The sequence below is a fragment of the Limnohabitans sp. Rim28 genome (assembly GCF_000293865.2).
GTDB lineage: Bacteria > Pseudomonadota > Gammaproteobacteria > Burkholderiales > Burkholderiaceae_C > Limnohabitans_A.
Window position 1 is genome coordinate 1 of sequence record NZ_ALKN02000008.1, and the last position, 56274, is coordinate 56274.

Annotated in this window: 54 protein-coding genes (1 of these 54 only partly in view); 30 read left to right on the forward strand and 24 right to left on the reverse strand. The window is 59.0% G+C overall.

Features of this window, described 5'->3' with window-relative positions:
- Positions 1-83: 83 nt before the first annotated feature.
- The 7 genes from B472_RS10175 to B472_RS10205 form a co-directional block, all read right to left on the reverse strand.
- Entirely contained in the window at positions 84-776 is a 693-nt protein-coding gene (locus tag B472_RS10175) for a hypothetical protein (RefSeq protein WP_019426277.1), read from the reverse strand.
- A 73-nt stretch (positions 777-849) separates the two neighbouring features.
- Positions 850-1773 (reverse strand): FAD:protein FMN transferase, encoded by a 924-nt coding sequence (locus tag B472_RS10180; RefSeq protein ID WP_019426278.1) that lies wholly within the window; start codon positions 1771-1773, stop codon positions 850-852.
- A complete protein-coding gene (locus B472_RS10185; RefSeq protein WP_019426279.1) occupies positions 1770-2900 on the reverse strand; it encodes a DUF3570 domain-containing protein in 1131 nt (376 codons plus the stop codon). The genes B472_RS10180 and B472_RS10185 overlap by 4 nt, the downstream gene beginning before the upstream one ends.
- Positions 2900-3100 carry a DUF4266 domain-containing protein gene (locus B472_RS10190; RefSeq protein ID WP_238147429.1) on the reverse strand — a complete coding sequence of 67 codons (201 nt, stop codon included), beginning with the start codon at positions 3098-3100 and terminating at the stop codon, positions 2900-2902. Before B472_RS10190 ends, B472_RS10185 begins: the two co-directional genes overlap by 1 nt.
- Positions 3101-3137: 37 nt before the next feature.
- Positions 3138-5219, reverse strand: coding sequence for a M10 family metallopeptidase (locus tag B472_RS10195; RefSeq protein ID WP_019426281.1), 2082 nt, complete (start codon positions 5217-5219; stop codon positions 3138-3140).
- 43 nt (positions 5220-5262) lie between these two features.
- Entirely contained in the window at positions 5263-6618 is a 1356-nt protein-coding gene (locus tag B472_RS10200; RefSeq protein WP_019426282.1) for a DUF1501 domain-containing protein, read from the reverse strand.
- Complete coding sequence (locus B472_RS10205; RefSeq protein ID WP_081504936.1) at positions 6615-8252, reverse strand: DUF1800 family protein; 1638 nt, start codon at positions 8250-8252, stop codon at positions 6615-6617. The genes B472_RS10200 and B472_RS10205 overlap by 4 nt, the downstream gene beginning before the upstream one ends.
- 126 nt (positions 8253-8378) lie before the next feature.
- On the opposite strand from B472_RS10205, the gene B472_RS10210 reads away from it, so the two are divergent.
- The gene (locus B472_RS10210; RefSeq protein ID WP_019426284.1) at positions 8379-8921 is read left to right on the forward strand and encodes a TlpA disulfide reductase family protein; all 543 of its coding nucleotides are present in this window, start codon (positions 8379-8381) and stop codon (positions 8919-8921) included.
- Between the two features lie 43 nt (positions 8922-8964).
- On the opposite strand, the gene B472_RS10215 is transcribed toward B472_RS10210, so the two are convergent.
- Positions 8965-9849, reverse strand: coding sequence for a hypothetical protein (locus B472_RS10215; RefSeq protein ID WP_019426285.1), 885 nt, complete (start codon positions 9847-9849; stop codon positions 8965-8967).
- Positions 9850-10112: 263 nt separating this feature from the next.
- On the opposite strand from B472_RS10215, the gene B472_RS10220 reads away from it, so the two are divergent.
- On the forward strand, positions 10113-10934 hold the full coding sequence (locus B472_RS10220; protein WP_019426286.1) for a peptidylprolyl isomerase: 822 nt from the start codon (positions 10113-10115) through the stop codon (positions 10932-10934).
- A 99-nt stretch (positions 10935-11033) separates the two neighbouring features.
- Positions 11034-11255 (forward strand): hypothetical protein, encoded by a 222-nt coding sequence (locus B472_RS10225; protein WP_019426287.1) that lies wholly within the window; start codon positions 11034-11036, stop codon positions 11253-11255.
- On the opposite strand, the gene B472_RS10230 is transcribed toward B472_RS10225, so the two are convergent.
- Positions 11252-11725, reverse strand: a complete 474-nt coding sequence (locus B472_RS10230; protein WP_019426288.1) for a hypothetical protein — start codon at positions 11723-11725, stop codon at positions 11252-11254. The genes B472_RS10225 and B472_RS10230 overlap by 4 nt on opposite strands.
- Positions 11726-11882: 157 nt before the next feature.
- Positions 11883-12089 carry a hypothetical protein gene (locus B472_RS10235; RefSeq protein ID WP_019426289.1) on the reverse strand — a complete coding sequence of 69 codons (207 nt, stop codon included), beginning with the start codon at positions 12087-12089 and terminating at the stop codon, positions 11883-11885.
- Between the two features lie 172 nt (positions 12090-12261).
- Between B472_RS10235 and B472_RS10240 the strand changes: the two genes are divergently transcribed.
- Genes B472_RS10240 through B472_RS10270 form a run of 7 tightly spaced genes read left to right on the forward strand, consistent with a single transcriptional unit; the run spans position 12262 to position 20842 of the window.
- On the forward strand, positions 12262-12651 hold the full coding sequence (locus tag B472_RS10240) for a hypothetical protein (RefSeq protein ID WP_019426290.1): 390 nt from the start codon (positions 12262-12264) through the stop codon (positions 12649-12651).
- A gap of 22 nt (positions 12652-12673) precedes the next feature.
- A complete protein-coding gene (locus tag B472_RS10245) occupies positions 12674-13948 on the forward strand; it encodes a PKD domain-containing protein (protein WP_157951973.1) in 1275 nt (424 codons plus the stop codon).
- Between the two features lie 43 nt (positions 13949-13991).
- The gene (locus B472_RS10250) at positions 13992-14624 is read left to right on the forward strand and encodes a hypothetical protein (RefSeq protein ID WP_019426292.1); all 633 of its coding nucleotides are present in this window, start codon (positions 13992-13994) and stop codon (positions 14622-14624) included.
- Entirely contained in the window at positions 14621-16333 is a 1713-nt protein-coding gene (locus B472_RS10255) for a type I secretion system permease/ATPase (protein WP_019426293.1), read from the forward strand. Before B472_RS10250 ends, B472_RS10255 begins: the two co-directional genes overlap by 4 nt.
- 8 nt (positions 16334-16341) lie before the next feature.
- Positions 16342-18084 carry a type I secretion system permease/ATPase gene (locus B472_RS10260; RefSeq protein ID WP_019426294.1) on the forward strand — a complete coding sequence of 581 codons (1743 nt, stop codon included), beginning with the start codon at positions 16342-16344 and terminating at the stop codon, positions 18082-18084.
- A gap of 44 nt (positions 18085-18128) precedes the next feature.
- Positions 18129-19505, forward strand: a complete 1377-nt coding sequence (locus B472_RS10265) for an HlyD family type I secretion periplasmic adaptor subunit (RefSeq protein WP_019426295.1) — start codon at positions 18129-18131, stop codon at positions 19503-19505.
- Entirely contained in the window at positions 19505-20842 is a 1338-nt protein-coding gene (locus B472_RS10270; protein ID WP_019426296.1) for a TolC family outer membrane protein, read from the forward strand. Before B472_RS10265 ends, B472_RS10270 begins: the two co-directional genes overlap by 1 nt.
- 4 nt (positions 20843-20846) lie before the next feature.
- Here B472_RS10270 and B472_RS10275 read toward each other — a convergent pair whose 3' ends face one another.
- The 4 genes from B472_RS10275 to zwf form a co-directional block, all read right to left on the reverse strand.
- The gene (locus B472_RS10275) at positions 20847-21653 is read right to left on the reverse strand and encodes an HAD-IIB family hydrolase (protein WP_019426297.1); all 807 of its coding nucleotides are present in this window, start codon (positions 21651-21653) and stop codon (positions 20847-20849) included.
- A 71-nt stretch (positions 21654-21724) separates the two neighbouring features.
- Positions 21725-23353, reverse strand: coding sequence for a peptide chain release factor 3 (locus tag B472_RS10280; protein ID WP_019426298.1), 1629 nt, complete (start codon positions 23351-23353; stop codon positions 21725-21727).
- Positions 23354-23481: 128 nt separating this feature from the next.
- The gene (locus tag B472_RS10285) at positions 23482-24327 is read right to left on the reverse strand and encodes a MurR/RpiR family transcriptional regulator (protein ID WP_019426299.1); all 846 of its coding nucleotides are present in this window, start codon (positions 24325-24327) and stop codon (positions 23482-23484) included.
- A 15-nt stretch (positions 24328-24342) separates the two neighbouring features.
- The gene (gene zwf / locus B472_RS10290; RefSeq protein WP_019426300.1) at positions 24343-25806 is read right to left on the reverse strand and encodes a glucose-6-phosphate dehydrogenase; all 1464 of its coding nucleotides are present in this window, start codon (positions 25804-25806) and stop codon (positions 24343-24345) included.
- Between the two features lie 82 nt (positions 25807-25888).
- On the opposite strand from zwf, the gene tal reads away from it, so the two are divergent.
- Genes tal through B472_RS10305 form a run of 3 tightly spaced genes read left to right on the forward strand, consistent with a single transcriptional unit; the run spans position 25889 to position 28775 of the window.
- Positions 25889-26836, forward strand: coding sequence for a transaldolase (tal, locus tag B472_RS10295; protein ID WP_026039422.1), 948 nt, complete (start codon positions 25889-25891; stop codon positions 26834-26836).
- 3 nt (positions 26837-26839) lie between these two features.
- Positions 26840-28375 (forward strand): glucose-6-phosphate isomerase, encoded by a 1536-nt coding sequence (pgi, locus tag B472_RS10300; RefSeq protein WP_019426302.1) that lies wholly within the window; start codon positions 26840-26842, stop codon positions 28373-28375.
- A 58-nt stretch (positions 28376-28433) separates the two neighbouring features.
- Positions 28434-28775 carry a DnaJ domain-containing protein gene (locus tag B472_RS10305; RefSeq protein ID WP_019426303.1) on the forward strand — a complete coding sequence of 114 codons (342 nt, stop codon included), beginning with the start codon at positions 28434-28436 and terminating at the stop codon, positions 28773-28775.
- A gap of 38 nt (positions 28776-28813) precedes the next feature.
- On the opposite strand, the gene B472_RS10310 is transcribed toward B472_RS10305, so the two are convergent.
- From B472_RS10310 to B472_RS10330, 5 genes are all read right to left on the reverse strand, one after another.
- Entirely contained in the window at positions 28814-29806 is a 993-nt protein-coding gene (locus B472_RS10310) for a cupredoxin family protein (RefSeq protein ID WP_050995431.1), read from the reverse strand.
- A 92-nt stretch (positions 29807-29898) separates the two neighbouring features.
- Positions 29899-30270: a hypothetical protein gene (locus tag B472_RS10315; RefSeq protein ID WP_133176084.1), complete on the reverse strand. Its 372-nt coding sequence runs from the start codon at positions 30268-30270 to the stop codon at positions 29899-29901.
- A 129-nt stretch (positions 30271-30399) separates the two neighbouring features.
- On the reverse strand, positions 30400-32052 hold the full coding sequence (gene groL / locus B472_RS10320) for a chaperonin GroEL (protein WP_019426306.1): 1653 nt from the start codon (positions 32050-32052) through the stop codon (positions 30400-30402).
- 25 nt (positions 32053-32077) lie between these two features.
- Positions 32078-32365, reverse strand: coding sequence for a co-chaperone GroES (gene groES, locus B472_RS10325; RefSeq protein WP_019426307.1), 288 nt, complete (start codon positions 32363-32365; stop codon positions 32078-32080).
- A 164-nt stretch (positions 32366-32529) separates the two neighbouring features.
- Positions 32530-33111, reverse strand: coding sequence for a helix-turn-helix domain-containing protein (locus B472_RS10330; RefSeq protein ID WP_133176085.1), 582 nt, complete (start codon positions 33109-33111; stop codon positions 32530-32532).
- Positions 33112-33291: 180 nt separating this feature from the next.
- Here B472_RS10330 and B472_RS10335 point away from each other — a divergent pair, with 180 nt between their 5' ends.
- Together B472_RS10335 and B472_RS10340 are read left to right on the forward strand one after the other, a co-directional pair.
- Positions 33292-34122, forward strand: coding sequence for a lysophospholipid acyltransferase family protein (locus tag B472_RS10335; RefSeq protein ID WP_026039423.1), 831 nt, complete (start codon positions 33292-33294; stop codon positions 34120-34122).
- Positions 34122-34982 carry a lipid A biosynthesis acyltransferase gene (locus B472_RS10340; RefSeq protein ID WP_238147430.1) on the forward strand — a complete coding sequence of 287 codons (861 nt, stop codon included), beginning with the start codon at positions 34122-34124 and terminating at the stop codon, positions 34980-34982. The genes B472_RS10335 and B472_RS10340 overlap by 1 nt, the downstream gene beginning before the upstream one ends.
- A 13-nt stretch (positions 34983-34995) precedes the next feature.
- Here B472_RS10340 and B472_RS10345 read toward each other — a convergent pair whose 3' ends face one another.
- Both B472_RS10345 and yihA read right to left on the reverse strand, forming a co-directional pair.
- Positions 34996-36003: an alpha/beta fold hydrolase gene (locus B472_RS10345; RefSeq protein ID WP_238147431.1), complete on the reverse strand. Its 1008-nt coding sequence runs from the start codon at positions 36001-36003 to the stop codon at positions 34996-34998.
- A 49-nt stretch (positions 36004-36052) separates the two neighbouring features.
- A complete protein-coding gene (gene yihA, locus B472_RS10350; RefSeq protein WP_026039425.1) occupies positions 36053-36832 on the reverse strand; it encodes a ribosome biogenesis GTP-binding protein YihA/YsxC in 780 nt (259 codons plus the stop codon).
- A gap of 87 nt (positions 36833-36919) precedes the next feature.
- On the opposite strand from yihA, the gene B472_RS10355 reads away from it, so the two are divergent.
- The 5 genes from B472_RS10355 (at position 36920) to B472_RS10375 (ending at position 42989) form a co-directional block, all read left to right on the forward strand.
- Positions 36920-37552 carry a cytochrome c gene (locus B472_RS10355; RefSeq protein ID WP_019426313.1) on the forward strand — a complete coding sequence of 211 codons (633 nt, stop codon included), beginning with the start codon at positions 36920-36922 and terminating at the stop codon, positions 37550-37552.
- Positions 37553-37749: 197 nt separating this feature from the next.
- Positions 37750-39876, forward strand: a complete 2127-nt coding sequence (locus B472_RS10360) for a cytochrome c biogenesis protein ResB (protein WP_019426314.1) — start codon at positions 37750-37752, stop codon at positions 39874-39876.
- Positions 39873-41183 (forward strand): c-type cytochrome biogenesis protein CcsB, encoded by a 1311-nt coding sequence (ccsB, locus tag B472_RS10365; RefSeq protein WP_019426315.1) that lies wholly within the window; start codon positions 39873-39875, stop codon positions 41181-41183. The genes B472_RS10360 and ccsB overlap by 4 nt, the downstream gene beginning before the upstream one ends.
- A 161-nt stretch (positions 41184-41344) precedes the next feature.
- Entirely contained in the window at positions 41345-42340 is a 996-nt protein-coding gene (gene msrP / locus B472_RS10370; protein WP_019426316.1) for a protein-methionine-sulfoxide reductase catalytic subunit MsrP, read from the forward strand.
- Positions 42341-42368: 28 nt separating this feature from the next.
- Positions 42369-42989, forward strand: coding sequence for a sulfite oxidase heme-binding subunit YedZ (locus tag B472_RS10375; protein ID WP_040505865.1), 621 nt, complete (start codon positions 42369-42371; stop codon positions 42987-42989).
- On the opposite strand, the gene lysA is transcribed toward B472_RS10375, so the two are convergent.
- Both lysA and B472_RS10385 read right to left on the reverse strand, forming a co-directional pair.
- The gene (gene lysA / locus B472_RS10380; RefSeq protein WP_019426318.1) at positions 42986-44284 is read right to left on the reverse strand and encodes a diaminopimelate decarboxylase; all 1299 of its coding nucleotides are present in this window, start codon (positions 44282-44284) and stop codon (positions 42986-42988) included. The genes B472_RS10375 and lysA overlap by 4 nt on opposite strands.
- Positions 44281-44574: a lipoprotein gene (locus tag B472_RS10385; protein WP_081504937.1), complete on the reverse strand. Its 294-nt coding sequence runs from the start codon at positions 44572-44574 to the stop codon at positions 44281-44283. The genes lysA and B472_RS10385 overlap by 4 nt, the downstream gene beginning before the upstream one ends.
- A gap of 12 nt (positions 44575-44586) precedes the next feature.
- On the opposite strand from B472_RS10385, the gene cyaY reads away from it, so the two are divergent.
- On the forward strand, positions 44587-44916 hold the full coding sequence (gene cyaY / locus B472_RS10390) for an iron donor protein CyaY (protein WP_019426319.1): 330 nt from the start codon (positions 44587-44589) through the stop codon (positions 44914-44916).
- Positions 44917-44939: 23 nt separating this feature from the next.
- Here cyaY and B472_RS10395 read toward each other — a convergent pair whose 3' ends face one another.
- A complete protein-coding gene (locus B472_RS10395) occupies positions 44940-47330 on the reverse strand; it encodes a penicillin-binding protein 1A (protein ID WP_019426320.1) in 2391 nt (796 codons plus the stop codon).
- Between the two features lie 186 nt (positions 47331-47516).
- Here B472_RS10395 and B472_RS10400 point away from each other — a divergent pair, with 186 nt between their 5' ends.
- The 9 genes from B472_RS10400 to B472_RS10440 form a co-directional block, all read left to right on the forward strand.
- Complete coding sequence (locus B472_RS10400) at positions 47517-48269, forward strand: hypothetical protein (protein WP_133176086.1); 753 nt, start codon at positions 47517-47519, stop codon at positions 48267-48269.
- Positions 48266-48943: a hypothetical protein gene (locus B472_RS10405; RefSeq protein ID WP_019426322.1), complete on the forward strand. Its 678-nt coding sequence runs from the start codon at positions 48266-48268 to the stop codon at positions 48941-48943. The genes B472_RS10400 and B472_RS10405 overlap by 4 nt, the downstream gene beginning before the upstream one ends.
- Positions 48940-49983: a hypothetical protein gene (locus B472_RS10410; RefSeq protein WP_019426323.1), complete on the forward strand. Its 1044-nt coding sequence runs from the start codon at positions 48940-48942 to the stop codon at positions 49981-49983. Before B472_RS10405 ends, B472_RS10410 begins: the two co-directional genes overlap by 4 nt.
- Positions 49980-51443, forward strand: coding sequence for a type IV pilus secretin PilQ (locus tag B472_RS10415; RefSeq protein WP_019426324.1), 1464 nt, complete (start codon positions 49980-49982; stop codon positions 51441-51443). Before B472_RS10410 ends, B472_RS10415 begins: the two co-directional genes overlap by 4 nt.
- 132 nt (positions 51444-51575) lie before the next feature.
- On the forward strand, positions 51576-52163 hold the full coding sequence (locus tag B472_RS10420; RefSeq protein ID WP_019426325.1) for a shikimate kinase: 588 nt from the start codon (positions 51576-51578) through the stop codon (positions 52161-52163).
- A gap of 37 nt (positions 52164-52200) precedes the next feature.
- Entirely contained in the window at positions 52201-53313 is a 1113-nt protein-coding gene (gene aroB, locus B472_RS10425; protein WP_019426326.1) for a 3-dehydroquinate synthase, read from the forward strand.
- Complete coding sequence (locus tag B472_RS10430; RefSeq protein WP_081504938.1) at positions 53313-54500, forward strand: deoxyguanosinetriphosphate triphosphohydrolase; 1188 nt, start codon at positions 53313-53315, stop codon at positions 54498-54500. The genes aroB and B472_RS10430 overlap by 1 nt, the downstream gene beginning before the upstream one ends.
- Entirely contained in the window at positions 54497-55759 is a 1263-nt protein-coding gene (locus B472_RS10435) for a CynX/NimT family MFS transporter (protein WP_019426328.1), read from the forward strand. The genes B472_RS10430 and B472_RS10435 overlap by 4 nt, the downstream gene beginning before the upstream one ends.
- Positions 55756-56274 carry the 5' portion of a DUF1415 domain-containing protein gene (locus B472_RS10440; protein ID WP_019426329.1) on the forward strand. Its footprint extends 36 nt past the window's final position, so only the first 519 of its 555 coding nucleotides appear in the window; the start codon lies at positions 55756-55758; the stop codon falls past the right edge of the window. The genes B472_RS10435 and B472_RS10440 overlap by 4 nt, the downstream gene beginning before the upstream one ends.

Below are 56274 nucleotides of genomic sequence, written 5' to 3' on the forward strand. Positions count from 1 at the left end.
CGCAACTGGGAGCACATCAAGGAGGTGTGGCTGAACCCGCCAAGGGAGCATGTGAGATCGCCAGAAAAAGTGGCGATAGCCGTTTAGAAAAGCGGACAACTTTGTTGACAAACACCGAGGTTGACGCTGACTTCGGCCGGGTCTATCCAGTATTCGCCACCGAAGCCCCAAGAGATCGAAAAGTCGATCACCCGAGTAGCGTCCAGGACCCATTTGTGTCCCGTGGTCATGGCGTCGATGGTGTTGTCGCCCGTAAGCCCATGGCTGCAGGGTGTGGGGTTGCCCACATTCAAGCTGGCCACCAGATTGGTGGACCGGCTGGCGGTGGTGTCTTTGTCCTCGTAGATGCTGAGGCTGTAGTACTTGAAAAAGTTGTCCTGGTCCCAGCTGGCATCGACGTAAAAGGTGCCGCTGTAAGGGGCGACCCAGTTGTAGATCACGTCTTGCTTGAAGCTGCCACCAGCTTCAGGCAGGAGGATGGGGGCGCCGTCATCGATTTCGCTGTTGGCCATGATGGTGTTGCCCTTGAGGTCGTAAATCCTCAGCAAGTAGGGATCGGCGTAGCTGGTCGAAAACAGGTCGTAGGTCGCGCCTTCGACGGCGGTGAATTTGTTTACCGAATGCAGCAATGCGAAGGAATTGAAGCCATAAACATCGGCCACTCGGTCCCAGCCTAGGCTGGGCACGCTGTGTGGTGTGAACGTCAGGCTTCGGGCCGTGGCCATCTGGCTGAAGGTCAAGTCGGGCAAATAGTCCAGCGTGGCGTAATGCATCATGTGAGTTAAATGGTATTATTTTTACTCTTATATAAATATATATTCACAACCATGCAATCCCTTGGCCACAGCATCAGGGGCTGGTTGCCATGGTTTGCATCCGCACCTCCCCGGAAGTGTCCATCCACAACACAGGCAAGTTCAGTTGCTTGAGCCATTCTGGCGTGGCTTCGGTTTGCTTGAGCATGATGGTGGTGCCCACAGCTCCCGCCAGCAGACAGCTCGGAGCGACCACGCTGACCGAGCGAAAGTGTTGCACAGGCCAACCGGTTCGTGGGTCGATGATGTGGCAGTAGCGTTGGCCTGCCAGTTCAAAAAAACGTTCGTAGTCGCCCGAAGTGGCCAAGGCTTGGCCAAAGAGCGGCAGGCTGGCCATGATGTGCTGAGCGTCGCGGGGATGCCGGATGCCAGCCGTCCAAGGTTGACCATCGGTCTTGGTGCCCACCGAAGAGATGTCGCCCCCCAGATTGACCAGCGCGTGCTGCACCCCGTTTTGGCGCAAGACCAAGGCAGCACGGTCTGCGGCGTACTCCTTGCCCAAGCCACCCAAATCGATCTGCATGCCTGCCCGGGGCAAAAACAACTGTGCCCCTTCGCGCTGCACCTGCGCCCACCCCACCAGTGGACGAATGCCTTCGATTTGCGCGGGCGTAGGGCATTGGGCTTTTTGAAAATTCCAGATTTGCCGGTAAACGCCGGAGGTGATGTCAAACAAGCCGTCGCTTTGCGCGTGCATGCGGTCGGCAAAGTCGATCAGGCTGTGGGTTTCGGGGTCAAGCTCAAGGGGGTGCTGGCCTGCCGCTTGGTTGATTTGACTGACGATGCTCTGGGGCTGGTAACGGGAAAACTTGGTCTCGATGCGCTTGATTTCAGCCACCGCTGTTTGGGCTTGCTCTTGCGCCCAGTGCACATCTTGTCCTGGCTGCAAGCCCACAGTGATCTCGCAAGCGCAAGCCATGGCCCTGAACTCAAAACGATGGACCCGGGCCATGCTCATCGGCCAAATTTATGGGTCAGTCCCAGCTGGACAAATTGCGCCTTGAAGTCATCAAGCCCCTCCACGTTGGGGCCATGCAAGGACCAAGCGTTGCGTTGTCTGTAGCGCTCGTATTTGATGTCCACAGAGGTGTTGGACGTGATCTTTTTCTCCAACTTCAGCCCCAATGTCAGGGCACCAAAAGCGGCCAACCGTTGGTCAAAACTGATGTGGCTTTGCCCCAAGACAAAATTGTTGGGAATGAACGGCACGTCAGGCCGATTGGGGTCGGGGGCGCTGAAGAAAGAGGCGGTTGATTGCGAGTAAATGCGTGCGCTGGGTGTGAGCGTCCACTGCGGCGTCAAAACCTGCGCCAAGTCCAATCCCAGCGTGGCCGATCGGATGCCAAAGCTGTCCTCCATGACCCTGGCTTGCCAACGTGCTGTGGTTTGGGTCTGGGGTCTGTGGTGGTTCCACCGTAAGCTGAGGGCATCGGTGCGCCTGTGGTCAGGGCGAGCATCCAGCAGTTTGTAGGGATCATTGAAGTACCCTTGGCCACTGGAATGTACCCACTGGACCTGGACCAAGTCTCGTGGCGTCACCACTTGGGTCAGGCCCAACAACAGTTCAGTGACCGTTTTCTTTTCATCAACCACCAGGCGCGTGACCGGGTTGATGGTGTCATGGGTGCGCGCAGCGCCCAAGTCCAAGGTGGTGTTGTTGTCAGGGGTGCTGCGCGAGTACATGAACACATGGCTGCGTGACAGGTAATCCACCTCTTTGGAGCCACTTTGCCCCAACATGATGCGCTGGTTGCGCCAATAGTGCGAGGCTTTGATGTCCTGCGCTCGGCGCTCATCGCGCACCGGGGCAAACGAGCGACGGGCGGTGTAATAGGCGGGCGATGCACCTGAGATGGTGTCCACCACGGTGCCCGCCTCCAAAGCCCAAGCGGCCCCAATGGGCAAAACCCAATGGCTCGATTGCGCCTTGACCCCAATGCGGCTGGCCTGGTCTTGGCGGTCTTGGTAGTCCATGGTCTTGAGACTGACCTGTGCCCGCTCGGGTTGCGCGACGGCCGACGCCGCAGTGGGCATGCCCAGCATCACCACAGCAGCAGCGGCCATCGCCAGTTGCTGGGTCTGCATCAGTTGCACCCACAGCCACCGCCGCCAATGCTCCAGCCACCGCTGGAGCCCTCGCGGCTGAAATAGATGTGTTCGCTGTACCGGGTCTCAAGGCGGTCAGCGTCCAGCGCCATCTCGGGCTTGGCCAAATCTTGTTTGTCCCAAGCCTGGACTTTGGGTGCACCGCAACCGACCAAGCCCCCGGCAAGGCCAAGGGTCAAAAGGAGAGTCCAGCGCATTGAGCAGGGCATGGCGTCATCAAAGGGCAAAGTGAAAACCGTTTTCAACCAAGCCCACCAAGCCAATTCTGTCTTGATTCAGGCCCGTTTCAGCCGCCAAAACACCCAAGCCAGCGATGCTGATCTCACCCTCAGCCAGCATGGCCACATAAGGCTGGGCCTGGCCTGCGGTTGGCATTTGGCCCACCACGTTGTTGAAGAGCAAATCGACAACGCTCGCAGGGTCATTGGCTTGACCGCCCAGCCTGACGTCGATGGCCAGCTTCATCAACTGGTCGTAGCTGTAATTGAGCCCTTCAAAATAAGTCAATCCGATGGCTGCAAAGTGCAAATTCTTGACCGCATCGGGCCCAAAAACCGCACCCAAAATTTTGGCAACCCGAGCCGGATTGCCGTTGGGCTGCATGTCAAGTGCCACACCCGCATCGGCAAAATTCAAACGCTCGACAGCCTGCAATTCGACCGAACCGGACTCACCGTTTTTGGCTTGCGCATTCCAGTTTACGCCGCCAACAGCGCGTTGAATGCTCCAGTCGCCGCTGCGTCCTGGCAAAACGACGGTGTCTTGCCCGCTGTTGCCCAAAATGATGTCGTTGCCGCCCATGCTCCAGATGATGTTGCCCAGATCGTTGCCCACGATGTAATCGTCAAACGGGGTCGACTTCACGTTTTCAATCCAGGTGCCGGGGGCGATGCTGAGATTGCCGAAATGCGCCATGCCTTGCGCATTCATGGCCACCGAGCTGACTTTGCCGGGCCGCATGTCAATGTGGCCCGAAACCCTGCTGCCAGAAATGTCAAGAACATCGATACCGCCGTCGTCCACGATCACCACGCTGGCGCTGCTGGTGCCGTCAGTGATGGCATAGGTGCTGCTGGACACGGCAAATGCCTTGCCACCGTACAAATAACGCAGGGCCTGCAGATCAAACAAACCATACCAAGTGGGCCATGCGTTGTTGGAGTTTTGCGTTGCCGAGACATCGAGCATCAAGGTGTGCGCAAATGTGGCAAAACCATCTAGCAAAACGGTTTGCCCCGATGTGTCTGCCTCACGCAAGGGATGCTGCAAGCCCAGCGCATGGGCCAACTCGTGCAGCAGCACGTAATAGCCCTCTTGGCCAGGCTGCATCAGTGCGGTCGTCTCCAAGTCGAGCCATACATCACCAGCTTTGGCGTCATTGCGGTGCTGATCTGGCAAAAACGAATAGCCGCGCGTGTTGGCTTGCTGGTTGATGCCAAAGCGAATCGTACCTGCGTCGCCCGGCACCTCTTGGAAGGTGATGCCTGTCTGTTGCTGCAGGCTCGACAAAATGGCGCGGGTGGTGTCTTGCAGGGCCGGACTGAAAGCCTGAAAACCGCTGCCGCCCTCGGCGCCCGTGGCTGGGGCTTTGTCCAAAAAGCTGTAAGTGATGGTGGTGGCGTGGCCCATGTCACCCATCTGTAAGCCTTGGGCCCCGCGCACCAAAATGTCCTGACCTCCTCGGCTGAGGTCAATCAGGTCAGAAATTCGATAGTCGACATTGGTCCACTGACCATTGCCCAGGTTTTGGTTGATCTGTATGGTTTCGACATTGCGAAGCTCCATCACCAACCCTGGCTGATTGCTCAGGTGCGCGCGCACCAATTTTCCGTCGGCTGAGGTTTGAAAGACCACCGATCCCTGATTGCTATTGTGTTGAAGACCAATTGTGACGAAGTCACTGCCACCGCGCCCATCAATCTGAATCAGTCCGTTGTGCCCGCGCCAAGGGCCAATCCAAAAGCGGTCATCCAGCGCTGATCCTAGGCCTGTATCTCCATCGCGCTTGAAACCATGGACATTGTGTATGTTGATGAGGGTGTCGAGGCCGCCAAAGCCGTCCAAGGCATAGCCCTCGCCCATGTCGACCAAAATGGGGTTGTTAGATGACCAGTAAAACGCGGTGGCTTGGCCATGACGCCCGCTCGGGTCGGCAATCAGGGTGTCGTTGCCAGGGCCACCCTCGCCAGTAGCCCATTCGAGCAAGGTGATGTGGTCGTCACCCCCCTCACCGCGGTAACGGTCACGCCCTTGAACAACCACCTTGTCTGGGCCTTCAGTGCCTTTGATGTCTTGCATGTGTTGGATTCCTGGAATTTGCTTTGTTCAGGTCAATAGCCGATCACAGGTAACCAATTTTGTGGTTTTTAAAATTGGCCAAGTTGGGCAAGACGGTGAGCAACTGGGCGGGTGACAACCCCATCCACAGCAGCGTGTCTGCAATGAACTGGTCAGACGAGAACTGCGGTAACCACTGACCTCTTTTGGGGTCGTACAAAGAGGCGTCATCGGGCCCGCCCGTTTGCAAAGTGGGGAAGTCGTCGCCATAAATTCGGCCGCCTTTGACGGGGCCGCCCATGACGTACCAATGGTTGCCCCAGGCATGGTCAGAGCCCGCGCCAGCTGCAGGGTCCAGTGTTCGACCAAATTCACTCAAAACAATGGTGACCACTTCATCTTGCATGCCCAGTGAGCGCATGGATTGGTCAAAGCCCACCAAGCTGCTGGTGACATCGTTGAACAGGGTCTCAAGCCCCGGGTTACCGGGGTCTGTTGAAACTTGGCCTGTGTGCGTGTCATAGCCACCGTCTTGCACCAGATAGACTTGACGACGTGCGCCCGCTCTTTTGCTGTAAGCGATGTGCTTGGCCGCAAAGCGCAGGTCTTTGCCGATCTGCATATTCGGAAACATGCCTGTTGGCTCTGCAACGCTTTGTTGGCCATTGGCAAACTCTAGGCTGTCTAAGTAAGCCACCCGCATGCTGCGTGAGAACTCGGCTTCAAACGCATTGCCAGACTGCATGCGGCTGAGCCACTCCAACCGCTTTTGGGTCAGGTCATTGGTGTTTTGCAAATTGGCCCGCCCCCAATTCGATGATCCATTGCTGTTGGCCAAGCTGATGGGTGTGTGGTTGCCCAGCACTGCCGTGTAGTCTCTGGCCAATGCGATCAGGGGTTGTTTGTTTCTCATGGATTGGGGCATGGCATCCATGGCTCGGCCGCCCCAGCCACTCAGGTCTTCATCGCCCATCCAACCCTGAATCCACTGTTCTTGCTCCGTATGCGACCCCAAAAATGGGGGCAACTTGGCGGTCCTGTCGCGCAGTTGCGTCAATGTGGTGGGTTGAATCAATGCCCCCACATTGGCCACGATGGCCATGCGCTGTTGTTCGAACAAAGTGCTCAGGCCGCGACTGGCGCCAGACAGGCCAAATTTGTGGCCGATGTGTGTGCCTGACAAAGGTACCAAGCTGTCTTTGGGCAGCGCCAATGAAGGCCTTGCCTTGGCATAGTCGTTGTAGGCGCCATCCATGGGCACCAACAGGTTGTTGCCGTCGTGTCCACCCGACAAGAACACCACCACCAAGGCTTTGTAGTCGGCAGCCTGAACATCGGCAACATGGGCCAACGAGGCCCCCAGACCAGCCAACGAAACAGCGCCCGCGTGCTTTAAGAAGTTTCGGCGATCCAGTGTCATTTGCTCACTCCGAACGAAGGGGTCAACATGGCCATTTCCAGCATGGCTCCAGTCAGCTTCATCATGTTGTTGTCGTGCCAAAAGTTTTTATGTGCTTCGACCAGACCTTGCGCGACAGCGGCGGGCATTGCGCCCCTGAAAAAGCGTTCGCCTATCAGGGCCACCAAATGCTCATTCGATTTGCGAGCAGCCGATTCGAAAACAGAGGCGTCACAACCTGCGTCCGACAACAAGTTGCTGTTTGACATGATGTTGTGGTACTGGCTCATGCGGCGGCTGAATTCGGTGGAGTTGAGCATCTTTTGCTCGGGCGCCAATAACTTGCTGCCTGGAGCGCGGTGGTTGGGTGGGTAGAAATTGAACACCGAATAAGCGTTGAAGGGTTGCTGCGAGTAGGCCATCCAGACCTGTGCTGGATCCCAGTCTGACTTGATGGCCAAGCGGCAGCCCAAACCGCGTACCAAGCCGGTGTGCAAAAGGTGTGGCTCTTTGATGCGGCCAAACCCTTTGATGGTTTTGAGGGGGTCATCGCCAGCACGCGCTTCGGGGTCGGTCAAGATGGCCTGAATGACTTGCCCCAAGTGGCCCTGTGTCTTGGCAAAAACACTGGCAACCCTTTGCAAATAGGCTGGCGATGGGTCGCTGGTGGTCATGCCTTGAATCAGGCGCAAAGAAACAAAGGGCGCGGTGTTCGGGTGGCTGATCAAGATGTCCACCAGACTGTCCAGATCTTTAACAGCGTCTTGTCCGCCCGGTATGGCTTTCCCCAACACCAGCTTGGGGCCTGTGTCGTGGTCATTTGCCCAGTGCGCCACCATGGGCTTGCCGTAATTGAAGTGGTTGGATGTTTCTCGCTTTTGATCGGGATCTGCAAAGTTCCAACCCGTCAAAGCGCGAGTGGCTTCGATCACGTCTTTTTGGCCATAGGTTTCCAGCATCTTGCCTTGCGCGTCTCGTTTGGGCGTGCCGTCCATGTTCAGTTGCACCAAACCCACTGAGAAAAGCTGCATCAACTCTCGGCCATAGTTTTCATTCAGGCTCATGCGCCTGTTTTGAGAGTTGTCCAAGTAAAAACCCATGGCCGGACTGCGTGTGACGGCCTTGAGCAAATCGCCATATTGTCCGAACGCATGCGTTTGCAGCATGTTGAAATATTCAGACGCCCCATAGGGCTGAATTTTTCGGGTCGAGACCACCAAAAAATTGGACAAGACCCAAGTGGTGCGCAAGCGCAGCTGGTCTTCGCCGCCAACGAAATGGTTGTGGAGTTGCGTTTCAGAATGCTTGGAAGCACGCCTGTGGGCCACCATGTCTTGCAGCTCGTAGTTGGCCAAGTCATTGGGTGTGCGAATGAGGGAGGGTGCCATTTTTTGCTGACGGTCTATCCAGCTCTCAAGACCTTGGGCCCGAACTTGACTGACAGCTGTGGGCGATGGGCCCATAGATGCGTGTTCAAGGAACCTTGAAACCGCGTAATGCGAGGCTTTTGAATCGGCACCTCCGACCCCCCCGACTTGACCTGCCAGTTGGGCATAAACGGGCTCTTGGTCTCCTGAGCAACCAACCAAGCTGCCCACAACGACAAACCCGATAGCAGACAGCCATCGTCGAGCCACTTTTGCGCGTGTTTTCATGATTTATTCGGGATAAAAATGACAAAAATCACTGAATCATTAATGACATTGTTATAACATGCATATATGTTTTTTTGATGTTTTGTGCGACTCGCCGATCCAATTTCCGTCCTTAATAAACCTGCCATGCGCCACACACACTTTGTTAAGAATCGCAGACATTTTTTGGCTGTCTTGCCGGTTCTTTGGGCGCAGCCTTTGGTGTGTGCTCAAAACACCGTGGTGGTTGCCGCCCCCCCACTTTCACCCGCTTGGGTTTTGCCCCTTTGGACTGCGCAAGGCAGCGCGTCGAAAGAGCTGAGTTCAAGTGATTTGTTGGGGCAATGGTTGTATTTGGACTTTTGGGCCTCGTGGTGCGGACCCTGTAAGCAATCGTTTCCGTGGATGGGCCAATTGCAGCAACATATGCGCGACGTCAAATTTCAAGTCGTGGCCGTGGGCTTGGACAAACAAGCGGCGACCATGGAGCGTTTTTTGAAGCAATTCCCAAGGCATGTGCAGGTGGTGTGGGACCCATTGGCCGAAACCGCCAAACGCTTTGACGTGCAAGCCATGCCCAGCAGTTACCTGATCAACCCGGCGGGGCAGGTGGTTTGGCGTCACCGGGGCTTTCATCTGGCAGACAGTGCTGCTTTGTTGGGCATTATTCGCCAGCGCGTGCTGGGTTGAGCCAGACTTTTCAGGGACTTAAAGATAGCCCGTGCCATCGGCATCAGGCCGCTGGCGAGACATACTCGAGCGGAACTGCTGGCGTGCCCATTAGCCCGATTTGGGTCAGGTTCAAACTGGTCTGCGCTGCCAACATGGCCAAAGATACAGGGGTGTGCTGGCCTGATTCGATCAAAGCCACAAATTCTTGCTGCACCGTCGCTGTGGGCAGCACCCCCACAACATTCTGGTACAGCGTGCGAACCACCTCTGCGGGGTTGGTCACTTGGTCTCCCAAGCGAACATTCAGAGCCAGAGCCATCAACTCGGTGGCTGTGAAGTTCAGTTGATCCAGATAGTGCAAGCCAATGCCTACATAGACCTTGTCGCGGATGGCTCCCGCACCAAATACAGCCCCCAAAATTTGCAGGACTTCACCCGCATGGCCTTTCATGTCCAAGGCCAGTGACATGTCTGAAAAATGGATTCTTTCAATTTGAACCAAGCGGTCCGTGCCATTGGAGCCCTTGTTGTCACGGACATCGGCACCCGCCGTGCTCAATGTCACGGTGTAGTCTTGGCGGGCACCCTTGTAGGTGACCGTGTCCAAACCCCAATTTCCCACCAGCTGCTCGCTGCCCAAGCCATCCGTGAAGTTTTGGTTTTGGTACAAAAGAACGGTTTTATCGGGGAACTGAACCGCCTCGACATTGAGTAAGGTGACTTTGTCAGCGCTAGAAGCACCCGAGATGGTGTCCATGTAAACAATGCCCGGGTAGGCATTGATCTCAAAGTTGCTGGACGCCCACTCGACAACCAGGGTGTCGTACCCGCCCCGACCATCGACCGTATCGGACCCGCCCAAAGGGTAAATCCACTCGTCTGTGTCCGTGCCTAGGATAACTTCACTGCCGGTGTTTTTTTTGCCGTCAATTCGGTGGGGTGTCATATTGCCTTTCTCAAACCATCAAAATCTACAAATGAATAGGATTTGATGGCGTTGTGACTATCATACAAAAATGATATTGCACTGAAGAGGCAAACCTGTTACCAAAACCATGTCGGTGTCATTTTTCAGATTGGCCGCCTAACTCAGCAGATCTCCTTGGGTTGAATACGCAGCAGCACAAAGCCAAAGCAATGGATGCGTCACTTAAAATCAACGATTCAATGACAACGTTTTATTTTTCATTTTTCCGCTATAGACGCACCATGTTCAAAATAAAACCGCTTGTTTTTTGTTTGACCTTGTTGCTTGCAGCTTGTGGCGGTAGCTCAGGTTTTGCGCCTTTCATTTCGGCGGCCAAGCCTGAGTTTTTGCAATACGGTCGCACCGCCACCATTTTGTTGGGTGGGCGGCATTTGCGCTCTTTTTTGGTGGTGGAGTCGCCCGGTTGCGCTAATCCGGTGTTTTCGCAGCGCAGCACCACAGAGCTGTTGGTGCTCAATTGCATGGTGAATGGGGTGGGTGATTTGCCTTTGTCGGTCAAGGACCCCGAAGGCAAGCTGGTGTTTGCCACCACTTTGACGGTGCCCAAACCGCAGGTGAACTTGGTGACCAGTGCGGGCAACATGCTTTTGGAACTGGACCCGGCCAAGGCTCCGGTTTCTGTGAACAATTTCTTGAGCTATGTGCGCCAGGGCTTTTACACCAACACCTTGTTTCACCGGGTGATTTCCGGCTTTGTGGTGCAGGGCGGTGGTTACAACACGGGCTTGGTCAAAAAGCCGGGGCAGGCAGCGCCGATTGCACTGGAAAGCCAAAACGGTTTGTCCAACCTGCGTGGCACTTTGGCCATGGCCCGCACCAATGAGCCGAATTCGGCCACGTCTGAGTTTTATGTGAACTTGGTTGACAACTTGTTTCTAGACTACAGGGACAGCGCCAACCCGGGTTATGCGGTGTTTGGCACGGTGGTTCAGGGCATGGGGGTGGTGGATGCCATCGCGTCCCAGCCCACCGGCACTGTGAATGGGGTTCCCAATGTGCCGCTGTCCGAGGTCACCATCACGTCGGCTGTGCAGGTGCGCTAAGAGGCTGATGCCGCCATCAAGGCGGCTGATGGTGTAAGAGCCTTGGCTCAAGAATGTGCGTTTGGTGCCGATATCTCAGAACACCAATCATTTCTTGCCATGCAGCTTATTTACAAATCACCCGAAAAGTTCGAGATACCCGAACGGCACAGGTATGTCTTTGACGGTATGGACGTGGGCGACAGTTTGTTTTTTGACGACTTCAAGCTCGCCGAGAACGCCCGGGTGGCGGCCATCCAGTTCGCCAAAAGGCGAAATCCCGATTGGAAGTTCGGGATTCGCAAGATGAACAACGGTTGGCGGATTTTCAGGATGGTTTAACGGCCAGAGCAGCTGTTGATGTTGCAAGGGCAGTCGTAGATGTCACCTACGATGGTGGTGAGGAAAGGCGAGTTGCTCAGGAGGGTGCCTTCACGCAGCATGATGTCGGTCTGCCCACCCATGTTGACGTTGGCGGGTATGCCAGTTTCGGAGTGGTGCACGATGGTGACCCATTTACCACCCATGAGAAATGCGCGGTTTTTGAACAGGTTGAGGGCCGAGCTGAAGTCGCTGTTGGTGCGCACACGGTAGCGCTGGATGAGCGAGCAACTGTTGACGGTGGCGTAAACCTGCGAGCCAACAATGATGGATTTGGATTGCGGGGTCTCTTGGTACAGCACGTCGGGCTGAGAGATGGTGGTGTCTTTGTTGATGTCTTTGGCGACACTCGGTGCAACGCGCAGGTCAATGCTGGCGCAGGCGGTCAGAAAAAGGGCGGTCGTCAGAGCGATCAGGGTCGAGATTTTCATGGGATGGGCCTTCGGGTGCAGTGATGGGTGACGAACTGCGATGGTGGCAATTCATTGTTTTTATTATCACTTTGCCCTTTGGGCCCTGTCCACGCCTGCCTGTGTAACAACCGTAACTTGTTATCTTAGGTGTGCAATAAAACGCGCTTTTGCAGGATCAATACACCCAAAGCATGTTGTGACCCGCCATGCCAGCGGTGGCGGTGCCGACAATCAGAATCTCTGGCAAATCGTTGCCGGTGTGCAGGTAGCAGCCATCGCCCAATGGCACCCAGCCGATGGATTCGGCTTCGATTTCGGCCAGTTCGCGCCAAAATTCAGCTTCGATGTCGGCAGTAGGGTTAGGGCCAGAAATGTTGGGCATGGGCTTGGGTGGGTCAGGCGGGATGGTGGGCAGTGCGAGTCGATGCTGGAAATGTCAAAGTTGGCATTGTAGTGAGTGAGGCAAGGACTCAAGTTTGGGCACTTGGGGACGATTCTTGACAGACTGAGTGCCGACGTGTTGTGCAGCACTCTTAACCTGAGATTTCTCAACGATGTTGCGCCTTTGGATATCTGCAGTGGGTGTGTTGCTGTTGTCAGGCTGTGCAAGTTTTTTGCACAGTGATGTGCAGCATGTGCAGGTCACGGCCAAGTGCAAAGACCGCGTTGTGCCCGCCGCATGTGTGGCGCAAAATGCCAAGGGGGTCTGGCATTTTCAGGCGCCCAGTACCATTGAGGTGCGCAAGGACATGACGTCTTTGCAAATTGCCTGCAGATCACTTTTTTTCCCTGAAATCACGGCCACGGTGCCTTCGCGACTGAATTTGTCGATGGCGGGAAATTTGTTGGTGGGCGGTGTGGTGGGTGCCGGGGTGGATGTTTACCGTGGCACTGGTTTTGCGTATGCCTCCGATGTGCGCATTGCATATTCGGCGTGCCAGTGAGCGTTTCCTCAAAGGGCAGGACATGAAAAATCTCAGAGTTTGGTGCGTTTTGGCTTTGTTGCCGGTGTTGGCGGCTTGTGGCGGGGGAGGCTCGGGCTGCAACTTGCTGGGGGGAGCGCTGTGCGACTCGTCCACCCCGGTGGTCAACCAAGCGCCGGTGGCGGTGGCGGGCGCCAACCAAAGTGTGTTGCTGGGGGCAGGTTCCGTGAAGCTCAATGGCAGTGGCAGCACCGACGCCAATGGCGATGCGCTGACTTATGAGTGGGCCATGGATTCCAGGCCTCCTCGAAGTGCCGCTGATTTGAGCCAGGCGACCTCGGTCGAGCCGACGTTCACGCCCGATCTTCCGGGAGAGTATCGCTTTTCTTTGGTGGTCTCGGACACCAAGCTGCGCAGTGCCAGGTCTTTGGTGACGGTCACCGTGTCGGAAGTGAATGCGCCCCCCGTGGCCAATGCCGGGGTGGACCAGAGCGTGTTGGTCAATGCCGTGGTGTCGCTGGACGGTCGTGACAGCTCAGACGCCAACCGCGATAACGTGTTGACCTTCACATGGTCTTTGGTGCGGCCCGATGGCACGTCGGCGGTCTTGACCGGTGTGCGCCCCACCTTCACGGCTGCCCTGACGGGCACTTACACTGCGAGCCTGACGGTGCGCGATGAGGTCTCGTCCAGTGCACCCGATGCGGTGCGCGTGGTGGTCTCGGCCGTCAATGCGCCCCCTGTGGCGGTGATCACGGCGCCTTCCAGCGTGGTGATGGGCACGCGAGTGCAGCTCAGCGCTGCGAGCAGCACCGACAGCAACCGCGATACCTTGAATTACAAGTGGGCATTGCTGGACAAACCCAGAAAGGCCACGGGTGCTTTGGCCGACAGTGCGGCCGTTTTGTCGAGCGCGACCTTGGTCAACCCCTTGTTCACCGCCGATGTGGCAGGGTTCTATGTGTTGAGCCTGGTGGTCAACGATGGCCAGGTCAACAGCGAGCCGGTGACGGTGTTGGTGACGGCCTCATCCCAGAACTTGCCGCCTGTGGCCAACGCAGGCCCTGAGCAAGTGGTGGTGGTGGGTGCGCCGGTGACCCTGAGTGGCAGTGCCAGCACCGACCCCAATGAGGACACCTTGACTTACCAATGGTCCCTGACCACCCGCCCCAATTTGTCGGCTGCGGCATTGACCAACCCGAACACCGTGGGGCCGACCTTCACGCCGGACTTGGCGGGCTTTTATGTGGCGACTTTGACCGTGAACGACAGCAAGGGCGGCACCCATGTGTCGCGGGTGTTGATCAAAGCGGAGTGAGTTTGATAATTTCATATAGGAACGAGTTATACTCGCTTCCTATATGAACTTTCAGATCCGCGTTCCTCTTGACACAACGGCCGAGCAACATGCTCGGCTGGGTGCTTTACGGGTGGTGTTTGCGCAGGTTTGCAACGAACTGGCGCCCCATGTGCAGCAGTCCCGGGTGTGGAACCGGGTGGCTTTGCACCATTTGCATTACCGCGCTTTGCGGGCGCAGTTTCCGGCTTTGGGCTCGCAGATGGTGTGCAACGCCATTTATGCGGTGTCCAAAATGGCCCGCTTGATTTACCAACACCCCCAAAGTCCTTTCAATCCGGCCCTCAAACCAGGCGCTGCTTTGCCGCTTTTGCGCTTTGCCGACAGTTGCCCGGTGTACTTTGACCGCCACACCTTGAGCATCAAGCCGGGGCAGTTGTCGCTCTTCACCATGGACGGGCGCATGCGCTTTGATTTGACCTTGAGCACCGACAAGCTAGCGATTTTTGCCCAAGCCAAGTTGCGCGAGATTGTGCTCAATGAACGGGCAGACAAGGTCTTTGAGTTGTCGTTTTATCTGGATTCGGCCGACGTGGCGGATCTGCCCGAGGGCGATGCGCCCGCTGTGCCAAGCCTGGAGGGTGCAGTGCCTTCCCGCTTGATTCCCGAATATGTTTCTGTTGAGGTGACGCCATGAAGTCTGGTTCTGCGGTATCCGAATTGCGCATGGCGCTGTGGGAGAACAAGCCGGCTTGGCGCCAAGCGGTGTTGATGAGCTGGGTGATTGGTTTGTTGGGCTTCACCCCCACGGTGTACATGCTGCAGGTTTACGAGCGGGTGGTGAACAGCCGCGATGTGATGACGCTCTTGATGTTGACCGTGGTCACCTTGGGGGCCTATGCGGTGATGGAGCTGATCGAGAAGCTCCGTTCACGTTTGTTGTGGGGGGCTGGCATCGAATTTGAGTTGCGCATGGCCGACCGTGTGTACAACGCGATGTTTGACGGTTTGCTGAAAAAGCAAATGGGCGGCGCCATGTCGGTGCAGAACGACTTTAAAACGGTGCGCGATTTTTTCAACAACCCGGCTTTGGGGGCGATGTTTGAGTTGCCCATTGCGCTGGTGTCGTTGGTGTTGATTTTTGCCATCAGCCCGGTCTTGGGTTGGGCCGCTTTGGTGGGGGCAGCAGCGCAGACTTTGGTGACTTGGCTGATTCAGCGCACGTCGCGCGAGCCTTTGCAAGAGGCGCAGCGCCGATCGCAAGAGGCACAGACTTATGCCGAGGCTTCGCTGCGCAATGCGCAGGTGATGGAGTCGATGGGCATGCTGGACGCGGTGATGGGCCAGTGGCAGAAAAAGCAGCGGGCATTTTTGGCGTTCCAAGCCAAGGCCTCCGAGTCAGCGGGCGGCTTGAACGCGGTGTCCAAGTTGTTGCAGCAGTTGATGGGTTCGGTATTGTTGGGTCTGAGCGCTTGGCTGTTGTTGTTCAATGCCCTGAATGGCGGCGCAGCCATGATGATCATCAGCTCGGTCTTGGGGGGGCGCTTGTTGGCGCCACTGACTCAGATTGCGCAGCAGTGGAGCGCGGTGGCCACGGTGACGGGGGCTTGGGTGCGTTTGTCCAGCTTGCTGCAAAACGTGCCAGCGCGTGAAAAGAACATGGCTTTGCCCGCGCCCAAGGGCGAGTTGACGGTGGAGGGCTTGGTGGCGGCAGCGCCTGGCCAAGCGCAGGCGATTTTGCGCGGATTGCAGTTTGGCTTGCCCGCAGGGCAGGTGCTGGCGGTGGTGGGGCCTTCGGCTTCGGGCAAGACCTCGCTGGCCAAGTTGTTGTTGGGCATTTGGCAGCCGCAGGCGGGCAAAGTGCGCTTGGATGGCGTGGATGTGCACACTTGGGACAAGGCCGAGTTGGGCCCGCACCTGGGCTATTTGCCGCAAGGGGTCGAGTTGCTGGAGGGCACGCTGGCCGAAAACATTGCCCGCTTTGGCGATTTGGACAGGCCCCGCATTGAACAAGCCGCGGCTTTGGTGGGCTTGCATGAGTTCATCTTGGCTTTGCCCAAAGGCTATGAAACGCCCGTGGGGCGTGATGGCGGTTTGCTGTCGGGCGGCCAACGTCAGCGTGTGGCCTTGGCCCGAGCTTTGTATGGCGATCCTGTTTTTGTGGTGCTGGACGAACCCAATTCGAGCCTGGACGAGGCAGGCGATGTGGCCTTGACGCAGGCGATTGCCACGATGAAGTCGCGTGGTACGACGTTTGTGATCAACACGCACCGCACCAGTGTGTTGTCGGTGTCTGACCGGGTGTTGGTGCTCAAGGATGGGACGCAGCAGTTGTATGGCCCGACTGCTGAGGTTTTGCAAAAGCTGATGCCTGCTGCGGCGTCTGTGTCGGCCCAGGCTGCGTGAGGTTCGATATGAAAAACAACAACATGGTGATCCGCGATCCTTTGTCCACGGTGATGTGGACTTTCAAGCGCGAATTTTTGACGGTGGCGGTGTTCAGCATGGTGGTCAACTTGCTGATGCTCACCCCCACCTTGTACATGCTGCAGGTGTTTGACCGGGTCATGATCAGCCAGAGTCAATTGACTTTGCTGATGGTTTCGCTGTTGACGGTGTTTTTGTTTGCCATGATGGCTTTTGCGGAATGGGCGCGTTCCATCTTGCTGGTGCGCACCGGCGTCAAATTGGACCAGGCCTTGAGCCAGAAGGTGTTCCGCTCGAGTTTTCTGTCTTACCTGAACCCGTCAGAGTCTGATCCGGCCAAGGCCTTTGGTTACTTGATCAGTTTGCGCCAGTTCATGACGGGCAATGGCGTGTTTGCCTTGTTTGACAGCCCGTGGGTGCCGATTTACATCGGGGTTTTGTTCTTGCTGCACCCTGTGCTGGGTGCTGTGGCGATTGTGTTTGCCCTGGTTCAGACCTCGATCGCTTGGTATGGGCACAGTCTGGGCAAACAGATTCAGGCAGATTCTGCGCAGTCGCAGGCCGACGCGCAGAAGTTCATGCAGTCCAAGTTGCGCAACATCGAGGTGTTGTCGTCGATGGGCATGTTGGCCGGTTTGTTCGCCCGCTGGCAAAAGCTGCAGCACAAGGCTTTGTTGCAGGGCGGTTCGGCCCAACAACGTTTGGGCGCTGTGACGGCGGTCAGCAAGTTTGCGCGTTACTCGCAGCAGTCGCTCAATTTGGGTGTGGGGGGGTGGTTGGTGATTGTGGGAGAGATCAGCCCAGGCGCCATGATCGCGGCGAACGTGTTGACAACCCGTGCCTTGGCGCCGATCGATTTGCTGGTGATGTCTTGGCCAGGTTTTTTGACGAGCAAGACCGCCTATGAGCGCTTGAAGGAGTTGATGGGTTTCCAGCACAAGGGGCGCGAGAAAACTTTGACCGAGGTGCCTTTGGGGCAACTCAAGGTGGAAGGCTTGACGGTGCGTGTGCCGGGCCGAGACAAGCCGGTGTTGAACAAAGTAGATTTTGTGGCGCTGCCGGGCACGGTGACGGTGGTGTTGGGCCCATCGGGTTCTGGCAAGTCCACCCTGGCGCGTTCCATGCTGGGGATTTGGCTCGAGTTTGAAGGGCGCATTTTGTTGGACGAGCAGGACATCACGCAGTGGACGCGTGAGAGTCTGGGACCCCATTTGGGTTATTTGCCACAAGACATCGAGTTGTTCGATGGCACGATCGCCGAGAACATTGCCCGCATTGGCGAGGTGAATTCCGAGCAGGTGATTGCCGCAGCGCAAGCGGCGGGTTTGCACCAGATGATCCTGCGCTTTCCCAAGGGCTATGACACCCGGGTGGGGCAAGCGGGTTCTTTCTTGTCGGGTGGGCAGCGCCAACGCATTGGCTTGGCGCGCGCTTTGTACGGGCAGCCGGTCTTGGTGGTGCTGGATGAACCCAATGCCAACTTGGACGACGACGGCGAAAACGCTTTGCTCAATGCGGTGCTCTTGCTCAAGCAGCAGGGCAAGACGGTGGTCTTGATCAGCCACCGCCAAGGTGTGCTCAAGGTGGCCGACCGTTTGGTCATCCTGCAAGATGGCCAGGTGGTGGCCAGTGGCCCGCGCGATGGTGTGTTGGCGGCTTTGCAAAAGCAGCGTGAGGCGGCGGCTGGAGCGGCTGGGGCAGCTGCGCCAGCGGTTCAGCCTGCGGCTTAATTCGCCGTTTATCGGTCAGTCATTTCGATTTTTTGGGGTTTGTGATGTTGAATCAAAAATTGTCTGCTCAAAAGAGCGCACCCGTTGAGGATGTGAATGCCAAGGCCATGGGCGAGGAGGCTTCGTTGCGCGCTTCTTCGGACACGGCGGGCATTGGCCGCAAGGGTTTGTGGGTGCTGGGCTTGGGCTTGGGGGGCTTTTTGTTGTGGGCAGCTTTGGCGCCCCTGGACGAAGGCGTGCCCACCGCCGGTGTGGTGAGCATCGACACCAAGCGCAAGCAGGTGCAGCATTTGTCGGGCGGTATCGTCAAAGAAGTGCTGGTGCGCGAGGGCGATGTCGTCAAGCAAGACCAGGTGTTGATGCGTCTGGACGAGGCGGTGACCCGTGCCAATTTTGAGTCGGTGCGTCAGCGTTACTTGGGCCTGAATGCGATGCAAAGCCGCCTGCGGGCTGAGCAAAGTGGGGCCGACAAGGTGACGTTTTCACCCGAGGTGATGGCGGCCACATCGGACCCGTTCATTGCGCTGCAGGTGAATAACCAGCGCCAGTTGTTCGATTCGCGCAGGCAGGCCTTGCGGGCCGAGTTGCAAAGCATGCAAGAGTCCATGCAGGGCATGCGGGCCCAACGTGATGCTGCGCAGTCGGTGGTGGTGCAGCGACAAAGACAGCTGGCCATCCTGAATGAAGAGTTGGGCAATGTGCGGGATTTGGTGAAAGAAGGGTATGCCCCACGCAACCGGCAGATGGAAATTGAACGCATGTTGGCCGATGTGCAAGCGGCTTTGGCCGACTTGAACGGCAGCATGCTGCGCTCCAGCAGCGCCATTGCTGAGATGACGCAGCGCAGTCTGGCGCGTCAGTCGGAGTACCGCAAAGAGGTGGAGTCCCTGTTGGCCGATGTGTCGCGCGAGGTGCAGGCCGATGCGGAAAAGTTCAACGCCATTCAGGCCGATTTGAAGCGGGTCGATATCCGTGCCCCGGCCGGTGGTCAGGTGGTGAGCCTGGCGGTGCAGACGGTGGGTGCGGTGGTGCAGCCGGGCCAGAAGTTGATGGACATCGTGCCCGAGCGCCAAGCGCTGGTGCTGGAGGCGCACATCGCGCCGCATTTGATTGACAAGGTGCAGGCAGGCTTGTCCACAGACATTCGTTTCAACACCTTTGCGCATTCGCCCCAGCTGGTGGTGGAGGGCAAAGTGATTTCGGTGTCGGGTGATTTGTTGACCGACCCGGCCAATCCGCAGATCAGCTACTTCTTGGCACGCCTGGAAGTCACGCCCGAGGGCATGAAGACCCTGGGCAACCGCCAGATGCAAGCGGGCATGCCGGCCGAGGTGGTGATCAAGACCGGATCGCGCTCGATGCTGACGTACATGTTGAACCCCTTGCTCAAGCGCTTGGCCGGTTCCATGAAGGAGGAGTGATGGCTTTGCCTTATCGTCAAACTGTGTTGGGTCTGGCCTTGCTGGCGGCTTGTTCGTCAGCGCCAGCGATGAATTTGCTGCAGGCCTACCAAGCGGCCCTGGCGCAAGACGCCAATGTGAGGGCCGGTCGCGCCGCATTGGCTTCGGGCATGGAGCGCTTGCCGCAGGCCCGGTCGCAGTTGTTGCCTGCGGTCAGTGCCAACCTGGGACGCAGCCAGAACCAGTTGGCCACCACATCGACCAATTTGCTCGGCAACAGTTCGGTCAGCCAGGACAGCTATTACAGCTTCAACCGGTCTTTGTCTTTGCGCCAGCCTTTGTTCAACATGCCGCGCTATTTCCAGCTCAAGCAGGCCGAGGTCCTGGTGCAAGAGTCTGTGGCCAATTACGACCGCGAGGTGCAAAACCTGGTGGTGCGTGTGGGTGGGGCTTACATGGAGGCCTTGCTGGCGGCCGAGAGTTTGAAGCTGGTTCAAGCTCAAAAACGCCAGTACACCGCCATGGTGGATGCAGCCCGCAAGGCCTTGGTCGCGGGCACAGGCACCCGCACGGACATTGACGACGCCCAGTCGCGCTTGGACATGGCGCAGGCCAATGAGCTGGAGGCGCGCCAGAACGAAGACTACACCCGCAAGCAACTGGAGTTGATGGTCAACCAGCCTTTGTCGGCCTTGTCTGGCCTGGGTGCGCAGGGTGTGTCTGCGGTGAGCCAGATGGTCAATGCATTGCCGCATTGGGTGGATTTGGCGCACACCCACAGCCCTGAAATCAGGGCGCTGTCGGCCCGTTTGGATGCGGCTGAAAAAGAAATCTCCAAGGCGCAATCTGCCCATGCACCGACCTTGGATGCGGTGGCGCAATGGTCGGACAGTGGCAATGAGAACGTGACGCGCTTGAACTCCCGCTTTGAAAACAAGTCGATCGGGTTCCAGTTGTCGGTGCCTTTGTACCAAGGTGGGGCCGTCAATTCGCAAGTGCGCCAAGCGGTGGCAGAAAAAACCCGCGTCGAGGAATCTTTGGAGTCTTTGCGCCGTGATTTGAACTTGCGCGTGCACAAAGAGTACCGGGGCGTGACCGAGGGCTTGTTGCGCATTCGGGCTTTGGAGCAGGCCTTGCGCTCGGCCACGCAATTGCTGGATTCGACGCAAAAGTCGCAGCGGGCAGGCGTTCGCACCATGCTCGATGTGCTCAATGCCGAGCAGCAACTGGTGACCGTCAACCGCGACCTGATCCAAGCCCGCTATGTGTACCTGATGTCGCGTCTGCGTTTGTCGTCTTTGGCCGGTGTGGATGCCGTGACCGCCCTCACGGAAATCAACCAAGCCTTCGCCCCTTGATGGATCAATTGGGGTCTGACCCTAATTGATTTTCCGGGTTGAGCAAATGCTGCACCACTTGCGCAAACCCTGCGCCCCGTTCGCCGGGGCTGATGTAGCGTGGGCGGTGGGAGAGTTGTGATTCAAAGCGGCGGATGTTGGCCACGCCGATGCTGTGGGGAAAGTGCGCAAACATGAGCTGGTCGTTGGTGGAGTCCCCCACATAGACCCAGTGCTGGATCTCGGCATCGAGGTCGCGTCCCCACAACTCGCGCACGATCCAGCGGGCTCCGGTGAGCTTGCTGTGCTCGCCAAACCAACCATTGACATGGATGCTGCTGACGGTGGCCGTCATGCCTTCGGCTTGCATGCGGCGCACCACTTCATCGATGGCGGCTGGGGGCAGGTGCGTGAACTCGCTGTGGTCAATCGCGATGTCGGTTTCGCGTCCGGCGCTGTCTTGCGAGCGGGTTGCGCCGGGCACCGTGCGTTCAATGTGCGCCAGCACCTGCTGCATGCGCGCGAAGTGGGCGTTGCGGGTGCTGAGGTCTTGCTGGTACAGCTTGCGCAGGCCTTGTTCGGCGGTGTGTTGCAGCCCCACAGCGCCGTTTTCGGCCACGATGGCGTCAACCGGCCAACTGGCGGCAAACGGCTCACTCCAACCGACAGGCCGCCCTGTGATCGGCACGACATGCAGGCCCGCTGACTTCAGGTCCGCCAGGGCTTGCAAGGCATCGGGGGTGATGGCGCCCTCGGTCGTCAGCGTGTCGTCGATGTCGGTGAAGACGCCGACGATGGGGCATGGAACCTGCCAACTGGAGAGGGGACGCATCGGAAATTTGCTTGGATTGAATGGGCATGAATTGGGGGCACATTAATTGGGGTCAGACCCCCATTCCATCCTTAGCCTGCCGAGCCCAGTGCCAGGCCAGCGTGTTCGCGCAGGGGGTGGAAGTGGATCTTGGGAAAGCGCTCTTGCGCCAGGCGCACGTCGTAAGGGCTGGTGCACAAATAGGCCAGCGTGCCTGCCGCATCGAGCGACATGCGCTGCGGGTAGGCGTTGGTGAATTCGCGCAGTTCGGCGGGGGTGTCGGCCGTGATCCAGCGGGCGCCGGTGTATTGGCAGCCCTCTAACCTCACGTCGCAGTCGTATTCGGCTTTCAGGCGGTGTTGCACCACTTCAAACTGCAGCTGTCCCACCGCGCCCAGCAGCATGGGGCCGCCAATTTCGGGTTTGAAGACCTGGATCGCGCCTTCTTCGCCGAGCTGGTCGAGGCCTTGCTGCAGTTGTTTGGTGCGCAGCGGGTTTTTCAAAATCACCGTCATGAACAGTTCGGGTGCAAAAAATGGCAGTCCCGTGAACAGCAGGTTGGCACCATCGGTGATGGTGTCGCCCAACTGCACACCGCCGTGGGTGGTGAAGCCAATGATGTCGCCCGCATAGGCTTCGTCCACCGCTTCGCGGCGTTGGCTCAAAAACGTGACCACGCTGGTGGGGCGCAGTTCTTTGGCGGTGCGCTGGACTTTGAGCTTCATGCCGGGCGTGTATTTGCCAGAGGCCATGCGCACAAAGGCGATGCGGTCGCGGTGGTTGGCGTCCATATTGGCTTGCACCTTGAACACCACCCCCGAAAACGCGCTGTCCTCGGGTTGGATTTCTTTGACTACGGGTTGCTTGTTGACCAAGACCGAACTGGTGCGGGGGCGGGGCGGCGGGGCCAGGTCCACCAGGGCGTCGAGCACTTCCATCACACCGAAGTTGTTCACGCCGGAGCCAAAGAACACGGGCGTTTGCTTGCCCGCTAAGAACGCCGCTTCGTCAAACGCAGGCGATGCGCCGGTGGCCAGCTCCATGCTGTCCATGGCGGTTTGCCATTCCATGCCAAAGCGTTCGGCCAATTGGGCTTGCTCAGTCAGTGGGATGGTTTCAAAGTCTTGCGGCAAGCGTTCGCTGCCGGAGTCGAACACGGTCATGGCTTGGGTGCGCAGGTTGACGATGCCGCCAAACGATTTGCCTTGACCGACCGGCCAGGTCATGGGCACGCAGGGCATGCCCAGCTCACGTTCGACTTCGTCGAGGATGTCCAGCGGGTCGCGCACTTCGCGGTCCATCTTGTTGACGAAGGTGATGATGGGCGTGTCGCGCTGACGGCACACCTCGATCAGGCGGCGGGTTTGGGCTTCCACACCGTTGGCCGCATCGATCACCATCAGGGCCGAGTCGACGGCGGTGAGCACGCGGTAGGTGTCTTCGCTGAAGTCTTTGTGGCCGGGGGTGTCGAGCAGGTTGATGACGTGATCGCGGTAGAGCATCTGCATCACGGACGAAGCCACCGAGATGCCGCGCTGCTTTTCGATTTCCATCCAGTCACTGGTGGCGTGACGGGACGCCTTGCGCGCTTTGACCGAGCCGGCAATTTGGATCGCGCCCGAGAACAGCAAGAGCTTTTCGGTGAGCGTGGTTTTGCCCGCGTCGGGGTGAGAAATGATGGCAAACGTCCGGCGGCGCCGGGTTTCGTGGGCGAAGGTCACAAGGGGTCCTGAAGATCGTGCGGGTGGCCAAACAGCCCCCGTGGTGGCCAAGCCCTGTGCAGGCTGGCAAAAGAAGGGATTTTACCGGGGCAGCGTGCGGCTGCACATGGGCGCTTGTCGGCCGGGTCTCAGGTGTAGCGCTTGCTGCTCAGGTTCTTCTTCATGTCGCGCAGGGCGGGTTGCAGGGCTTCGCCGATGCGCAGGGCCACGGTGGTGGCCAGGATGTCGATGATGAGCAGGTGCAGCAGGCGCGAGACCATGGGGCTGTATTTGTCATAGCCCTCGGGGTGGTCGGCCGTCAGGTGGATGTGCCCGGCGCTGGCCAGGGGCGAGCCGCTGGCAGTGATGACTATTGTTGTGGCGCCTTGTTTGCGGGCGATGTCGCAGGCGTCCATCAGGTCGCGGGTGCGGCCCGAGTTGGAGATGATGACGGCGCAGTCCCCCGGCTGGAGCATGGAGGCGCTCATGACCTGCATGTGGCCATCGCTGTAGGCGATGGCGTTGACCCCCAGCCGAAAGAATTTGTGCTGTGCGTCTTGCGCCACGATGCCGGAGTTGCCTGCGCCATAGAACTCGATGCGGCGGTTGGTTTTTTGGGCCGTGGCCAGGGCTTGGGCCGCGTGATCCAGCGCGAATGAGCTGGCGTCGTTGCGGTACTTCAAAAAAGCCGCCACGCTGTTGTCAATGACCTTGACGGCGATGTCGCTGGTTTTGTCATCGGCGTCCACGCTGCGGTGGATGAAGGGCACGCCCTCGCTGACGCTGCCGACCAACTTGAGTTTGAAGTCGGACAGACCGTCATAGCCCACGCTGCGGCAAAAGCGCACCACGGTGGGTTTGCTCACATGGGCGCGGTGGGCCAACTCGGTCACGGGCAGTTTGGCAAAGGCGCGGGGGTCGGCCAGCACCAGTTTGCCCACGCGTTGTTCAGCCGGGGCCAAGGAGGGCAAGCAGGCTTTGATGCGGTCAAGCATGTGGCGTCTTTCGTGTCAGATTTCTTCAGACCAGCAAAAGCCGTCGCGCGCGATCATGGCGCTGGACGCGCTGGGGCCCCAGGTGCCTGCGGCGTAGGGGCGGGGGCCGGTGGTGTCATTTTTCCAGTGTTGCAAGATGGGCTCGACCCAGCGCCAAGCTTCTTCTTGTTCGTCGCTGCGCACAAACAGGTTCAGTCGGCCATCCAGCACATCCAGCAGCAGGCGCTCGTAAGCGCCCACGCGCTGGCTGCCAAAGCGTTTGTCAAAGTCCAGGTCCAAGTGCACCGGGCTGAGGGTCGCGCCGCCGCTGCCTTGGCCGCGTTTGCTCTGGCCCTGGGCAAACAGGTGCAGCTCCAGCCCGTCTTTGGGTTGCAGGTGAATCACCAGCTTGTTGGCATGGCCCATGGGGCTTTTGAAAATCTCGTGCGGGGTCGGACGAAAGTTGATCTCGATGTGGGCTTCGCGCGAGGCCATGCGTTTGCCGGTGCGGATGTAAAAAGGCACGCCCGCCCAACGCCAGTTGGCGATTTCGGTGCGCAGCGCCACAAAGGTCTCGGTGTGACTGCCGGGGCTCACGCCCGCTTCATCGCGGTAAGCGGGGACGGCCTGCCCCAAGAGGTTGCCTGCGCTGTACTGGCCCCGAATGACGTGTTGGCTCAGGGTGTCGGGGGTCCAGCGCTTCAGGGCGCGCAGCACCTTGAGTTTTTCGTCGCGGATGGCGTCGGCGTGGGCATTGATGGGCGGCTCCATGGCGATGGCGCACAGCAGCTGCAGCGCGTGGTTTTGCACCATGTCACGCAAGGCGCCGGTGGCGTCGTAAAAGCCGCCGCGTTTTTCGACGCCGAGTTCTTCGGCCATGGTGATCTGGATGTTGGCGATGTGCTCACGCCGCCACAGGGGCTCGAACAAGGCGTTGCCAAAGCGCATGGCAAACAGGTTTTGGACCGCGGGCTTGCCCAGGTAGTGGTCGATGCGGAAGATTTGTTGTTCTTTGAAAACTTGGCCGACGGCTTCGTTGATGGCCCGGTTGGAGGCCAGGTCATGACCCAGTGGCTTTTCCAGCACGATGCGGGTTTGGGGCGTGTTCAGGCCGTGCGCGGCGAGTTGTTCACACACCGTGGTGAACAGGCTGGGGGCGGTGGACAAATACATGACCACGTGGTCGGTCTTGCGCTCGGCCAGGCGGGCAGACAAGGCGGCGTAGGCTTGCGGCTCGGACAGGTCCATGCGCACATAACAGAGCAAGCTGGCAAAGCGGGCGAACTCTTCGGGATTGGGGCGTTTGTCGCCTTCGACTTGCTCAAAGCGCGACTGGATTTTCTGGCGGTATTGCGCGTCGCTCAGCGCGTCTCGCCCCACGCCGATGATGCGGCCACCTTCGGGCAAGGTACCGTGGCGAAAGGCTTGGAACAAGGCGGGCATGAGTTTGCGCCAGACCAGGTCGCCAGTGCCCCCAAAGAAGACCAGATCAAAAGCCATGTTGTTCTTGAGTTACATGAAATGAGTGTTTGTAATGTAACTTTGTTTCAATGATAATTCAAGCTTGATTTTTGAAATGACCATGAACCAACTCGACGCCCTCAAACAATTCACCACGGTGGTGGCCGATACCGGCGATTTCAAGCAGTTGGCCCAGTTCCAGCCGCAAGACGCAACGACCAATCCGTCTTTGATCTTGAAGGCGGTGCAAAAGTCCGAATACGCGCCCTTGCTCACAGAAGCTGTGGCCGCCCATCGGGGTCAGCCGCTGGACGTGGTGATGGACCACTTGCTGGTGCGTTTTGGATGCGAAATCTTGAAGACCATTCCGGGCCGAGTGTCGACCGAAGTGGATGCGCGGCTGAGTTTTGACAGCGCTGCCACCGTGGCCCGCGCGCGCCGCATCATGGCGCTCTATGAGGCGCAGGGCATGGATCGCCAGCGGGTGCTGATCAAGATCGCATCCACCTGGGAAGGCATCCAGGCGGCCGCCGAGCTGCAGCGTGAGGGCATTCGATGCAACCTGACGCTGCTGTTTGCCTTTTGCCAGGCGGTGGCGTGTGGCCAGGCCAAGGTGCAGCTCATCTCGCCCTTTGTGGGCCGTATTTACGATTGGACCAAAAAAAGCGCAGGCGCAGCTTGGGACGAAGCGGCCATGTCGGGCGCGAACGATCCCGGCGTGCAGTCGGTGCGGGCCATCTTCAACCACTACAAAAAACACGGCATCGCCACAGAAGTCATGGGCGCGTCGTTCCGCAACATCGGGCAGATCACCGCGCTGGCGGGCTGCGATTTGCTGACCATCAGCCCCGAGTTGCTGGCGCAGCTGGCCGCCAGCGATGCGCCTTTGGGCAAGGCCCTCGATGCCCAAGCCGCCCACAGCATGGACTTGCCTGCCGTGGCCTATGACGAAGCCGCTTTCCGCCTGGCCTTGAATGAAGACGCCATGGCCACCGAAAAGCTGGCCGAGGGCATCCGGGCGTTTTGCGCCGATGCGGTCAAGCTCGAAGAATTGATGAAGAAAGTTTGATGCATGCGTTGTGACCAAACTCCGGCTTGGAAGGCCCTGACGGCCCACGCGGCCCAGGCCACGGGTTTTGATTTGCGCACTGCTTTTGCGCAAGACCCCAGCCGTGCCGAGACGCTGAGCCAGAACGCCCCCCATGTGTTTGCCGACTTGTCCAAAAACCTTGTGGACACTGCCACCGAAGCCCTGTTGCAAGACTTGGCCGAGCAGACCGGTGTGGCCGCGCACCGCGATGCCATGTTCCGGGGCGAGCCCATCAACACCACCGAAGACCGCGCGGTGATGCATTGGCTGCTGCGCCAGCCTGAGGGTTCCTTGGGTGGTGATTTGGCCGGGCCGCTGGCGCAGGTGCACGCCACGCTCCAGCCCATGCTGGCCTACGCCGAAACCATCCGGGCCGATGCGCAGATCACCGATGTGGTGAACATTGGCATTGGTGGCTCGGACCTGGGGCCGCAAATGGTGGTGCTGGCCTTGCAAGACTTCGTGATGCCTGGCAAGCGTTTTCATTTTGTGTCGAATGTAGACGGCCACGAGTTGAGCGCGGTGCTGGCCCCTTTGAAACCTGAAACCACGCTGTTTGTGGTGGCGTCCAAAAGCTTTACGACCTTGGACACCATGGTCAACGCCCGCTCGGCGCTGGCTTGGTTCCGGGCGCAGGGTGGCGCCCATGTGGCCCGCCATTTTGTGGCCCTGACCAGCAATGTGGCCGCGGCGGCGGACTTTGGCATCACCACCACCTTTGGTTTTTGGGACTGGGTGGGTGGCCGCTATTCGGTGTGGTCGGCGATTGGCCTGCCGGTGGCGATCGCCATTGGGGCCCAGGGTTTCAGGGATTTGCTGGCCGGTGCGCACGCGATGGACCAGCATTTCCTGGCAGCGCCTTTGGCGCAAAACTTGCCCGTGCGTTTGGGTTTGCTCGATGTTTGGTACCGCAACTTTTTGAACTGCACCAGCCGCTCGATCGCGCCGTACCACAGTGCATTGCGCCGCTGGCCGGCTTTTTTGCAGCAGCTTGAAATGGAAAGCAACGGCAAGCAGGTGGACCGTCACGGCCAGCCGCTGACTTATGGCACCTCGCCTGTGCTGTGGGGCGAGCCAGGTACCAACGGCCAACACGCGTACTTTCAGATGCTGCACCAGGGCACCGATGTGGTGCCGCTGGAAATCATTGCGGTCAAAAAGCCCTCGCACCACTTGGCCGAGCACCATGAACTGCTGTTGGCCAATGCCATCGCCCAAGCGCAGGCCCTGATGCTGGGCAAAGCCGATGAAGGCGGGCACAAGCATTTCAAGGGCAACCGGCCCAGCACATTTTTGTGGCTCGATGAACTGGCACCGGCCAGTTTGGGCGCGCTGATCGCGCTGCAAGAACACCGTGTGTTTGTGAGTGGCGCGGTCTGGGGCATCAACAGCTTTGACCAGTGGGGCGTGGAGCTGGGCAAGGTGTTGGCCCAAGACATCCGGTCTCGCATGCGGACAGGCGATGGGGTGGGGCTGGATGCCTCGACGGCGGCTTTGCTGAAGGTATTAACACTTTAATAACATTAATTTTTCATTTTTATTTAGTTTAAAGGTATTCATATTGTATGATTCGTCCATGCAAGACCACATGGACCTTTATGCCGAACTCGGCGTCACGCCCCAGGCTGAGCCTGAGGTGATCCGTGCAGCCTATCGGGCCTTGGCCCGGCGTTACCACCCAGACCGTCAAACAGGTGCCAGTGCGCTGATGGCCGCCAAAATGGCCCGCATCAACCATGCTTACGATGTGCTGGGTCAAGCCGATCGTCGACGCGCCTATGACGCCAGTTGCCGTGTGTTGCCCGCCCCACGTTTGGCGCCTGTGCTGCACGCCGCCACAACGAGCGCTCGCGTGGGTCAGGCTAGGCCGTTTTTGACCACCTACGACCAACGCGGCCGCTTGCACGCCTTTCTTTGAAGGCCGTGCAGCTGCGACCGCTCACACCGCAACGCCCCTCAGTGCCGGTGGTTTTGATGCGCATCTGCCGCGGGTGCCGAAACTGGCGAAGCAGCGGCGCCTGCAGAGGGCGGGCCCACAGTCAGTGAGCCCCTCATGCCGGCTTCGTAGTGGCCCGGGATCAGACAAGCCATCTGCAGGGTCGCGGCTTTGGGGAAAGTCACCACCAACTCACCCGTTTGCCCAGCCGCCACCGTGATGGCCGCACCGGTGCCGTGGGCGTGGTCTGCACCATGTGCTTTGCCTTGGGCGGCATCGCGCTTCATGGCTTGGGCATGTTCACGGATGGCTTCGTCGTGGCCTAACACCATCTCATGCTCGACTTTGCCGGCGTTGTGCACCACAAAACGGATGGTTTCACCCGCTTGCACCTTGATTTGGCTGGGGGTGAAGCGCATGCTGTCATCCATGCGCACGTCGATGCTGCGGCTGACCACCTGGGCGACGGGATCGGCGCTGTTTGTGTCATTGCTTGCATGGCCGTGTGCGGAGGTGTCGCCGTGGCCGTGGCTGTGCCCGGTGGCTGCCCATTCGGGGTGGTGTTTGAGCCACTGCCAGGCGCCCCAACTGCCGACCGTCGTCAGTGTGCCCAGCACCAACACGTAAACGCTGGCCGCTCGCGTCCAGTCGCGTGGCGCAGTCAGGCCCAGGGCCAGTACCGACACTAAAAAGCCCAGCGGCACCACCCACGCGCTGCGCTCGGGCGAATCCGGGAAATGCTGCAAGCCGCCGGTGAAAAAGCCCAGCCCGATCGACAGCAAACTGCCGATGGCCAGCGTCTTCATCAGGCCCGACGGCGGCGTATCGCTGTCGGCGGGTTGCCAGCGGTGTTCGAGCCAAGCGCCCAGCACAAACAAAACCATGCCGACCAAGGCGGTCCACAAAGAGCGTTCGCCGCTGAAAAAGCCGTGGTTGACGGCCCCCGAAATGAAGCTGATGCCCGAGTACTTGAGCAGCATCGCGCCGTGGTGTTGTTGAAAATTTGAAGTCATGTGTGTATCCCCGCGCGGGGCTGTGCCCGCGACTGAAAAACGTCTGCCGCACACGGCCAAAGCCAGCGCGGAACCTGTGAAGCAAGCAGGCCTTAGGCGTTCGGGGGGCGCAGCGCGGGCAACCAGCTGGTGCTGTGCCAGCCTGCTGTTTGTCGCACGGGTTGCTGGGTGGGTGCGGCTTGCAGGTTGATGCCCGCCCAGTGGCCCCACGCCAATGGACAGCAGTGGTGACAGTCGGCGTGCGCGGTGCAGTGGGTGCTGTCGGGCATGCTGTCATGGGTGTTGTCGGCGTCATCAGCAGCCATGTGGTGCTGGGCATGGGCACCGTGGTGCTGTTCTTGTTGTGGGGCGGTGCCCTCTGGCTTGGCCCATCCGGGCGAAGCGAAGGCGGTCAAGCCCATGGCCAAAGCCAGGCTCAACTTGAGCAGCCACAAACCCATCCAGCACCATGAACAAGAACGCATGCACACATCTTATAGGCACAAGCGAAATTCACCGTGCAGATGCAAAAAAGCCCCGCAAGGCTTTCACCTTGCGGGGCTTTGGTGTGGGCTGGTTGAGGGCGCAAACCCTCCCTCCAGACAGCGGGGCATTTACATGCCCATGCCGCCCATGCCACCCATGCCGCCCATGTCAGGCATGCCGCCGCCGCCAGCGCCGGACTCGTCCTTCGGGGCTTCGGAGATCATGCACTCGGTGGTCAACATCAAAGAGGCCACAGACGCTGCGTTTTGCAAAGCCGTGCGGGTGACTTTGGTGGGGTCCAAGATGCCCATTTCGATCATGTCGCCATAGGTGTCGTTGGCCGCGTTGAAGCCAAAGTTGCCTTTGCCAGCCATGACGGCGTTAACGACCACCGATGGCTCGCCGCCGGCGTTGTACACGATTTCGCGCAGAGGCGCTTCGATGGCTTTCAACACCAGCTTGATGCCGGCGTCTTGGTCAGCGTTGTCGCCTTTGATGGTGCCAGCAGCCTGACGTGCGCGCAGCAAAGCCACGCCGCCGCCAGCCACGATGCCTTCTTCCACAGCAGCGCGCGTGGCGTGCAGGGCGTCTTCCACGCGGGCTTTTTTCTCTTTCATTTCGACTTCGGTGGCAGCGCCGACCTTGATCACGGCCACACCGCCAGCCAACTTGGCCACGCGCTCTTGCAGCTTCTCGCGGTCGTAGTCTGACGTGGCTTCTTCGATCTGCACGCGCACTTGCTTGACGCGGGCTTCGATGTCGATCGCAGCGCCAGCGCCGTCGATGATGATGGTGTTTTCCTTGCCCACTTCGATGCGCTTGGCTTGGCCCAGATCGGCCAAAGTCACTTTTTCGAGGGTCAGGCCCACTTCTTCGGCGATCACTTTGCCGCCGGTCAGGATGGCGATGTCTTCCAACATGGCTTTGCGACGGTCACCAAAGCCAGGGGCCTTGACAGCGACAACCTTCAAGATGCCACGGATGGTGTTGACCACCAAAGTGGCCAAGGCTTCGCCTTCGACTTCTTCGGCAATGATCAACAAAGGACGGCCGGCTTTGGCCACGGCTTCCAATGTAGGCAGCAGATCGCGGATGTTGCTGATCTTCTTGTCGAACAACAAGACGAAGGGGTTGTCCAGCAAAGCGGCTTGCTTTTCGGGGTTGTTGATGAAGTAAGGCGACAGGTAGCCGCGGTCAAACTGCATGCCTTCGACGATGTCGAGTTCGTTGTCCAAAGACTTGCCGTCTTCCACGGTGATCACGCCTTCTTTGCCCACTTTGTCCATGGCCTTGGCGATGATGTCGCCGATGCTGTGGTCGCTGTTGGCAGAGATCGAACCGACTTGGGCGATTTCTTTGGTGGTGGTGGTGGCCTTGGTGGCCTTCTTCAGCTCTTCGATCAAAGCAGTCACGGCTTTGTCGATGCCGCGCTTCAGGTCCATCGGGTTCATGCCAGCGGCCACGTACTTCATGCCTTCGCGCACGATGGCTTGAGCCAGCACGGTCGCAGTGGTGGTGCCGTCGCCAGCGTTGTCAGAAGTCTTGGAAGCGACTTCCTTGACCATCTGCGCGCCCATGTTTTGCAACTTGTCTTTGAGTTCGATTTCCTTGGCCACGGACACACCGTCCTTGGTCACGGTGGGGGCGCCGAAAGAGCGCTCCAGAACCACGTTACGGCCTTTAGGGCCCAGAGTCACTTTGACCGCGTTGGCCAAAATGTTCACGCCTTCAACCATGCGTGCGCGGGCTTCGCCGCCGAAAATTACGTCTTTTGCTGCCATTTTTATAGCTCCTGAATTAAGTTAATTACTCGACGACCGCGAACAGGTCTTCTTCTTTCATGACCAACAGCTCGTCGCCACCGACCTTGACGGTCTGGCCGCTGTACTTGCCGAACAACACGCGGTCGCCGACTTTGACGCTCAGGGCTTTGGTCTCGCCTTTGTCATTGGTTTTGCCGGGGCCAACGGCCAGGACTTCACCTTGATCGGGCTTTTCTGCAGCCGAATCGGGGATCACGATGCCCGAGGCTGTTTTGGTTTCGCTTTCGATACGTTTGACGATCACGCGATCGCCCAATGGACGCAGTTTCATGGAATCTCCTGAATTGAAACAAGGGTTGAAAAACAAAAGCACCTGGATGGGTGCTGCTGAAATCTGAAGGGTGTGTGATTGTTAGCACTCATCCCCATCGAGTGCTAATGATAAGGGCTTTTTGGGTCGTTTCAAGACTTCGGTCGCAAACAAGTTGAGGGTTTTCAGTGGCAACGGGTGGTTTCGGGCTGCTGTTGCTGCAGGCACAGCAGGTAGCCGTCCACCAAATCGGTGCTGATGTCCCCCGCAAAGAGGTGCAGGTTCTGGCGCTCGGTGAACAGGCTGTTGGCGGGCAAATGTTGGCTGTTGTAGAGAATGATGTGGGTGTTTTGCATCCGGGCGTTGTGCAGATGCGCGGGTGAGGTGTGCAACCAAGCCATGCGGGCGTCTACAAACAACACCGCCAGCTCTTGGCCCATGTCCATCAAATCCAGCGGGTGGGTCATGACGGTGACGCAGGACCATGCACTGAGATCGCTGAGGGCCGGCGTCATGTGTGCGCCGTCGTGCAGCACATAAATTTGGGCGACGGGGTGCGCAGGCACCAGGCCACTGGTGCTGACGCCCTGCTTTTGGCAATAGTCGTTCAAGGAGGTGGACAGAATGCGGCGGTGGCCACCGTGGGTGACAAAGGCTTTGAAGACGCCGTTTTGGACCATGCGCTGGACGGTGCCGACCGACAGGCCGAGCACTTTGGCGGCTTGGCTCGTGCTGAAGTAGTTTTGTGTGTTTTGGCTTGTTGTCATGGGCTGGTTCCCTGGGTTGTGGGCTTCGTCCGAATTGGGTTGTTTGGCCTTTTTGAATGGTAGGCCCGCCCGGGTGGGCAAGGTGTGGCCTAGAACCGGTATTCAGGCGGGGGAAAACAGGTAAAGCGTTTGCGCGGAGCCGTTCTGGGTGGGGCGTCGGTTCAAGGCAAAATCACCCCCATGCTGCGTTGGTTTCGTTTTTTCTCTCATTGGCCTCTTTGGGCCCTGCATGCCCTGGGGTGGGTGGGCGGTTGGCTGGCCTGGATTTTTTCGGGAACCTACCGGCGCCGTTTTTTGGACAACGCCCAGCTGGCGGGTTTGGGCTGGCGAACTGTGCTGGGGGCTGTGGGGCAGGCGGGCCGCATGACAGCCGAGTTGCCGCGTTTGTGGCTGGGGCGCACGCCACGTTTGCTGTGGGCCGATGAGCGCGCTGCAGCTGAGGCCTATGCACACGGGCAGGGGGTGCTGTTTTTGACGCCGCACATGGGCTGTTTTGAAATCACGGCGCAGGCTTTGGCACTCCGATTTGGTGCCCAACACGGCCAATTGACGGTGTTGTACCGCCCCGCGCGCTATGCGGCCTTGAATGAGGTCATGGCTTTGGCCCGCAATCGGCCGGGTTTGCAGGCCGTGCCCACCACCTTGGCAGGCGTGCGGCAGATGATCAAGGCTTTGCGGGCTGGCGAAGCGGTGGGTTTGTTGCCTGACCAAGTGCCGCCTGAGGGCATGGGGCAATGGGCCCCTTTTTTTGGAAAACCGGCCTACACCATGACCTTGGCCGCCCGGTTGGCTTTGCAAACCGGTGCCCGGGTGGTCCTGATTTGGGGCGAGCGTTTGTCTTGGGGGCGAGGTTATCGTTTGCACACCCGCACCCTGGGCCACGGTTTGTCGTCTGATTTGGACACGGCGGTGGTGCAGATCAACCAAGCCATGGAGGCCATGGTGTTGGCCTGCCCGCAACAGTATTTGTGGGGCTATGCCCGTTACAAGGCCCCGCGCCAGGATTCATGATGCGTTGGGTTCCACTTCTCATGCGCTTTTTGGCGCTTTGGCCTTTGCCGCTTTTGCGGGCTTTGGGTTGGTTGTTGGGGCACCTGTTGTTTGCCTTGGCCCATTCAAGGCGGCACATTGTTCAGGTCAATCTGGGCTTGTGTTTTCCACATCTGAGCGCAGCGCAGCGTGGACACAGGGCCAGGCGTCATTTTGTGGTGCTGATGCAGTCCTTGCTGGACCGTTCGTGGCTTTGGCATGGCGCTGTGGATGTGTTGCGCAGGCGTTTGTCGGTCAAGGGCGATGTCAGCCCCTTGCAGGGGCCCGAGCCCGTGGTGATGCTGGCCCCGCATTTTGTGGGCATGGACGCAGGCGGGACCGTATTGACCATGATGCAGGGCGTGTCCATGGCCAGCATTTACACGCGGCAGCGCAACCCGGCTTTGGACGAGTGGGTGCGCCAAGGGCGTAACCGTTCGGGGCGCATCAAGTTGTTTTACAGGCAACAAGGGGTCAAGCAAATCGTCTCGGGTCTGCGAGAGGGTGACAAGCTGTACCTCTTGCCGGATATGGATTTCGGCCGTGAGGACTCCGTTTTTGTGCCTTTTTACGGCGTGCAGTCGGCCACGGTGCCGTCTTTGTCGCGTTTTGCGCGTTTGGGGCGTGCCCGGGTGTTGACGGTGGCCACCCGGTTGACGCCGCAGGGGTATTGCTTGGAAGTGGGGCCTGTGTGGCCAGATTTCCCAACAGCCGATGCGCTGGCAGACACCGCCCAGATGAACCGTGCTTTACAAGCCGTGATTGAGTCCATGCCCGAGCAGTATTACTGGGTGCACAAGCGTTTCAAAACCCGCCCTGAGGGGGAGCCGGGCTTTTATTGAAGGGGCCTGGGGCTCAAGGCGCTTTTAAAAAAGCAGCGATTTCACGGATCACCCGCTGGGGCTGTTCGTGAACCACCCAGTGCGTGGCCTGGGCAATGGGTACGAGTTTCAGATCGGCGATGTGAGCGTCCAAGCCTTCGGTCAAGCAGGGCAGCAGGGCCACATCGTCTTGCGCCCAAAGCACCAGGGTGGGCACCTCGATGCGCAGCGCTTCAGGCGGGATTTGCACAGCGCTGGCGCCCGGGTCTGTGGCGCTTGCGGGTCGCAGGGGCGATGCGCGGTAGTAATTCAGGCCGCCTTGCAGGCCGTGCTGCCAGACGCTGCGGTAGCGCGCTTTGACTGCGGGCGTCAGCCAGTGTGCGGTCGTGTTGTTGGGGGCGTCGGTGTCAGTGCCCCAGGCCGAAGGATGCCGGGTGAGTGATTGGAGCGAGGCGTCGTGTCCGGTCAAAAAACCAAACAGGCGTTCAAAGTCATGCGCGGCCAATTGGGCCGCCGCATCGGACTGGACCAAAAAGTTCATGTAGGCGCTGGCCGTGATTTGCGCGGGGTCGTTTTGCAAGGCTTGCAAAAAGGGGCCGGGGTGAGGCGAGTTGATGATGACCAGTTTTTGAAGGACCGACGGGTGCTGGTTGGCGAGGCTCCAGGCGACGGCACCGCCCCAATCGTGCGCAACCAGGGCAGCCAGTGGCGCACGGCCATCCGGCGTTTGGCATTCGGTGTCGATCAGTGCCACGATGTCTTGCACCAAGTGTTTGGCGCGGTAGGCTTTCACGTCCTCTGGGGCGCTGGAGCGTTCGTAGCCGCGCAGGTTGGGCGCCACGCAGCGGTAACCGCCGTTTTCTGGTTTTGAAAAAAACTGCAGCAAGGGGTCCCAAACCCAGGCGCCTTCTGGAAAGCCGTGCAAAAACAGCAGCACGGGGCGGCCTGGCTCACCGCAGGCCCGGCAACTCAGAGTGATCCCGTGGGGCAGGGTTTGTTGCCAAGTCTGGATGTCAGGGTGAGCAGTTGAAACTGGGGACACGGCGGATCACTCCATTGAGGCGGGGACCATGGCGCTCAGCAGCGTGGGCTCACTCGTCCAGGGCTTCGGGTTCTGGCTCGGGTGGCTCGGCCGTTGGGGGCGCAGCCACTGCACCGTTGGCCGGGTGGGTCCAGTCCCACAGCAGTTGCGCCACGTCGTCCACGCCTTGTTTTTTCAGGGCCGAAAAGAGTTTGACTTCACCGCCACCGGCTTGCAGTCGCGCAATCGACAAGGCCTTGGCTTGTTCGGCCCGGGTGAGTTTGTCGGCTTTGGTCAAGATGATCAGGAATTTCAGGCCCTCTTCGACGCGGGGGCGGATCACCTCCAGCAGGATGTCGTCGAGCTCTGTCAGGCCGTGGCGCGGGTCACACATCATGACGATGCCGGTCAAGTTTTCGCGGCTGACCAAATAGTTGGCCATGACTTGCTGCCAGCGCAGTTTGTCCATTTTGGCCACAGCGGCATAGCCGTAGCCGGGCAAATCGGCCAGAACGGCGTCGGTGATGCCTTGTTTGCCCAAAGCGAACAGGTTGATGTGCTGGGTTCGGCCGGGCTTTTTGGAGGCAAAGGCCAGTTGCTTTTTTTGCGTCAGCGTGTTGATGCAGGTGGATTTGCCGGCATTGGAGCGGCCTACAAAGGCGATTTCTGGTGTGTCCATCGCGGGCAGATGGTGCAGTTGCGCGGCGGTGGTCAAAAAGCGGGCGGTGTGCATCCAGCCCATGGGCGTGACAGCTGCGGGGTTATTCCGAATCTCAGAAGTCACGGCCGCAGTGGCTTTGGGGACTTTTGTAGGACTTGCTGGAACGCGAACATGGGGGCGGGAGCTCATAAATCAGGGATACCTTGGGTCGTCAGGAAACTGACGCAGACCTCATTGTAGAATCCTTGGGTTTTGCGCCAACTCTTGGACCACGCCATGAAGTCGATTTTCTCTCTCTTTGTCACCGCCCTGTCGGCCGCCTTGGTGGCCGGTTCTGCCCTGGCCGCTGGCCCTGCTGCCAAGGCTGCCAAGCCCGACTTGGCCAAAGGCGAAGCCATTTTCAGCCAAGCCTGTGTGGCTTGTCACGCTGCAGATGGCAATTCCAGCACACCGTCCAACCCCAAGTTGGCCCAACAGCACCCCGAATATTTGCTCAAGCAATTGCAAGAGTACAAATCGGGCAAGCGCGCCAACGCCGTGATGAGCGGCATGGTCGCAGCGCTCAGCGATGACGACATGCGCAACATCGCTTTTTGGCTGGCCTCCAAGCAAGCCAAGCCCGGTTTTGCCAACGCCAAAGACACCGTGGCTTGGGGTGAGCGCATTTACCGCGGCGGCATTCCAGACCGTCAGATCGCTGCCTGCGTGAGCTGCCATTCGCCCAACGGTGCGGGCATGCCTGCACAGTACCCTCGCTTGGCGGGTCAGCACGCCGAGTACACCGCCACTCAGCTCACCCAGTTCCGTGAAGGTGTTCGCAAGAACAACCTGCAAATGACCCAAGTGGCGGCCAAGATGAACGACCGTGAAATCAAGGCCGTCTCGGATTACATCGCGGGTCTTCGCTGAACTTGGGTCCGCCGAGTGTCCTGCGTGCAGCGGTTTTGCCCTGTACGCACCTGGGGGTTTTGTACCGTTGGCACCGAGTCTGCGGCACAATTAAGCATCGGCTGATATGACACGCACAAAGGCTGGGTTTCCGGCCTTTGTTGTTTCTGAATTTCACCTTTTGCCCCCGAGGGCGCGTCGCTTTTTTTAAACACCCCATGACGACTGTTGCTTCCAGCCCAGATTCCGAGCGCGGCTCCCCTCGAAGGCAGGCCGTGATCGAACTGCTGTCGTCCATGCGGTTCGCGATTTCGCTGCTGACGGTCATTTGCATTGCTTCGGTGATCGGCACCGTGCTCAAGCAAAACGAGCCCACCAACAACTACATCAACCAATTTGGGCCGTTTTGGGCCGAATTGTTTGCCACCCTCAAGCTCAATTCGGTCTACAGCGCCTGGTGGTTTTTACTGATTCTGGCTTTCTTGGTCATCAGCACCAGTTTGTGCATTGCCCGCAATGCCCCCAAGATCTTGGTGGACCTCAAAAACTACAAAGAAAACATCCGCGAGCAAAGCCTCAAGGCCTTCCACCACAAGGCCGACGGCCATCTGGATGAAGCGCCTGAGGTCGCCGCCAAACGCTTGGGGGCTTTGCTGGCCACAGGCGGCTGGAAGGTCAAGCTGCAAGAGCGCGATACCCCAGCGGGCAAGGGCTGGATGTTGGCGGCCAAGGCGGGGGCTGCCAACAAGATCGGTTACATCGCTGCACACTCGGCCATCGTGTTGGTGTGTGTGGGCGGTTTGCTGGACGGCGACCTGGCGGTGCGCGCCCAGATGTGGTTTGGCGGCAAGGCAATTTACAACGGCGGTGGCTTGATTGCCGATGTGCCTGAACAGCACCGCTTGTCTGAGCGCAATTTGGCTTTCAGGGGCAATTTGTTGGTGGCCGAAGACACCGCGTCGGGCACGGCGATCTTGTACCAATCCAACGGCATCTTGCTGCAAGAGTTGCCCTTTGTGATCGAGCTGAAAAAGTTCATCGTCGAGTACTACTCGACCGGCATGCCCAAGCTGTTTGCCAGCGACATCATCATCCATGACAAGGCCACGGGCGAAAAACGCGAGGCCCGTGTCGAGGTGAACCATCCGGCCAGCTTCAAGGGCATCAACATTTACCAGTCCAGCTTTGACGATGGTGGCTCGCAGGTCACTTTGCAAGCGGTGCCCATGGCAGCAGCCACCAAGGCGTTTGAGGTGGAAGGCACCATCGGCGGCAGCACGGATTTGACCAATGGCAATGAGAAACTGAGCTTGGAGTTCACCGGGCTGCGGGTGATCAACGTCGAAAACATGTCGGGCGGTGAGGGCGCTCAAGGCACGGCGGTGGATGTGCGCAAGGTCGATTTGCGCAGCGCCATCGATGAGCGTTTGGGGGCGGGCAATAAAACCACCCAGACCAAAGAGTTGCGCAATGTGGGCCCCAGCGTGAGTTACAAATTGCGCGATGGTGCTGGCCAAGCCCGCGAATACAACAACTACATGTTGCCCGTGGACACGGGCGACGGTGTGCCCGTGTTCTTGTTGGGCATGCGTGAGACGCCCAGCGAGCCTTTCCGTTACCTGCGTCCACCTGCCGATGAAAACAGCGAGTTGACCGGCTTCATCCGTTTGCGCGCCGCACTTGAAACGACCGAGCTGCGCAACCGCGCGGTGCAGCGTTACGCGCGCAAGGCCGTTGACCCGCAGCGTCCGGAGTTGACTCAGCAACTGGCCGATTCGGCAGCCCGTTCTTTGGGCCTGTTTGCGGGTTTGGAGCAGGTACAGGGCAAGCAGGTTTCGGGCTTGCAGGCTTTGGCTGACTTTTTGGAGTCGAATGTGCCTGAGGCCGAACGTGCCCGCGCAGGAGAAATGTTTGTCCGCATTTTGAACGGCGCCTTGTACGAGCTGGACGCCGTGGCGCGTGAGCAAGCAGGTGCCAAACCGATGCCGCCAGAGCTAGTTCAAGGATTCATGACGCAGGCCGTATTGGCCTTGTCCGATGCGCCCTTTTACGCCGCGCCGATGACGTTTTTACTGAAAGACTTCAAGCAGGTCCAAGCCAGCGTGTTCCAAGTGGCCAGGGCGCCTGGCCAGTCCATCGTGTACCTGGGCTGTGCCCTTTTGATCCTCGGTATTTTTGCAATGCTGTATGTTCGAGACCGTCGCCTGTGGGTCTGGCTGTCGCCGCAAGGTGGCGGTGCCCAAGCGAACATGGCTTTGTCGTCCAACCGCAAGACCATGGACGTGGACCGTGAATTTGACCAATTGACCGCCCGATTGTTGGGCCGCTCCGAGAAAACACCATGACCACAGTCACTTTGAATCCAGGCTACTTTTCCAGCCGTTCGGCGCTGGACTGGGGCTTTGCTGTGCTGGCCTTGTTGGGCACCGTATTCGCCTTCAGCCGTTATCAGCAGGCCATGGACGTGTACGAGCAAGCCATCCTGATTGGCAGCTTGCCTGCAGTGATTTGGTTGGCCTGGTTTTGGCGACCCTTGCGCACCTTGATGCTGGTGGTGACGGGTTTGTCCTTGCTGGCGATCTACCTTTACCAAGGCGACCTGGCACGGGCAGAGCAGGTGTTTTGGCTCAAGTACTTTTTGTCCAGCCAGTCGGCCATCCTGTGGATGAGCATGCTGTTCTTCATCAGCACCGTCTTTTATTGGGCGGGCATTTTTATCCGGAGTCAGGCCGACGCGATGGAGTCTTTGGGTTCGCGCATGGCTTGGGTGGCGGTGGGCTTGGCCCTGATCGGCACCTTGGTGCGTTGGTACGAAAGCCACCAGTTGGGCCCCGATATTGGGCACATCCCGGTGAGCAACTTGTACGAAGTCTTCGTCATGTTTTGCTGGATGACGGCGGCTTTTTACCTGTACTACGAAGCGCAATACAAGACCCGTGCTCTGGGCGCATTCGTCATGTTGGTGGTGAGTGCGGCCGTGGGCTTTTTGCTGTGGTACACGCTGGTGCGTGAGGCGCATGAGATTCAACCTTTGGTGCCCGCCCTCAAGAGCTGGTGGATGAAGGTGCACGTTCCGGCCAACTTCATTGGTTACGGCACCTTTGCCTTGGCGGCCATGGTGGCCTTTGCCTACCTGATCAAGCAACAAGCGACCGAAACCCGTTGGTACAAACTGGCGCCTTTGTGGCTGCTGGGCATTGTGCTGTGCTTTGAGCCGGTGGTGTTCCGCCAGTCTGCCAACGACCAGACCAGCAGCTATTGGATGGTTTACTTCGGGATCTCCGCCTTCATTGTGGCGGGCATTTTGCTGGGCCGCCGACGCATTGCCGAGCGGCTGCCTTCCTATGAAATCCTCGACGATGTGATGTACAAGTCCATCGCCGTGGGCTTTGCCTTCTTCACCATCGCCACCGTGCTGGGCGCTTTGTGGGCGGCAGAAGCCTGGGGTGGTTACTGGAGCTGGGACCCGAAAGAGACCTGGGCCCTGATCGTCTGGTTGAACTACGCCGCTTGGCTGCACATGCGCCTGATGAAGGGCTTGCGTGGCACCGTGGCCGCTTGGTGGGCTTTGGTGGGCTTGGGCATCACCACCTTTGCCTTCTTGGGTGTGAACATGTTCTTGAGCGGCCTGCACAGTTACGGCACGCTCTGATTCGGGGCCGCTGCCGGTACCACGGGGCAGGTTTTTTCCACGCATGACCATCACGGGCAAGCCTTGACTGTGGCGCAGGACCAATCATCTTTGAAATGACCGGTTCTTTGCAGCTGGCGGCCGAAAAGTTCACAATCACAGCGTGACTTAAAGGTTAAACCATGATCTTCTTATCTTCCCGCTCCGGTTTTCAGCACCCTGTGAGCAGTGAAATCACGCCAGAAGCGGTGTATTTGCAACGAAGGGCACTGATTCGTCAGGCGGCCATGGGCTCGGCAGGCTTGGCTTTGGCCGCTTGGGGTGTGCGCGATGCGCGCGCCCAGATGGCCAGGCCGGGACAGTTGCCACCTTTGGCCTCTGTGCCGACCAAGCTCCCAGGCGGCGTGGTCATGGACAAGCTCACACCTTACAAAGATGCCACCACCTACAACAACTTCTATGAGTTTGGCACCGACAAAGCCGATCCGGCCAAGCGGGCGCACACGCTCAAAACCGACCCTTGGAGCGTAGAGATCGAGGGGCTGGTCAAGAAGCCGGGTCGCGTGGATCTGGAAGACATGATGAAGTGGGGCGCCATGGAAGAGCGCATCTACCGCCTGCGTTGTGTCGAAGGATGGTCCATGGTGATCCCTTGGGTGGGGTATTCCTTGGCCGATTTGATTCGCCGCGTGGAGCCTTTGCCAGGTGCCAAGTACGTGGAATTCGTGACTTTGGCCGACCCGAAAACCATGCCTGGAGTGCGGGGTGGTGTGGTGGATTGGCCTTATTTGGAGGGGCTGCGCATGGACGAAGCCATGCACCCATTGACCTTGTTGGCCTTTGGCATGTATGGCGAAGTCATGCCCAAGCAAAACGGTGCACCGCTGCGTTTGGTGGTGCCCTGGAAGTACGGCTTCAAGAGTGGCAAGAGTTTGGTCAAGATCCGCTTCACCGACAAACAACCGGTGATTTCGTGGGAAAAATCGGCGCCGCAAGAGTATGGTTTTTACTCCAATGTGAACCCTCTGGTGGACCATCCGCGCTGGAGTCAGGCGACCGAGAGGCGCATCGGCGAAGACGGTCTGTTGGCCAAAAAACGCAAGACTTTGATGTTCAATGGGTATGAGACCCAAGTGGGCCAGTTGTACGCCGGCATGGATTTGAAAAAGTTCTTCTGATGTGGTCGGCAGCGTTTCTTTTGAGGTCATGAGAGCCGCGCTGCGTCATTTTGCTGCTGGGTGGGTGTTGTTGCTGATCGGTTTGATGCCCTTGGCGTGGTTGGTGTGGCAGACGCTGTACGACCAATTGGGCGCCAACCCGGCCGAAGCCTTGATCCGGGCCACGGGTGACTGGACACTGCGAGGCCTGTGTGTCGTTCTGGCCGTGACCCCCTTGCGTACCTGGCTGGGTTGGCCCGAGTTGGTCAGGTTTCGGCGCCTGTTGGGCCTGCTGGTTTTTTTCTACGCCAGCTTGCACATGCTGAGTTATGCCTGGTTTGACATGGGGTTTGATCTGGCGGACATGCTGCAAGACATCGTCAAGCGCCCATTTATTTGGTTGGGTTTCAGTGGCTTTGTGATTTTGTTGGCATTGGCCGCCACTTCTTTCAACCGCGCCATGCGCTGGCTGGGCGGTAAGCGCTGGCAAATGTTGCACCGAGGCGTTTACCTGGTTGCCGTTCTGGCCGTGTTGCACTTTTGGTGGATGCGTGCGGGCAAACAGGACTTTGACGAGGTGCTGGTGTATGCCGCCATCTTGGGGGTTTTGCTGGGTTGGCGGCTTTACAGGGTGTTGATGAAGCCAAGGCCGCCAACAAGAGGTGTTTAAACCAACTGCTCCAGCGCAAAGGTGTCAAACGCCGATTCGCGCTGGCGGATCAGGTGAGCGCGTGTGCCATCGACCAGGATCTCGGCCGCACGACCCCGGGTGTTGTAGTTGCTGGCCATGCTCATGCAGTAAGCGCCAGCGGAGAGCACCGCCAGCGTGTCGCCGGTCTGCACCACCAGTTGTCGGTCGCGGCCGATCCAGTCACCGCTTTCGCACACAGGGCCGACCACGTCGTACAGCACACTGTCGCCAGCATCTGCCCCCCATCGCGGTGTGACCGGCACGATTTGGTGAAAGGCTTGGTACATGGCAGGACGGGGCAGGTCGTTCATGGCAGCATCGACGATGCAAAAGTTCTTTTGCTCGCCTGGCTTGAGGTACATGACCTCGGTCAAGCACACGCCAGCATTGCCCACCAAAGAGCGACCGGGCTCGATCATGAGCTGGCGCTGGCCGTAGCCACGCGCATCGAGTTTGGCCAAGAGCTGCGCCCACAGCGCGTCGGCTTCAGGGGGGGTGTCGCCGTTGTAGTTGATGCCCAAGCCACCCCCAAAATCGATGTGGTGGATCGGAATGCCAGCGGCTTCGATCTCCGCGACCAAGTCGAGCACGCGGTCCATGGCGTCCAGGTAGGGCGTGGTGTCGGTGATTTGCGAGCCAATGTGGCAGTCAATGCCCACCACGTGCAGCCCCGGCAAGCTGGCGGCATGGCGGTAGGCGCGCAATGTGTCTTCGTGCGCGATGCCAAATTTGTTGCCTTTGAGGCCTGTCGAGATGTAAGGGTGCGTTTTGGGATCCACATTGGGGTTGACGCGCAGGCTGACCGGTGCTTTTTTGCCAGCACTGACGGCCACTTGGCTGAGCACATCCAGCTCGGCTTCGCTTTCGACGTTGAAGCAGCCAATGCCGATTTGCAGCGCTTGTTTCATTTCGGCGCGGGTTTTGCCAACGCCAGAAAAGATCACTTTGGCCGGATCGCCACCTGCTGCCAAGACGCGGGCCAACTCACCGCCCGAAACGATGTCAAAGCCGCAGCCTGCATCGGCAAAAACTTGCAACACCGCCAGGCTGGAGTTGGCCTTCATGGCATAGCAAATTTGTGCTTGGCGTCCGGCAAAGCCGCGCTGGTAAGCACCCAGGGCCGACAACATGGCGGCTTTGGAGTACACAAACAAGGGGGTGCCGTACTCACGGGCCAAATCTGACAAGCGCACGCCTTCCACCATCAGTTCATCGTTTTGGTAGGCGATGTGCGGTTGTCCGGGCAAGGTTTTGAGGGCGGCAGGGGCGTTCATCGTGTGGCGGCATCAGAGGCCGAAGGTGAGGTCAAAAAGTGGGTGTCGGGTGCCACCGAAGGAGGCGGACGTAGCGTTGGCATCAGGGTGGATGAGTCAGGTGCCCGGCGCTGAGTTTGTCCCGTCGATGGGTCATGCCAGGGGTTCAGTGACTGGGGCAAAGTAGCCCTGTTCACAGAAGCGGGTGAATCCGGTGCGCGCAAAGGACCCTTTTGGCCACAGCCGCTCAATACGGCCGCACTGCCAACAAGGACAAGCGTGGTGACTAAAATCTTCTGTACCTTCAACATGCAGCGATTGTAATGACCGACCTCGAATTTTTGGACCAAGCTGAACGCCTGTTGGCGGGGATAGAAAACAGCTGCGACACGCTGAACGACGATGCCGATGTGGACATTGACAACCAGCGCGTGGGGGGCATGGTGACGCTGACCTTTGCCAACCGCAGTCAGATCATCGTCAATTTGCAAAAACCTTTGCATGAGGTGTGGCTGGCTGCACGTTGCGGTGGTTTTCACTACAAGTTCGACGGCACGGTTTGGCAAGACACCAAGGGCCAGGGCGAGTTTTGGCACAGCTTGTCGCGTTATGCCTCAGAGCAGTCTGGCAAGCCCTTGGTTTTCAAGCCCTGACGCGCCTGGCACCTCGGCTGCCATCATTGGCGGAACAGATCCAGAATGCGCCTTTTTTCATCGACAGGCGGCATGCTGCCGGGCTTGGATCCCCCACCCACAGGCTCCATGCCCAAGGCGCTGACGCCCGCATCCCCGGTGAACTCGGCGTAAGCCCAGTCCCCGCCAGATTGCACCACACCTTCTGGCACACGCAGTGTGGTCGATGGCTGGGTTTGTAAAGCGGTCTCCATGAATTTGATCCAGACCGGCAGACTCAGTCCACCGCCAGTTTCACGGTCACCCAATTTGCGGGGTGTGTCGTAACCGATCCAGACCACGGCCGCCATATTGGGGTGGTAACCCGCAAACCAGGCATCCATGGCATCGTTGGTGGTGCCTGTTTTGCCGTAAACATCTTGCCTTTTCAAGAGAGATTGCGCGCGAGCCGCAGTGCCTGAGCGCGTGACTTCTTGCAGCAAGCTGCTCATGACAAAAGCGTTGCGTTCGGGAATGGCACGGGGGACATCCTCGGTGGGTGCTTTGGGGGGGCTTTCCACCAAAACACGATTTTTGTAATCGGTGATGCGTGTGATCAGGTGGGGGCGCACCAAGTAGCCGCCATTGGCAAATACGGAATAGCCCGTGGCCATTTGCATGACCGTGACAGAGCCTGCACCCAGCGCCATGGTGAGGTAGGGTGGGTGCTTGTCTTCGTCAAAACCAAAACGCGTGACCCATTCTTGGGCGGCGCGAGGCCCTACGGCTTGCAAGATGCGGATGGACACCATGTTTTTGGATTTGGCCAAGCCGGTGCGCATGCTCATGGGACCGTCAAATTTGCCGTCGTAATTTTTGGGTTCCCAGGGTTGGCCGCCGGTCACGCCACCGTCAAAAAACAGCGGCGAGTCGTTGATTTGTGTGGCAGGACGAAGACCGGCTTCGAGAGAGGCGGAGTAAATAAACGGCTTGAAGCTTGAGCCGGGTTGGCGCCAAGCTTGGGTGACGTGGTTGAACTTGTTTTTGGCAAAGTCGAACCCGCCCACCAAGGCCCTGATGGCGCCAGTCTGAGGCGTCATGGCGACCAAGCCGCCTTCGACTTCAGGCAACTGCGTGATTTCCCAGTTGCCGTTGGCTGCTTGGACGATGCGAATCACGGCGCCTTTGCGGATTTGCTTGGACGATGGGGCTTTGTCCGACAGCCCGGATTGGGCGGGCACCAGTCCGGCGCCTGTGATGGTGATTTGTTCGCTGTTTTGGCGAACCACCACCACTTTGGTGGGCGAAGCCTGCAGCACCACGGCCGACATGACGTCACCATTGTCCGGATGGTCTTCCAGGGCGTCGTCAATGGCGTCTTCAGCCAGTTTGGGATCGTTGGGCAGTTGGATGAACTTCTCTGGACCCCGGTAAACCTGCCGGCGTTCAAAGTCCATCAGGCCCTGCCGCAGCGCGCGGTAGGCGGCCATTTGCTCGGCCGATTGCAAGGTGGTGTAGACGTTGATGCCGCGTGTGTAGGTCTCTTCGCCGTACTGCGAATAGACCATTTGCCGCACGGTTTCGGCCACAAATTCAGCGTGCAAATTTTTCCTGTCGGCAGCTGAGCGAAGGCGCAAAGGCTCGGCTTTGGCCACCGCAGCTTGTTTGGCGGTGATGTAGCCGTTTTCTTCCATGCGCTCAATGATGTACAGCTGACGCGAACGAGCGCGTTTGGGATTCACGATCGGGTTGAAGGCCGAGGGCGCTTTGGGCAAGCCCGCCAACATGGCGGCTTCTGCGATGGTGATGTCCTTCAGCGCTTTGCCAAAGTAAGCTTCTGAAGCCGAGGCAAAGCCATAAGCCCTGTTGCCCAAGAAGATCTGGTTCATGTAGATCTCCAGAATCTGATCTTTGGTCAGCAAATGCTCCAGCTTGTAGGTCAGCAAAATTTCATAAATTTTGCGGGTGTAGGTTTTCTCAGACGAGAGGTAAACATTGCGCGCCACCTGCATGGTGATGGTGGAGGCGCCTTGGCTTTTGAGTCGGCCCATGTTGGCGATACCTGCCCGCAAAATGCCCAAATAGTCCACGCCGCCATGTTGGTAAAAGCGGTTGTCTTCGATCGACAAAACCGCGTCTTTCATGACTTTGGGAATGTCTTTGATGGGGGTGAGGTTGCGGCGCTCTTCGCCAAACTCGCCCATCAACTGGCCATCGGCCGTGAAGACCCGAAGCGGCAGTTTGGGTTTGTACTCGGCCAGGTCCGAGATATCGGGCAAGTTGGGGTAGGCCATGACCATGGCCACACCGACCACCATCAACAGACTGGCCAGTCCTGCGGCCAGCAGTCCGGCGGCCCATAAACCCATCTTGAAAATCAACGCAACCCAGCCTGAAGATGTGTTGGCGCCTGTGGGCGGGTTGGAGGGCGTTGCGGGCTTGTCTTTGGAGGGCATAGGTGGTTGGCTGGGGCAGACTGCAAAGTACAGGCTGCTTCACATTATAAAAAAACAGAGGCCTGGCTTGGGGGCAATCTTCTGCTTAATGAGCTATTTGGTAATAAAAAAATAAGAACAAAACCCGTATTCATGTTACAAAACATGTCCAAACAGACTTGTGATGACTTCTCAAAGGGGCACAGCATGCAGTTTGCGACATGGCTTGAGCAACGTATGGGGTGGCGATCCACCAAGCAAGCTTGGGGCTTGGCGCCGGCCCATCAAGGGTGGTGGTTGTTGGGGCTCAGTCAAGAGGCTTCTCGCCTGATGGGCGTGCACACGGTTCAGTTCTTGTCAGGTGAGTTGGAAGATGACGATCAGCTCGGCGTTTCGCACGGCTTGCGCCAAAGTGGCGCCATTCGAGGTGCTTTTCAGGGGCGCCACCGCGTCAGTATGGGCCTGGCCATGGACCAAGTGGTGGGTGGTGTTTTGGCCATTCCAGTGGGTCTTGGGTCAGCCGATTGTGAAGCCGAAGTCCAGCTTGAGGCGGCGCGTTCATTGGACCTTGAGCCGCAAGACATCAGCTTTGATTGGGAAATGACCCCTTTGTCAGCAGGGGCCGCTGAGCAGCAGTTGCGATGGGTGGCGTGCACCAAAGGGTCCATAGAGCGCTTCAACCAATGCGTTCGCCGTGCAGGCTGGCAGTTGGCCAGTGTGGAGCCCGAGGTGCAGGCCGCTCAAAGAGCCGCTTCTTGTCTGTGTGGTGGTTTGTCTGTTTTGTTGACGCGTCCTGTACAAGACTGGCAATTTGACCTTGCCCTGCTGCCAGGCACCGATGTGCTGGACACTGCTTTGCGCAGCCCTCTGAACCTGGACCCAGCCCTGCAAGAGGCGCTCCAAAGTCCGGCTGGCCCTCGCTTGGTGGCGGCTGGTTTGGCGCTGAAAGCTTGGACATGAGTTTGTCCTGGAATCTGTTGAACTACCCAGCGCTACACCAGCAGCGCCGAAGACGACACCGCATCCTCACCACGCTCGCCGGCTTGGCCATGGGGGCATGGATGGCCGGCATCAGCGTGTGGGCGATTGAAAAATCCGTGCAAGGTTTGCGCGTCCAACAGACCGAGCTGCAGGCCCAGTGGCTGGCGTCCAGTCGGCAGCAGAAGTTGGCGCAGCAAAGCGTTGCTGAACAAGACCGCAATCGCCAACAAACACAGCACCTTTGGCAAATCGCACAGCAACACCATGTATGGACAGGGTTGAACGAAGCCTTGCACAGCGAGGTCCAAAACGCGACATGGCGACTGACGCGTTTGCAACTGGAGCCCGGAAAACTGGAGCTCAGTGGTTGGAGCCGCGACTTTGACACCTTGAAATCTTCAAGGCATCGGTTGATGGCCCAGCTGCAAGCGCACTGGCCGAAATCCGTGATGCCAGCAGCCGACTCGCATGCGACGCCCGGTTCAGCCCCCACCGAGTGGGTTCGACAAACCAGCGTCAACATCCCACCAGGGCCAGCCCTGGACGGTGCAACACACCCTCAGGGGGTGGAGTTCGTCTGGGTCAGTCCATGGCCTAAGTTCAAACCGCTGACAGCGGGCGTTCAAAGCGTGGCCAAAGGTGATGAGCGATGAACAACCTGGCTTGGCTGCGTGCTCGGTGGGTTGCTTGGGGTGTGGGAGGGCCTGATGGGGGCATTCGCGTGCGGGCGCAGTTGCGGTGGTGGGCGCGTCGCTGGGGGTTTGCGGTGGCGGCATGTTGGCTGGCCTGGGCCTTGGGCCTGTGGCTGCACGCGCCTATTTGGTGGACACGTGCGCAGCTCAAAAACGACGTGCAGGCCTTGCAAACCAAATTGTTTGCAGCACCGGTGTTGCAGCCCCAAGTTGCAGGGCCTGTGCAGTCAGAGGATCTCTCTCGTCTGCCAACAGCTGACCAACAAGAACTGCTTTGGACGCATGTGCAAAACACTTTGGCGCAACATGGGGTCAGCTTAATGGGCATGCAGCCCGTCAATGATCTGGTGCTGGCGCCATTGTCCAGTCAGGCCATGTCATTGCGTTTACAAGCCCGTTTTGAAAATTGGGCGGGGGCGTGGGCTTCGCTCGCCAGCATGGGGCCCATCTGGTCGATGGATCGTTTGCGGGTGGTGCCCAGTTCCGGCAAGTTGGGTGCAGACATCGAGGTGGTCTGGCGTGTCTGGTTCCAACCTGGAAGGTCTGGTGCTGCCGAGCAAGGGTCGTGGTTGGCTGTTGAACCACCCGCGAGGCCTCAGGCCATGCTTCAAAACGGATCGGCATCGATTTTTGATGGGCCTTTTCACAGGCGCCCAAAGGTGGACCCAGAGGCGCCAAAGGGTGTTCTGCCGTCCACTGGCGCGCTTGTGGAGGGGGTGTCCGAATCTGCGGTTGTCCCGGATCCCTTGCCCCCAACACTGATCTTTTCAAGCGAACCCGAGCGTTTGCCCATGTTGCCCCTGCGCGTGATCGGCATCTGGCGGCAAGGAGAGCAGGCTGAAGCTGTGGTGGCCAACGCCACACATTGGTTTCGTATCCAAGAGGGGCGACAGCTCAGTTTAGAGGGGCATCGGGTCTGGCGCATTGGCCGAGATGGCATTGAAGTGCGTGATGCAAGCGGTCGCCACCAGTCGATAGCGATGGAGGTCAGAGGGCCATGAAATTCAAGCATGCACGGTCTGGTCCTTGGCGCCTGTATGGGTCTGCGCTGCATGGGCTGGCATGGCTCAACCTCAGTGGTTTGCTGATGGCGCAAACGGCCGTGCCCACAGTCCCCAGCCTGTCTTTGGCAGCCACCGCATCGCAACCCGAACCCACTTTGCCCAAGGCCGATCAACCGATCAGTCTGAATTTTCAAGATGTGCCCCTCAAAACCTTGTTGCAGGTGTTTGCCGATTTCTCGGGCTTGAACCTGGTGGCTGGGGACGGGGTGAGCGGGCAGGTGACCGTGCGCTTGTCCGATGTGCCGTGGCCTCAAGCCTTGAACATCGTTCTGCAGGCCAAAGGATTGGCTTACCGCCTGGATGGGCGGGTCTTGTGGGTGGCGCCCCAAGATGAATGGGCATCGCGTGAAAAAAAGCAATGGGAATCCCGCGCGGCTTTGGAGGCGGTCAGTCCCTTGCAGATCCTGTCGGTTCGACTCCAACACGCGCGTGCAGGTGATTTGGCCCAGCGCCTGCAGGGGGGCGCACCTGGTGGATTGGCTGGCGTGGGTGGACGCATGCTGAGCGTTCGAGGCAGTGTGTTGTTTGACCCGCGCACCAACCAGTTGTTCGTGTCCGATGTGCCGTCGCGTTTGGTGCATGTGGAGGCCTTGATTCAGCGCTTGGATGTGCCGGTTCGGCAGGTCATGATCGAGGCCCGAATCGTGGAGGCCGAACGGCAATTCGGCGAATCTTTGGGGGTTCGCCTCGGTGCCGGTTTGGCCATGCCTTTGCAACTGCATGGCAGCAGCAACACTGTAGCGCTGGGTGCGACCAATGCGGTGGTGGGGCCTGGCGTGGTCACGGGCAATCAGGTCAGGTTGCCGGCAGGCAATGCGGGTCAAACCCTTCAAACGCCGTCCACTTTTGCCGTGTCCTTGTTCAATGCGGCGGCAGACCGTTTCATCAATGTCGAAATATCGGCCTTGGAAGCCGATGGGCGGGGCAAGGTGGTCTCGCGCCCCCGGGTGGTGACGGCTGACCAGACCAAGGCCCTGATAGAGCAAGGCACCGAGTTGCCTTACCAGACGGCCTCGGCGAGTGGGGCGACATCGATCACGTTTCGCAAAGCCAATTTGAAGCTGGAGGTGACGCCGCAAATCACCTCTGACGGTTCTGTGGTGCTGGATGTGGACGTCAACCGCGACAGCGTGGGCCAGATCACCCCGGCGGGTTTTGCCATCAACACCAAGCACGTCAAAACGCAGGTCAGGGTGGAAGATGGGGGCACGGTGGTGTTGGGCGGCATTTACGAAGAGACCGATCGGGACAACGAGGCCAGGGTGCCGGGCTTGGGCCGTGTGCCGGGCCTGGGTTGGTTGTTCAAAAATCGCGATCTGGCGCAGCGCAACAGCGAACTGTTGATTTTTTTGACGCCCCGCGTCATGGCCGACGCCCCGGCAGTGGCCACACCTTGAAAGTCACTTGGCTGGCTGTGGTGTTCTGGGCGCTTGTGGTCAGGCATGCGCCAAAGGGTCGAATACACTTGCCCGACTTGCTGTTACGCCTGCCCCCAACAGGTGCTTTTTGTTTTTGGTCAGAGACTTCACGTGCGCATCATCTTTGTGGGCCTTCCGGGCTCGGGAAAAACCACCATCGGCCGGCAATTGGCTCGGCGATTGGGCGTGCCTTTTGTGGACTCGGACCATGTGATCGAACACCGCTTGGGCTGCTCAATTCGTGAGTTTTTTGCGCGCGAGGGAGAAGACCGGTTTCGGGATGTGGAGCAACAGGTATTGGACGACCTGAGCAACACGCACCAAGGCGTGATCGCGACCGGCGGAGGTGCTGTTTTGCGCGAAGTCAACCGCCAGCATTTTCATGACCGGGGACAGGTCATTTACCTCCGTTCCACGCCTGAGGATGTGTTTCGCCGTGTGCGCCATGACAACGCGCGGCCTTTGTTGCAGGTCGATGACCCGCTCAAGCGCTTACGCGATTTGTATGCCACCCGGGACCCTTTGTACCGCGAGGTGGCGCATTTTGTCATCGAGACCGGACGGCCTTCGGTGGCCACCTTGGTCAACATGATCGTGATGCAATTGGAGTTGGCAGGTCATTTGCCTGCCCATCCGCCAGCTTCTGAGCCATCACCCACCTCCGACCCCAACTTCAGACCCATCCCCGGTCCACGTTGAGCTGCGCCGCGACCCAAAACCCCTACACTTGGGGGCTATGTCCGAGTCCACATCTCCCCTCCAAACGGTTGGCATCTCTCTGGCCGACCGCAGTTACGACATCCAAATTGGACAAGGTCTGCTGAGCCGTCCCGAAACCTGGGCGGGTTTGCCCAAGGCCACAACGGCCATGATCGTGACCAATGACACGATTGCCCCCTTGTACGAAGCCGCTTTGCGCCAGGCCATTTCGCCGCATTACAAGCAGGTGCACACCGTGGTGCTGCCCGATGGCGAGGCGCACAAGGACTGGCCAACCCTGAACCTGATTTTTGATGCACTGCTGGGCCAAGCTTGCGACCGCAAAACGGTGTTGTTTGCGCTGGGCGGTGGTGTCATCGGTGACATGACTGGATTTGCGGCAGCCAGTTACATGCGCGGCGTGCCCTTTGTGCAGGTACCGACCACACTCTTGTCGCAGGTCGATTCGTCGGTGGGCGGCAAAACCGCCATCAACCACCCCTTGGGCAAAAACATGATCGGCGCGTTTTACCAACCGGTGCGCGTCGTCTGTGACCTGAACACCTTGGCCACCTTGCCGCCGCGCGAGCTGAGCGCGGGCTTGGCCGAAGTCATCAAATACGGTCCGATCGCCGACATGGCATTTTTAGACTGGATCGAGGCGAACATCGACGCGCTGATGGCGCAAGATCCGCCCGCACTGGCCCATGCCGTCAAACGCAGCTGTGAAATCAAAGCATGGGTCGTCGGGCAAGACGAACGCGAAGCGGGCTTGCGTGCCATCTTGAATTTTGGCCACACCTTTGGCCACGCCATCGAAGCGGGTTTGGGCTTTGGCGTCTGGCTGCACGGTGAAGCCGTGGGTTGCGGCATGGTCATGGCGGCAGAGCTCTCGCAGCGATTGGGCCATGTCGATGCTGCGTTTGTGGCGCGTTTGCGGGCCTTGATCGCACGAGCGGGCTTGCCGGTGCGCGGCCCTGTGATGGATGCGGCCGACAACGCGGGCCACTACATGGAACACATGCGCTTGGACAAAAAAGCGGTGGGCGGCGACATTCAGTTCGTGGTCATCGATGGCCCTGGAAAGGCCACCGTGTGCGGTGCGCCCGACGCGATGGTGCGCGAGGTGATCAACGCCTGCTGCGTCTGATGCCGATGCATACCGGGTCATTGGCTTTGCCGGTGGATAGAGGCGAGAGGCCATCCAGCTTGTCGGCCTTGGCTTGCGATCCGGCGCAAACCCGGGGACGACGCTTTGCTGAAGCCCCAGCACCCACGCGCGACGCATTTCAGCGCGACCGCGACCGCATCGTGCACTCCACCGCCTTTCGGCGATTGGTCTACAAGACGCAGGTTTTCATGAACCACGAGGGCGATCTGTTTCGCACGCGGCTCACGCACTCACTGGAGGTTGCGCAGCTGGGCCGCTCCATTGCCCGCGCTTTGGGCCTCAACGAGGATTTGGTCGAGGCCGTGGCACTGGCGCACGATCTGGGGCACACGCCTTTTGGGCATGCCGGACAAGACACGCTGAACGAATGCATGGCCGAGCACGGTGGCTTTGAGCACAACCTGCAAAGCCTGCGCGTGGTCGATAAACTGGAAGAGCGCTACCCCGCATTTGATGGTCTGAACTTGAGTTTTGAAACCCGAGAAGGTGTGCTCAAACACTGCTCGCGTGCCCATGCCGAGCATCTGGAGCTGAGCGAGCCAGGCGGGGTGGGGCGGCGCTTCATAGACCGCACCCAACCCAGCCTGGAGGCGCAGCTTTGCAACCTGGCGGACGCCATTGCTTACAACGCGCACGACATGGACGACGGAGTGCGCTCTGGCCTCATCAGCATGGATCAATTGATGCAAGTCGAGTTGTTTGCGCACTACCGCGATCAGGCGCTGGCCGAGCATCCGCACTTGTCAGAAAAGCCTCGCCGCCTGCTGTATGAAACCATCCGCCGCATGCTGAGTGACCAGGTGTACGACGTGATCGACACCACCCGTCAGGCGGTTGCCAAGGCGGGTGTGGGGACGCTGGCCGAAGCCCGCTTGGCCGGGCCGTTGGTGGCTTTCAGCACCGAGATGAAGACGCGCAGCGGCGAGCTCAAAAAGTTTTTGTTCGCACAGCTGTACCGCCATCCGCAGGTCATGCACACCACTGGGCAGGCGCAGCAGGTGGTGCGAGAGTTGTTTTTGGCATATGTGGCCCAACCGGCTGAAATGCCAGCCGTTTTTGCTGCGGCCACCGATGTCCATCGCACCGTGGCCGATTACATCGCCGGCATGACCGACCGCTTTGCCCTGCGCGAACACGAACGCCTGACGGGGCGCAAGCTGCTGTGAGTCGTGTGTCAGCCAGCCGGCCCGCTTGGCTTGTGGTGCTGGCGGGCGGCGTGGCGGCTTTGCAAGTGGGCAAGTTGCCGCCTGCCTTGCCTGCGCTGCAAGCTGAGCTGGGCCTGACATTGGTGCAGTCGGGTTTCCTGTTGTCCATGGTTCAATTGGCAGGCATGAGTTTGGCCGTGTTCATGGGCCTGTGGGCCGATGGCATGGGCCTGCGGCGCAGCATGGTGCGCGGTTTGTGCCTGCTGGCGCTGGCCAGTGGCTTGGGCGCATTCGCCACCTCGGTCAGCGCATTGCTGACCTTGCGTGCCATCGAGGGTTTGGGGTTTTTGCTGGTGGCTTTGCCCGCGCCAGCCTTGATTCGCCGATTGGTGCCGCCCGCGCAACTGCCGGGCATGTTGGGTTGGTGGGGCGCTTACATGCCCACTGGCACTGCGCTGGCTTTGCTGCTAGGGCCGCTGTTCATCCCGGTGTGGGGCTGGGGTGCTTGGTGGGGACTGTTTGCCGCCGTGTCGTTGGCCATGGCGGCGTGGCTGCTTCGCTGTGTGCCTGCCGATCCACCCGCGGTGCTGGCTCTTGATTCACCGGGTTCCTTGTCGCCTTGGCCATTGGCAGATCGCCAGGTGGCGCCAAGCCAAGCACCCAACGGCGCGTGGCAGCGTCTGCGCCAAACCTTGAGTGCCCCCGGCCCTTGGTGGGTCGCACTCACCTTTGGCATGTATTCAGGACAGTGGTTGTCGGTGGTGGGCTTTTTGCCGTCGATTTATGCCGCGGCTGGCGTGAGCGGTGCGCTGCTGGGGGTGCTCACGGCCTTGGCGGCAGCTGCCAACATCCTGGGCAATATGGCCTCTGGCCGTTTGCTGCAGCGCGGCTGGGCACCCCGCGCCACGCTGTGGATGGGCTTTGGTGCCATGGCGTTGGGCAGCACGGTGGCCTTCGCCAGTTTCACCGAAAGCCTGCCTTGGCTGCGCTTTGCCGGGGTGCTGTTGTTTTCGGGCATGGGCGGATTGGTGCCAGGCACCTTGTTCAGCCTGGCGGTGCGCTTGGCGCCAGGCGAGCAACAAGTGGCCACCACGGTGGGTTGGGTGCAGCAGTTGTCGGCTTTGGGGCAGTTTGCAGGGCCGCCTGCGGTGGCGGCTATGGCTGCGTGGGCGGGCGGCTGGCAGCTCACGCCGGTGGTCACCGTCGGGTGTTGTGTGGTGGGGGCGGTGCTGGCTTGGATGGCGGGGCGCTTGCTGCCACAGGCACAATCTCGCCCATGACCGACATGAACAACCCTGAAATTGCCGACACCGTGCGCTGGCTTGAACGCGCCGTCATTGGCTTGAACTTGTGCCCTTTTGCCAAAGCGCCGCATGTCAAGGGCCAGATCCATTACGTGCTGAGCGAAGCCAAAGGTTTGGAAGGTTTGCGCGACGAGTTGATTGAGCAACTGCAAGCGCTGGCCGTCACCCCCGCCGAAGCGCGCGAGACCGTGCTCTTGATCGTGCCGCAGATGCTGCAAGACTTTTTAGAGTTCAATGACTTTCTGGACGAGGCCGATGCCGTGCTGCAAGAGCTCGACATGGAAGGCGTGTTTCAGGTGGCGAGTTTTCACCCGCAGTTCCAGTTTGCCGACACCGAGCCGGATGACATCGGCAATTGCACCAACCGCTCGCCTTACCCCACGCTGCACCTGCTGCGCGAGGAAAGCATCGACCGAGCGGTCGAGGCGTTCCCCGAGGCCGAAATGATTTACGAAACCAACATCGAGACCCTGGACAAGCTGGGGGCTGAG

Bases quoted from the DNA above. Each gene is read 5' to 3' on its own strand.
- B472_RS10175 (WP_019426277.1), bottom strand. From the start codon at position 776: ATGATGCATTACGCCACGCTGGACTATTTGCCCGACTTGACCTTCAGC.
- B472_RS10180 (WP_019426278.1), bottom strand. From the start codon at position 1,773: ATGAGCATGGCCCGGGTCCATCGTTTTGAGTTCAGGGCCATGGCTTGC.
- B472_RS10185 (WP_019426279.1), bottom strand. From the start codon at position 2,900: ATGCAGACCCAGCAACTGGCGATGGCCGCTGCTGCTGTGGTGATGCTG.
- B472_RS10195 (WP_019426281.1), bottom strand. From the start codon at position 5,219: ATGCAAGACATCAAAGGCACTGAAGGCCCAGACAAGGTGGTTGTTCAA.
- B472_RS10200 (WP_019426282.1), bottom strand. From the start codon at position 6,618: ATGACACTGGATCGCCGAAACTTCTTAAAGCACGCGGGCGCTGTTTCG.
- B472_RS10205 (WP_081504936.1), bottom strand. From the start codon at position 8,252: ATGAAAACACGCGCAAAAGTGGCTCGACGATGGCTGTCTGCTATCGGG.
- B472_RS10210 (WP_019426284.1), top strand. From the start codon at position 8,379: ATGCGCCACACACACTTTGTTAAGAATCGCAGACATTTTTTGGCTGTC.
- B472_RS10215 (WP_019426285.1), bottom strand. From the start codon at position 9,849: ATGACACCCCACCGAATTGACGGCAAAAAAAACACCGGCAGTGAAGTT.
- B472_RS10220 (WP_019426286.1), top strand. From the start codon at position 10,113: ATGTTCAAAATAAAACCGCTTGTTTTTTGTTTGACCTTGTTGCTTGCA.
- B472_RS10225 (WP_019426287.1), top strand. From the start codon at position 11,034: ATGCAGCTTATTTACAAATCACCCGAAAAGTTCGAGATACCCGAACGG.
- B472_RS10230 (WP_019426288.1), bottom strand. From the start codon at position 11,725: ATGAAAATCTCGACCCTGATCGCTCTGACGACCGCCCTTTTTCTGACC.
- B472_RS10235 (WP_019426289.1), bottom strand. From the start codon at position 12,089: ATGCCCAACATTTCTGGCCCTAACCCTACTGCCGACATCGAAGCTGAA.
- B472_RS10240 (WP_019426290.1), top strand. From the start codon at position 12,262: ATGTTGCGCCTTTGGATATCTGCAGTGGGTGTGTTGCTGTTGTCAGGC.
- B472_RS10245 (WP_157951973.1), top strand. From the start codon at position 12,674: ATGAAAAATCTCAGAGTTTGGTGCGTTTTGGCTTTGTTGCCGGTGTTG.
- B472_RS10250 (WP_019426292.1), top strand. From the start codon at position 13,992: ATGAACTTTCAGATCCGCGTTCCTCTTGACACAACGGCCGAGCAACAT.
- B472_RS10255 (WP_019426293.1), top strand. From the start codon at position 14,621: ATGAAGTCTGGTTCTGCGGTATCCGAATTGCGCATGGCGCTGTGGGAG.
- B472_RS10260 (WP_019426294.1), top strand. From the start codon at position 16,342: ATGAAAAACAACAACATGGTGATCCGCGATCCTTTGTCCACGGTGATG.
- B472_RS10265 (WP_019426295.1), top strand. From the start codon at position 18,129: ATGTTGAATCAAAAATTGTCTGCTCAAAAGAGCGCACCCGTTGAGGAT.
- B472_RS10270 (WP_019426296.1), top strand. From the start codon at position 19,505: ATGGCTTTGCCTTATCGTCAAACTGTGTTGGGTCTGGCCTTGCTGGCG.
- B472_RS10275 (WP_019426297.1), bottom strand. From the start codon at position 21,653: ATGCGTCCCCTCTCCAGTTGGCAGGTTCCATGCCCCATCGTCGGCGTC.
- B472_RS10285 (WP_019426299.1), bottom strand. From the start codon at position 24,327: ATGCTTGACCGCATCAAAGCCTGCTTGCCCTCCTTGGCCCCGGCTGAA.
- zwf (WP_019426300.1), bottom strand. From the start codon at position 25,806: ATGGCTTTTGATCTGGTCTTCTTTGGGGGCACTGGCGACCTGGTCTGG.
- tal (WP_026039422.1), top strand. From the start codon at position 25,889: ATGAACCAACTCGACGCCCTCAAACAATTCACCACGGTGGTGGCCGAT.
- pgi (WP_019426302.1), top strand. From the start codon at position 26,840: ATGCGTTGTGACCAAACTCCGGCTTGGAAGGCCCTGACGGCCCACGCG.
- B472_RS10305 (WP_019426303.1), top strand. From the start codon at position 28,434: ATGCAAGACCACATGGACCTTTATGCCGAACTCGGCGTCACGCCCCAG.
- B472_RS10310 (WP_050995431.1), bottom strand. From the start codon at position 29,806: ATGACTTCAAATTTTCAACAACACCACGGCGCGATGCTGCTCAAGTAC.
- B472_RS10315 (WP_133176084.1), bottom strand. From the start codon at position 30,270: ATGCGTTCTTGTTCATGGTGCTGGATGGGTTTGTGGCTGCTCAAGTTG.
- groL (WP_019426306.1), bottom strand. From the start codon at position 32,052: ATGGCAGCAAAAGACGTAATTTTCGGCGGCGAAGCCCGCGCACGCATG.
- groES (WP_019426307.1), bottom strand. From the start codon at position 32,365: ATGAAACTGCGTCCATTGGGCGATCGCGTGATCGTCAAACGTATCGAA.
- B472_RS10330 (WP_133176085.1), bottom strand. From the start codon at position 33,111: ATGACAACAAGCCAAAACACACAAAACTACTTCAGCACGAGCCAAGCC.
- B472_RS10335 (WP_026039423.1), top strand. From the start codon at position 33,292: ATGCTGCGTTGGTTTCGTTTTTTCTCTCATTGGCCTCTTTGGGCCCTG.
- B472_RS10340 (WP_238147430.1), top strand. From the start codon at position 34,122: ATGCGTTGGGTTCCACTTCTCATGCGCTTTTTGGCGCTTTGGCCTTTG.
- yihA (WP_026039425.1), bottom strand. From the start codon at position 36,832: ATGAGCTCCCGCCCCCATGTTCGCGTTCCAGCAAGTCCTACAAAAGTC.
- B472_RS10355 (WP_019426313.1), top strand. From the start codon at position 36,920: ATGAAGTCGATTTTCTCTCTCTTTGTCACCGCCCTGTCGGCCGCCTTG.
- B472_RS10360 (WP_019426314.1), top strand. From the start codon at position 37,750: ATGACGACTGTTGCTTCCAGCCCAGATTCCGAGCGCGGCTCCCCTCGA.
- ccsB (WP_019426315.1), top strand. From the start codon at position 39,873: ATGACCACAGTCACTTTGAATCCAGGCTACTTTTCCAGCCGTTCGGCG.
- msrP (WP_019426316.1), top strand. From the start codon at position 41,345: ATGATCTTCTTATCTTCCCGCTCCGGTTTTCAGCACCCTGTGAGCAGT.
- B472_RS10375 (WP_040505865.1), top strand. From the start codon at position 42,369: ATGAGAGCCGCGCTGCGTCATTTTGCTGCTGGGTGGGTGTTGTTGCTG.
- lysA (WP_019426318.1), bottom strand. From the start codon at position 44,284: ATGAACGCCCCTGCCGCCCTCAAAACCTTGCCCGGACAACCGCACATC.
- B472_RS10385 (WP_081504937.1), bottom strand. From the start codon at position 44,574: ATGTTGAAGGTACAGAAGATTTTAGTCACCACGCTTGTCCTTGTTGGC.
- cyaY (WP_019426319.1), top strand. From the start codon at position 44,587: ATGACCGACCTCGAATTTTTGGACCAAGCTGAACGCCTGTTGGCGGGG.
- B472_RS10395 (WP_019426320.1), bottom strand. From the start codon at position 47,330: ATGCCCTCCAAAGACAAGCCCGCAACGCCCTCCAACCCGCCCACAGGC.
- B472_RS10400 (WP_133176086.1), top strand. From the start codon at position 47,517: ATGCAGTTTGCGACATGGCTTGAGCAACGTATGGGGTGGCGATCCACC.
- B472_RS10405 (WP_019426322.1), top strand. From the start codon at position 48,266: ATGAGTTTGTCCTGGAATCTGTTGAACTACCCAGCGCTACACCAGCAG.
- B472_RS10410 (WP_019426323.1), top strand. From the start codon at position 48,940: ATGAACAACCTGGCTTGGCTGCGTGCTCGGTGGGTTGCTTGGGGTGTG.
- B472_RS10415 (WP_019426324.1), top strand. From the start codon at position 49,980: ATGAAATTCAAGCATGCACGGTCTGGTCCTTGGCGCCTGTATGGGTCT.
- aroB (WP_019426326.1), top strand. From the start codon at position 52,201: ATGTCCGAGTCCACATCTCCCCTCCAAACGGTTGGCATCTCTCTGGCC.
- B472_RS10430 (WP_081504938.1), top strand. From the start codon at position 53,313: ATGCCGATGCATACCGGGTCATTGGCTTTGCCGGTGGATAGAGGCGAG.